We start from the raw sequence: 57,241 nt of genomic DNA, 5'->3' as shown, positions 1-57,241 counted from the left end.
GGGTCACCCGAGTGACGCTACCCACTCCACGACGCCCTCGGTGATGATCTCCAGGGCCCGCTCCTGGGTGATCTCCGCGCGCTTCGGGACCGCGAAGGAGTGATCGCCGTACGGCACCTCGATCAGCTCGTGGTCGCCCTTCGGGAACTCCTCCGGCTTCCCGAAGGGGTCGTTCCCGCCCTGGACGACCAGCGTCGGCACCCCGGCGCCCAGCAGCTCCTCGGCGCGGGACTTCTCCGGCCTGCCCGGCGGGTGCAGCGGGAAGCTCAGCGCGAGCACGGCGGGCGCGCCCAGCTCGGCCGCCGTACGGCAGGCGACCCGGGCCCCGGCGCTGCGGCCGCCGGAGACCACCGGCAGCTCCATCCCGGACAGCGCGGGCCAGATGCCGCGCCAGCCGGTGTCCAGGGTCTTCGGCGCGGGGGCGACCTTCTTCCCGGCGACGCGCCAGGGCTGCTCCACGAGGGCCACGGTCACGCCGTGCCCCGGCAGCACCCGGGCGAGCGCCTGGAGGTCCCGTGCCTCGATGCCACCGCCCGCGCCATGGCTCAGGGCCAGCACCAGCCGGGACTTCTTCGCCTTGTGCCAGGTGATGCGGGCGGTTCCGGCGTCGGTCTCGACAATCTCGATCACGTCAGAAGAGTGTCCCCTCTTCCGGCGCCTCAAGCTCCTTCAGCAGCTCCGGGCCGTTGTTGCGGACGTTGCTGACGGCCGTGGAGACCGGGTAGGCGCGCATCAGGCCGGGCGGGGGCGGGGCCAGCAGCTCGCGCAGGGCGTCGGGGTCGGTGCGGCCCGGGTCGAGCCAGGCGTCCCAGCGGTCCGGGGTGAGCATCAGCGGCATCCGGGGGTGGATGTCGACCAGGGAGCGCGGACCGTCGGCGGGGCTCACGGCCAGCGGGGTCTTCTCGGCCTCCGTGGTGATCACCGAGCAGGTGACCCACCAGGCCTGCGGGTGGTCGTCGGGCAGGGTGCGGTCGCGCCAGAACTCGTACAGCCCGGCCATCGCGAACACCGAGCCGTCGGCCGGCAGCACGAAGTACGGCTGCTTGCGCGGCCGCTTCTTCTTCCCCTCGACCTCCAGCTCGCGCTCCTGCGTGCCGGTGACCCACTCGTAGTAGCCGTCGGCGGGGACGATGCAGCGGCGGGCGGCGAAGGCACGGCGGTAGGCGGGCTTCTCGTGCACCGTCTCGGCGCGCGCGTTGATCATCCGGGCCCCGCCCTCGGGCGTCTTGGCCCAGGACGGCACCAGTCCCCACTTCAGTTTGCGCAGCTGGCGAACCGGACGCGGGGAGTCCGCGTCTTTCAGGGGACGGTCGAGGACGGCGTAGACCTCCTTGGTCGGAGCCACGTTGTAGTCCGGCTCCAGGGTCTCCTCGGGCTCCCACTTCTCGATCTCAAAGATTCCTGCGAGATCCTCGGGCCTACGACTCGATGCATACCGTCCGCACATACGTGCCACACTGCCAGACTCCGCAGGAAGACAGGGAGCCACTCGGACACATGGACAGCCTCGCCGCCCTCGCGCTGCCCGACCTGTGGGACCGGCTCACCGGCACCCAGCCCGACCCCGGCCTGTGGGTGGTTCTCGCCACCTCGGCGGCCGCGCTCGCCGTCGTCGTCCCGCACACCGTGTGGCGGATATCCCGCAACGCGATCACCATCGCCCACGAGGGCGGCCACGGCCTGATCGCGCTGCTCACCGGCCGGCAGCTCACCGGCATCCGGCTGCACTCCGACACCAGCGGCCTCACGGTCAGCCGGGGCAAGCCGTACGGGCTCGGCATGATCCTCACGGCGGCGGCCGGGTACACGGCGCCTTCCCTGCTGGGACTGGGCGGGGCCGCGCTGCTGGCCGCGGGCCGGATCACCCTGCTGCTCTGGGCCGCGACGGCACTGCTGGTGGCGATGCTGGTGATGATCCGCAACGCGTACGGTGTGCTGACCGTGGTGCTGGCCGGTGGCGCCTTCCTGCTGGTGTCCTGGCTGGCCGGGCCCCAGGTGCAGGCCGCGTTCGCGTACGCGGTGGTGTGGTTCCTGCTCTTCGGCGGGGTCCGGCCGCCCTTCGAGCTGCAGCTGAAGCGGTCGCGGGGAGGAGCGGGGGACTCGGACGCGGACCAGCTGTCACGGCTCACCCACGTACCGGCGGGGCTGTGGCTGTTCCTGTTCCACGCGGTGTCGCTGAGCTCGCTGATCGGCGGGGGGCGCTGGCTGCTGGAGGGGTGACCGGGGTTCGGGCGAAGCCGGGAACCCGGGGGCGAGCGGCCCCGCTCGGCCGCGGACGAAGAACGCCCCCTCGGCCCTCCTTATAAAGTGGCCCCATGGCCCCGAACACGACCCACCCCGCCCTCTGGCCCGCCCCGCACGCGAGCGGAGCCGTCGACGCGACGGTCCACGTGCCCGGGTCCAAGTCGGTCACCAACCGCGCGCTGGTGCTGGCCGCCCTCGCCTCCGAACCCGGCTGGCTGCGCCGCCCGCTGCGCTCCCGCGACACCCTGCTGATGGCCGGGGCACTGCGCGCGATGGGCGTGGAGATCGAAGAAGGGGTCGGCCCGGACGGCACCGGCGAGGCCTGGCGGGTGCTCCCGACGGGCCTGCACGGCCCGGCCACGGTCGACGTCGGCAACGCCGGCACGGTGATGCGTTTCCTGCCGCCGGTGGCCGCGCTGGCCGACGGCCCCATCCGGTTCGACGGCGACCCGCGGTCGTACGAGCGCCCCCTGCACGGCGTGATCGACGCGCTGCGGGTGCTCGGCGCCCGGATCGACGACGACGGCCGCGGCGCGCTGCCGCTGACCGTGCACGGCGGCGGGGCCCTGGACGGCGGCCCGGTGTCGATCGACGCCTCCTCGTCCTCCCAGTTCGTGAGCGCCCTGCTGCTCTCGGGCCCGCGCTTCAACCAGGGCGTCGAGGTCCGCCACACCGGCACCACCCTGCCCTCCATGCCGCACATCCGGATGACCGTCGACATGCTGCGCGCGGTCGGCGCCCAGGTGGACACCCCGGAGTCGGGCGGCGAGCCGAACGTGTGGCGGGTGACGCCGGGCGCGCTGCTCGGCCGGGACCTGACGATCGAGCCGGACCTGTCCAACGCCCAGCCGTTCCTGGCGGCGGCCCTGGTCACCGGCGGCAAGGTGCTGATCCCGGACTGGCCGGAGCGCACCACCCAGCCGGGTGACCGGCTGCGGGAGATCTTCACCGAGATGGGCGGCTCCTGCGAACTCACCGAGTTCGGGCTGGTGTTCACCGGTTCCGGCGCCGTCCACGGCATCGACGTGGACCTGGGCGACGTCGGCGAGCTGACCCCGGGGATCGCGGCGGTCGCCGCCCTCGCGGACTCCCCCTCGACCCTGCGGGGCGTGGCCCATCTGCGGCTGCACGAGACGGACCGGCTGGCCGCGCTCACCAAGGAGATCAACGAGCTCGGCGGTGACGTCACCGAGACCGCCGACGGCCTGCACATCCGCCCGCGCCCGCTGCACGGCGGGACCTTCCACACCTACGAGGACCACCGCATGGCGACCGCCGGTGCGATCATCGGCCTCGCCGTCGAAGGCGTGCGGATCGAGAACGTGGCGACCACGGCGAAGACCCTGCCGGACTTCCCCGATCTGTGGACCGGGATGCTCGGGCAGTAGGGGACGTACGCCATGCGCCGCTACGGCAAGCACACCGACGAGGACGACATCCGCACCCGTCCCGGCCGCCGGGGCACCCGGCCGCGCACGAACATCCGGCCCAAGCACGAGGATGCCGCCGAGGGGCTGGTCCTCACGGTCGACCGCGGCCGGCTGACCTGCCTGGTCGAGGACCGGACCGTGCTCGCGATGAAGGCCCGCGAGCTGGGCCGCAAGGCGGCGGTGGTCGGGGACCGGGTGGCCCTGGTCGGCGACCTGTCCGGCAAGAAGGACACGCTGGCCAGGATCGTGCGGATCGAGGAGCGTTCGTCGGTGCTGCGGCGCACGGCCGACGACGACGACCCCTTCGAGCGGGTGGTGGTCGCCAACGCCGACCAGCTGGCGATCGTCACGGCGCTGGCCGACCCGGAACCGCGCCCGCGGCTGATCGACCGCTGCCTGGTCGCGGCCTTCGACGGCGGCCTGGAACCGCTGCTGGTGATGACCAAGTCGGACCTGGCCCCGCCCGGCACGCTGCTGGAGCTGTACGGCGCCCTCGACATCCCGTACGTCGTCACCAGCCGCGAGGAGCTGGAGAGCGGAGGCGCGGCGGACCGGGTGCGGGAGTATCTGGACGGCAGGGTCACCGCGTTCGTGGGCCACTCGGGCGTCGGCAAGACGACGCTGGTGAACGCGCTGGTCCCGCAGGAGCGGCGGCGTACGACGGGCCATGTCAACGCGGTGACCGGCCGCGGCCGCCACACCACGACGTCCGCCCTCGCCCTGCCCCTGTCCGACGCGGACGGCTGGGTCATCGACACCCCTGGGGTCCGCTCCTTCGGCCTGGCGCACATCGACCCGTCCCGGGTGATCCACGCCTTCCCCGACCTCGAACCCGGCACCGAGGGCTGCCCGCGCGCGTGCAGCCACGACGAGCCGGACTGCGCGCTGGACGCGTGGGTGGAGGAGGGGCATGCGGACCCTGCGCGCCTGTACTCGCTGCGCCGGCTGCTGGCCACGCGGGAGCGCAGGGAGGGCGACTGAGCCGGAGGTGGGGCGGCTGAGCCGGCCTGCGTTGTTTGCCGGGGCCCGGGGCCGGTAAGTGCATAATCGCACCGAGCCGGTGATCCGGATCAACGGGAGGACAGCACATGGCGTGGCTGCTGGTCATCGTGGCCGGGATTCTGGAGACCGGTTTCGCCGTGTGCCTGAAGCTCTCGCACGGATTCACCCGCCTCTGGCCGACCATCGCCTTCGCCTCCTTCGCCCTCGGCAGCTTCGGCCTGCTGACCCTGTCCCTGAAGAAGCTCGACGTGGGCCCCGCCTACGCGGTGTGGACCGGCATCGGCGCGGCCGGCACCGCGATCTACGGCATGGTGTTCCTCGGCGACCTGGTCTCCACCCTGAAGATCGTCTCCATCAGCCTGGTCATCATCGGGGTGATCGGGCTGCAGTTGTCGGGGTCGGCGCACTAGGTCCAGGACCTGGGCGGGCACCGCGGCGGGGGTTTCCGGCGATACGGGGACCCGGGACCCGGGAGTCACCCCGTCCGGCCGGGGACGACCGCCCGGATCAGCTCCGCCGTGCCGCCCTCCCCCGGCGGTGCCGCGACACAGGACAGGGCGAGGCGTACGGCCAGTTCGCAGGGGCGAGTCAGCTCGGCGGTGTCGGCGGGGGTGGCGGCGGGGCCCGTCAGCGCGGTGACCGCGCGGTCCCGCACGATCCGTACGAAGTCGCGGGGCGTGGGCAGCGGGCCGTCCGCGCGGCGCTGCGCCGGTACCGCGGAGGAGGACGGTACGGCGGCGAGCGGCGGGGTGGGCAGCCGTTCGCTCCAGCAGCCGGTGAGCAGGGCCCGGACCAGCGTGTTGTCCCGCGCGGCGGAGCTCGTCCACTCGGCGACGGCGGTGAGCCGTTCCCCCGGCTCGCCCGGCCCGGCGAGGGCCCGCTCCACTCCGGCGAGGTATCCGTCGGCCTCCCGCCGCACCAGCGCCCGCGCCAGCCCGTCCTTGCTGCCGAACTCGTTGTACAGGGTCTGCCGGGACACTCCCGCCGCCGCGGCCACGTCGACCATCCGCACCGCGGACCACGGCCGGCGCGCGAGGGCCGTATAGGCGGCGTCGAGTAGGGACTCCCGGGCAGCAGGCATCATCGCCTCCCTGGGCGGAGCGGCTCTGCGCCCAGATTTGACGCGCTTGTATGCACTGTCAAGGGTTCGCGGTGGTTCATGGGTGCGCTGCGCCGGCGCCCCGCGGCCAGCCGCAGTACAGGGCGCCCGGCGCGCCCCGCCCTTGGTGGCCCATACCGGCCCCGGCAGATACCGTGCCCTACATGCCGGACTATCTCCACGACCTGCGTCTCGCCCACGTCCTCGCGGACGCCGCCGACGCCGCCACCATGGAACGCTTCAAGGCCCTCGACCTGAAGGTGGAGACGAAGCCGGACATGACCCCGGTGAGCGAGGCGGACAAAGCGGCGGAAGAACTGATCCGCGGCCAGCTCCAGCGCGCCCGCCCGAGGGACGCCGTCCTCGGTGAGGAGTACGGCGTCGAGGGCTCCGGCCCCCGCCGCTGGGTGATCGACCCCATCGACGGCACCAAGAACTACGTCCGCGGCGTCCCCGTCTGGGCGACCCTCATCGCGCTGATGGAGGCGGGCGAGGGCGGCTACGAGCCCGTCGTCGGCCTCGTCTCCGCCCCCGCCCTCGGCCGCCGCTGGTGGGCCGCGAAGGGCCACGGCGCCTTCACCGGCCGCAGCCTGACCTCCGCGAGCCGCATCCACGTCTCCGGCGTGGGCAGGCTCGCGGACGCGTCCTTCGCGTACTCCTCGCTCTCCGGCTGGGAGGAGCAGGGCCGCCTCGGTGGCTTCCTCGACCTCACCCGCCAGGTGTGGCGCACGCGCGCGTACGGCGACTTCTGGCCGTACATGATGGTCGCCGAGGGATCCGTGGACATCTGCGCGGAGCCGGAGCTGTCGCTCTGGGACATGGCCGCCAACGCGGTCGTCGTCACGGAGGCCGGCGGCACCTTCACCGGCCTCGACGGCCGTCCCGGCCCGCACAGCGGCAACGCGGCGGCGTCCAACGGCCTGCTGCACGACGAGTTGCTGGGGTATCTCAACCCGCGCCACTGAGACACGGGAGTACTTCCGGTACGCCCTCAACTGGCACCACGCGCCCCCTTGTTGACCCGTCCTTTACCTGGCACTCTGGGCCTACCCCCACTTGTGAACTTGTGAATCGATGCACAACGGCAGCGATTCCTAGGAGGTGGCCCCACCCATGCTCGTCCGTGACGCCATGAGCACGGTGATCCTCACCGTCGGTCCCGCCCACACCCTCCGCCAGGCAGCCGCCCTGATGTCGGCCCGCCGCGTCGGTGCCGCCGTCGTCCTCGACCCGGACGCGGGCGGCATCGGCATCCTCACCGAACGCGACATCCTCAACTCCGTCGGCCTCGGCCAGAACCCCGACACGGAACGCACCCACGCCCACACCACCACCGACGTCGTCTTCGCCGCTCCGAGCTGGACTCTGGAGCAGGCCGCACGCGCCATGGCCCACGGCGGCTTCCGGCATCTGGTCGTCCTCGACCGCGGCGAGGTGGCCGGAATCGTCTCGGTCCGCGACATCATCCGCTGCTGGGCCCCGGCCCGCGAGCCCGCACCGGCACTCTGAGCGGTCCCGGGCGGGTGACCGAGCGGAACGGGCCGGACCCCGAGCACCATGGGGTCCGGCCCGCCCAGCGGCGAGCGCCGCCGGTCTGTGGCGTCGGGCTACATTGGATAGATTCTAATTCAAATAGCAGTCCAAACTCACACCCATTCCCGTCCTGGTCCCTCTTGCTGTTAGGCTGGACTCATGAGCGACCTTCTGGAACGGCTGCGTGGACGCGGATGGCGGATGACCGCGCAGCGGCGCGTCGTGGCCGAGGTCCTCGACGGCGAGCACGTCCATCTGACGGCCGACGAGGTCCACGCGCGGGCCGTCGCGAAGCTGCCCGAGATCTCCCGGGCGACCGTCTACAACACGCTGGGTGAGCTGGTCTCCCTCGGCGAGGTGCTGGAAGTCGCGACGGACAGGCGCGCCAAGCGCTACGACCCGAACGCGCACCGGCCGCACCAGCACCTGGTCTGCGCCCGGTGCGGTGCGATCCGTGACGTCCACCCGACGGGCAACCCGCTCGCCGACCTCCCCGACACCGAGCGCTTCGGCTTCACGGTGTCGGACGTCGAGGTGACGTACCGGGGCCTGTGCCCGGACTGCGCGAAGGCGTGACCCACCGCTTCTTCTGAGCCCCGGCGACCGCCGGGGCTTTTTGCGCATCGCGCGAGCACACAAAATTCGCATCGCACGCGCGCACAAACACCGAGGGCCGGAACCCATCTCTGGATTCCGGCCCTCGGCCTTCAGTAGCGGGGACAGGATTTGAACCTGCGACCTCTGGGTTATGAGCCCAGCGAGCTACCGAGCTGCTCCACCCCGCGTCGGTGAACACGACATTACGTGAGGGAGGTCGAGGGAAGCAAATCGGTTACCCGGGACGTGGCGGGGCTCACTTCTTCATGCCGACAGTTCCTCCCGCAGCGCATCCCGCAGCCGCCCCGCTCGCTCCGAGACCTCCGCCGGTCCCAGCTCGACCGCGCGGTCGGCCCACTTCTGCCCCTCCGCCAGCTCGCCCCGACGCGCGTAGACCAGGGCCAGCCGCAGCGCCGCCCGGCCGTGCCCGGCGTCGGCCGCCCGTGTCCACCACACCGCGGCCTCCGGCTCGCTCCCCTCCCGCGCCAGCAGCAGCCCGAGGTTGAAGGCGCCGTTGCGCGACCCGGCCTCCGCCGCCGACCGGTACCAGCGCGCCGCCTCGACCACGTCACCCCGTGCCGCCGCGAGCATGCCGACCCGCACCTGTGCCCGCCGGTGCCCCTGGGTCGCCGCCCGCTCGTACCACTCCTCGCACTCGGTCTTCTCGTGCACGGTTTCGCCGAGCTCGTGCGCCGGCTCCGGCGGCCGCCGCGCGTCGAGCAGCGCCGCCAGCCGGTACGCCGCCTCCGCGCTGCCCCCGCCGGCCGCGCACCGCAGATGCCGCTCGGCCTCCTGCTCCTCGCCGGCGCGCAGCCGGGCGATCCCGACCTGGAGCGCGGCCTCGGTGTGCCCGGCGGCGGCCGCCCGCTCGTACCAGCGCAGCGCCGTGGCCTCCTCGCCGCGCCCGGCGTAGAGGATGCCGAGGTTGAACGCGGCGTCCACGCTGCCGGCCTCCGCCGCCTTGGAGAACCACGGCTCGGCGCCGGTGGTGTCGCTGCCCTGGAGCAGCAGGATGGCGAGCGCGTTGGCGGCCTCCCGGTGTCCGGCGTAGGCGGCCCGCCGGTACCACTGCTCGGCCTGCGCGGTCCGCCCCTGCTCGGCGCAGAGGAGCCCGAGGTTGTAGGCGCCGTTGTCGTCGCCGGCGTCCAGCGCCGCCCGGTACCAGCGCTCGGCGGTCTGGGTCTCACCGCGCTCGGCGTGCAGCGCGCCGAGCGCGTTGGCCGCGTTGCCGTCGCCCTCCTGGGCAGCGCGCAGCCACCACACGGCCGCGCTCTCGGTGTCCCCGGCGTCGCGCAGCAGAAAGCCCAGCGCGCAGGCGGCCCGGGACTCGCCGTCCTTGGCGGAGGTCAGATACCAGCGCCCGGCCTCCTTCAGTTCCCCGCGCTTCTCCAGGATCGCCCCGAGGTGCAGCGCGGCACGCCGGTGACCGCGTGCGGCGGCCTGCCGGTACCACTGCTCGGCCTCCGCGACAGCGTTGTCGGACCCGGTCTCGTCCTCTCGCGCGGCCCGCTGGTCGAGCGCGCGCGCCAGCCGGTAGGCGGCCTCCCGGTGGCCGCGCTCGGCCGCGGCGCGCATCCAGTGCTCGGCGCCGACGTCCCCGCGGTGCTCCAGCAGGTCGGCGAGCGCGTAGGCGCCGAGGACGTGGCCCTGCTCGGCGGACTGGCGCAGCCAGTACTCGGCGGCGGGTTCGTCCCCGCGCTCACGGTGGTAGCGGCCCAGCGCGTGTGCGGCGGCGGCGGAACCGGCGACGGCGGCGATACGCCACCAGCCGGCGGCCTCCTCGGGGTAGCCGCGCTGGTGCAGCAGGACACCCAGGTTGTTGGCGGCGGCCCGGTCGCCGGCCGCGGTGGCGGCCCGCAGATGGGGTTCGGCTCCGTCGAGGTCGCCGCGGCGCAGCAGCATGGCTCCGAGGACGCTCGCCGCCTCGGCGTCGCCGCTCTGTGCGGCCAGCCCGAGGCGCACCTCCTCCGCGGCGTCCCCCATCTCGCTCAGCTCGTCGCGGGTCGGCTCCTCACCGGAAGTCTGCACAAATCGCCCTGACTCGAACAGAGTTGCCTTGTCCCCCATAACGTCCATCGTCGCACCACCTGCAACCTGGGTACACCCGGTATACCGCAGCCCGTGAGGTCACTTCAGCGTTTTGTCGACATGCCCACAGGACGACAAGTCAAACACACCGTCCTCAACACCCCACGGCAGCGCGGCCGTCCCTCCCCTCAGTACATGAGTTCGCACACCACGAAGGCCCGGATCCCTGGGGATCCGGGCCTTCGACTGCAGTAGCGGGGACAGGATTTGAACCTGCGACCTCTGGGTTATGAGCCCAGCGAGCTACCGAGCTGCTCCACCCCGCGCCGTTGCGTGTCAACCGTACCACGACACGGGGTGCGCTTGATCAACTCTTTTTCCCGCTCCCGTTCTTGCCGCCGCCGGACTGGCCGGCCCGGGCCTCCGCCTCCTGCGCCCGCTGCAGCGCGTCCTTCAGGTCCTTCTGGGCCTTGGCGTACGCGGCCCAGTCCGGTCCGTTCGGCCCCTGCAGGGCCTTCTGCCCCGCGTCGTACGCCTTCTGGGCATCGGTCAGGGCCTGTTGGACGGTGGGGTTGGTGGACGACGGCGGGTTGGTGGTGCCGGTGTCCGGTGGCGTGGTGGTCGAACCGTCCACGCCGAACACCTTGTTGAGCGCCTCGTCGAGGGTGTCCTCGAACGCCGTCTTTCCGTTGTAGGTGACCAGCACCTTCCCCAGCAGGGGGTACTTCAGCTTGCCGCCGAGGACGTAGACCGGCTCCGCGTACAGCAGTCCGCCGTCGAGCGGCACGGTCAGCAGATTGCCGTACTCGACCTTGGAATGCCCGCGGGTGAGCAGGCTGATCGTCTCGGCGATGTCCGGCCGGGAGTTGAACTGGCTCTGCACCTGTTTGGGACCGTCGGCCGTCGTGCTGGTCGGCAGTTTCAGGATTCTGATCTTGCCGTAGTCACTGGTGCCCGGGTCGGAGTCGACCGCCATGAACGCGCTGAGGTTGTCCCGCCCGTTCGGCGTGAACGTCGTCGTCAGCGAGAACGTCTGCCTGCTCTGGTCCGGCATCTTCATGCTCAGGTAGTACGGCGGCACCGCGCTGCCCGAGTCGTTGGTCGGGTCGTCGGGCACCTGCCAGACCTCGCTGCCGGTGAGGAACGTCTGCGCGTCCGTCACGTGGTAGCGGGAGAGCAGTTCGCGCTGGACCTTGAACAGGTCCTGCGGATAGCGCAGATGGGCCAGCAGGTCCTTGGAGATGGCCTGCTTCGGCTGCACCGTTCCCGGAAACGCCTTCATCCAGGTCTTCAGCACGGGGTCCTGGGTGTCCCACTGGTACAGCTTGACCTCGCCGGTGTAGGCGTCGACGGTCGCCTTCACCGAGTTGCGGATGTAGTTGACCTGGTTCTGCTGGGCCACCACCGCACGGTTGTTGTTGGTGGCGGTGAGCGAGTCGGCCGTCGTATCGCCCAGGGTCGTACGGGAGGAGTACGGGTAGCCGTTCGACGTCGTGTACGCGTCGACGATCCACTGGATGTGGCCGTCCACGACCGCCGGATAGGCGTCCCCGTCGATGGTCAGCCAGGGGGCGACCGCCTCCACGCGCTCCTTGGGCGTGCGGTTGTACAGGATCCGCGAGCCCTTCCCGATCGCGCCGGAGTAGAGGATCTGCGGCTCGTTGAACGCCACCGCGTACGCGGCCCGGTTGATCGGATTGTCGAGGTTGACGCCGCTCTTGCCGGTGTATCTGGTGGTCTTCTCGGTGCCGTCGTCCCTCGAGTAGTCGACCTCCTGCTGCGGTCCGCCGACGATGGAGTACGTGGTGGTCTTCTCGCCGTAGTAGACGCCCTGCTGGTACACGCCGAGGTCGCCCTGGGACGGCAGGCCGGACTCGGTGAAGACCGGCTGGCCCTGGTCGTCGGCCTCGGTGCCCTTGGCGGCGACCACACCGTAACCGTGCGTGTAGCGGAAGTGGTCGTTGATCCAGTTGTTGCTCGGGACGCCGTCCAGGTTCAGCTCGCGCAGCCCGATGACCGTGTCCTGCGCGGTGGCGTCGGCGCCGTTCTTCGCGGGGTACCGGTCGACGTCCAGGTTGGTCGGGAAGGCGTAGTACTTCTTCATCTGCTGCGCCTGCTGGAACGTCGGCGAGACGATGTTCGGGTCCATGATCCGGATGCTCGCCGCGTCGTCCGCGTCACTGCGCAGCCTGGTCTTGTCCGTGGCCGTGGACTTGCCGGCGTACTCGGTGACCTTGGTGTCGTCGATGCCGTACGCCTCGCGGGTGGCCTCGATGTTCTTCTGGACGTACGGGGCTTCCTTGGCCTGCTCGTTGGGCTGGACCTGGAACTTCTGCACGATCGCCGGGTACAGGCCGCCGATCAGGATGGCCGAGAGGACCATCAGGCCGAAGCCGATGACCGGCAGCTGCCAGGTGCGCCGCCAGAGTGTGGCGAAGAACAGCAGCGCGCAGATGACGGCGATGCAGAACAGGATCGTCTTCGCCGGCAGATAGGCGTTGGCGTCGACGTAGCGCAGGCCGGTCCACTGGCCGGTCGCCTTGAAGTCGCTGGACTTGACGGCCAGGCCGTACCGGTCGAGCCAGTAGGCGACCGCCTTGAGGGCGACGAAGACGCCGAGCAGCACCGACAGGTGCCCGGTCGCGGCGGCGGTGGCCTTCGCGCCGGGGCTGGTGACGCGCAGCCCGCCGTACAGATAGTGCGTGAGCGCGGCGGCGATCAGGCACAGGATGGCCGTGGCGAAGCCGAAGCCGAGCAGGAAGCGGTACCAGGGCAGATCGAAGGCGTAGAAGGAGACGTCGAGGTGGAACTGGGGGTCCTTCTGGTGGAAGGGCACGCCGTTGACCCACATCAGCCAGGTCCGCCACTGGCCGGCCGCGGAGGCGCCGGCGATCAGCCCGACGAGCGCGGTGACGGCGAGCAGCAGCCACTTCTTGTACGGCGCGATGCCCATCCGGTAGCGGTCGAGGCTCTGCTGCTCCATGGACATGGCGCTCAGCGGGGGCCGCAGCCGGTGCGCCAGCCAGATGTTGATCCCCACCGCGACCGCCATCAGCACACCGAAGACGAAGAAGAGGCCGGCCTTGGTCCACAGTGTGGTCGTGAACACCGACGAGTAGTGCACCGACCGGTACCACAGCCAGTCCGTCCAGAAGCCCGCGAACATGGTGAACGCCATGCCGAGGACGGCCAGGACGCCCAGCGTCATCAGCAGGGTCCGGACACCGCGGGACGGTCGTCCCGCTCTGATCCGCGGCCCCGTCGGGCCTCCGCCGCGGTCCGGCATCTGGAAAGCCAAGGTGCGCACCTCGAAGTTCGCTGTCGATCCGTCAGGCCCTCGTGTTCGCGGACCCGCCGTGGCCCCCCGTGATCGCGGACCCACACCTATGCAACTTACTCACGCTTTGCTCGGTTCCCGATTCGGGCGGGGAACGAGGCAGGATTGTGACCATGTCCAACACTCCCATGGCAGCGAGCCCGCTCACCCGGGCCGTACTCGAGATCGACGAGTACGTCTCCGGCCTCGGCTGGGACCAGCCCGCCCGCCTCTTCGCCCTCGTCGACACCGCACGGCTGCGGGCTCAGGAACCCGCGCTCGCGGCCCAGCTGGGCCTTGAGGACGAGTCCGCCTCCACCGGTCTCACCCCGATCGAGCAGGACGAGATCCCGTCCGGCAAGCCGCTGGACGAGTTCCTCGGCACCATCGCCTGGCCCGACGCGGTGGCCGGCTGCGCGCTCTCGGTGGAGCGCCTGATGCTGCCGCCGTCCGCCGAGGCGCAGGTCCCGAAGAACCTGAGCGAGGCCAAGCTGACCAGGTGGGTCGCCGAGCACCCCGAGCGGCAGGAGGTGCGCATGACAGTCGCGGTGCTGCGCGACGGCGGCCGCGAGTCGGCGCTGCGGCTGCGCGAGAAGGACTCCCCGACGGAGGTCCTGACCGGCCCCGACCTGGTGCCCGGCCTGGCCGACGCCCTGGCGGCGACGTTCGAGGACTGACCCCGCCCGGTTCGCCACGCGATCCGCCCGGTACGGCGCTGGGGGCGCCCCTGCTTAGAGGGGCGCCCCCAGCCGTGTGTCACCGTCGGTCACCGTGGCGCGCGCGTGCCGCTCAGCCCTTGGTGGTGCACTTGGGCAGCGCCGCGGTGTTCCCGCTGCGGATGTCCTTCAGGGCGTCGAGCGCGTCGCCGATGTTCCTCACCTTGACCAGGGTGAGCCCGCTCGGGGTGTCCTTGGCGGCGGCCGCGCAGTTGTCGGCGGGTGTCAGGAAGTACTGGGCGCCCTTGTCGCGCGCGCCGACGGTCTTCATCTCGACGCCGCCGATCGGCCCGACCGTGCCGTTGTCGTCGATGGTGCCGGTGCCGGCCACGAACTTGCCGCCGGTCAGGCTGCCCGGGGTCAGCTTGTCGTAGATGCCGAGGGCGAACATGAGACCGGCGCTGGGCCCGCCGACGTCGGCGAGCTTGATGTCGATGCTGAACGGGAAGGTGTGGTCGGTCCCGGCCGAGATCCCGACGATGGCGCGCTGGGGCCCGGTGTCGTCGGAGGCCTTGGTGGTGAGGGTGACGTCCTGCGTCTTCGTCGCCGTCCGGTGCGCCTTCTCGGCGGCGGCCTGGTCCTTGACGGGCACGACGGTGAAGACGACGTTCTGCCCGGGCTTGTGCTTGGTGACGAGCTTGGCGACGTCGGAGGGCTGCTTCACCGCCGTGCCGTCGACGGCCTTGATCACGTCACCGGCGTGCAGCCTGCCCTCGGCGGGTGAGCCCTTGATGACGGTGGAGACGATCACCCAGGACTTCACCGGGATGCCCAGTTCCTTCAGCGCGGCGACCTTGGCGCTCTCCTGGGACTGGCTGAACTCCTCGGCGTTCTGCTGCGAGGACTGCTCCTCGGTCGTCCCGTTCGGGTAGAGCGTGTCGTGCGGGACGACCTTGGTGTCGGGGTCCAGCCAGCCGTAGACGGCCTGTACCAGGTTCATGCGGAAGTCCGCGCTGGTCACCCGGACGGTCGTCATGTTCAGGTGGCCGTCGGTCGGGTACGTCCTGTGCCCGGAGATCTGCAGCACCGGCTCGCCGTCGTGGTCCTCGAGCGTGTTCACGGTCGGGCCGGGAGACATCTCCGAGTACGGCACGGGGATGAGCACTCCGGCGCACAGGAGCGCGATCAGCATGAGGGTGGAGGCGAGCATCGTCGCGGTGCGGCGTGGCATGCCACGACAGTACGGGACGCCTCTGTCAGCGCACCGTCAGGGCACCCCCGTCACGCCCCGCCGGCACCCGTGTGGGATCTCTCCATGGCCTCGCGGAACCGGGCGTAGCCGTCCAGCTCCGGCCCGTCGCCGCGCACCTTACGAGTCCGATTGGCCCAACTGCCCCACAGTCCGCCGCCGATCGCGGCCACAAGCGGAATCAGCAGCCAGACAAGCGCCCCCATGCCGACCTCCCAACGCCATGAGCGTCCGCAACTGACTGATCAGCAGATTAACCATCCGCACTGACAACGCTCACGCGAGGGTGCCGGTTACGCAACATGGAGTGGCCCGTGTGCTCCGAGTGACGTACCTGACGGCCTCGGCGGGCCCGGCCGCCTTCAGCAGGACCCGACCCATTCCTCCGTACCGTCCGAGAACCGTTGGTGCTTCCAGATGGGCACCTCGTGCTTGAGGTCGTCGATCAGCTTGCGGCAGGCGTCGAAGGCCTCGGCCCGGTGCGGACAGGCGACGCCGACGACCACGGCGAGATCCCCGATCCGCAGGTCCCCCACCCGGTGCACGGCGGCCAGCGCCCGCACCGGATACTCGGCCACGACCTTCTCGGCGATCCGCCGCATCTCGGCCTCGGCGCTGGGATGGCAGGAGTACCCGAGCGCGTCCACGTCCGCACCCCCGTCGTGGTTGCGCACGGTTCCCACGAACAGGGCGATGCCCCCGGCCGCGTCGTCACCGACGGCCCGGAACACCTCGTCCACGGAGAGGGCGGTCTCCCGGACACCGATCAGCCTGATGGGATCCTGCGCCGCCTGCTCACCGGGGTGCTCGTTCGCGTGTGCCATACCCCCCATCGTGCCGCACGCCTGTGACACCGGGGAATACGAGATTCACCAGGCACGCGCGCGGGGACGTTTGGAGTGTCCTACGACGTGGCGGGGGCGCAGCGGCACCCCGCGCACCCGGCTCACGCGCGCCGCCGGGCCTTCCGGGCGCGCCGGACGACGGCGGCGGCGCCGAGCAGAGCCACGGTCGCCCCCGCGGCGCCCGCGGCCGTCGCGTCCTTGCGTCCGAGCCGCCGTCCGGCCACCGTGTGCCGCCCGGAAACCTCCTCCAGCAGCTCCGCGAGGACCTCCTCGTTGGTCCACCGCGGCCGCCACCCGGCGTCGTGCAGCCGGCTCCCGCTGACCACCCACGGGTACATCGTGTACGCCAGGTCCCCCGCCGGTGACGGCGTGAGCCCGATCCGGTGCAGCCGGGCCGCCGCGCCCAGCGCCACCGCCGACGGCAGCTCCATCCGACGGATCCCGCTGAGCTCCTCGACCTCCTCCTGCTCCAGCCACCCGTCGCAGCCGACGGCCAGTTCCCCGTCGACCTTCTCCAGGACGGCGTACTCCAGGGCGCTGCACAGGTCCTCGACGTGGCAGAACTGCCACGCGGGCCGCGACCCGGCGACGACCAGCAGCCGCGGCGACTCGAAGTACCGGGTCAGCGCGGTGTCCGTGCCCCCGACCAGCACCGCGGGCCGTACGACGGTGACGTTCAGCCCCGGATGCGCGCGCGGCGCCCGCCGGGCCAGCCGCTCGATCTCCAGCAGGTCGCCGACCCCGGTGGCCTCGGCGGTCGCGCGCAGCTCGGCGTCCTCCGAGAGGGGCAGCTCGTTGTCCGGCAGCGCGCCGTAGACCATCGCCGAGGTGCACAGCACGACCCGGTGCACGCCGGCCGCCGCGGCGGCGGTCAGGACGGTCTGCGTCCCCCGGACGTTGTAAGCGGTGCGAGCGGCCGGATCGGTCTCCAGGTCCAGGTCCAGCGCGAGGTGGACGACCACGTGGGCGCCCCGCAGCTTGTCCGCGATGGCGGGGTCGCGGACGTCGAGGATGTGCCACTGCGCCTCGGCGCACTCGCCGCGCCGCTCGTCGATCGCGATGACCTGCTTGATCTCCTCGGAGGCGGCCAGCCGCTCGGTGAGCAGGGCGCCGACACCGGTGGCGGCGCCGGTGACCGCTACGACGGGTCCGCGCACTGCGGGAGGGATTGACGGGTTTCGCGCTGCGCGAACCTGCGGATCTGGGGAACTCACCGGGCGTCTCCAGCGGTTGTCTTCAGTACGGGCGCGAGTGACGCGCACGTACCAGGTGTATCCATCCTGCCGCAGGGCTTCCGTGGGCGAAGCACCGAGGCCCGATCGGGTCCGGGTGTCTACGCTGGGTGGTGTTGTCGGGCAGCCGCGCCGCCGGAGAGAACCGGCGGCCTTACCAGCCGAGGAATCCCGTGAGTGACACCCCATTCGGTTTCGGTCTTCCGCCGGAGGAGCCGGAGGACGGCGACGAGGGCAAGAAGAAGGACCAGCAGGGCGGTGGTGGGCAGGGACCGGCCAACCCGTTCGGCTTCGGCGGCCTGCCCGGAGCCGGAGGCTTGGGCGGCCCCGGCGCCGACAATCCGCTCGCAGCGATGTTCGGGTCGCTGAACCCCACCGATCTGGGCGCCGCGTTCCAGCAGCTGGGCCAGATGCTCTCCTACGAGGGCGGCCCGGTGAACTGGGACATGGCCAAGCAGATCGCCCGCCAGACGGTCGCCCAGGGCACCCCGGACGGCACGAAGGACGCCAGCGTCGGCCCGGCCGAGCGCAGGGCGGTCGAGGAGGCCGTCCGCCTGGCCGATCTGTGGCTGGACGACGCGACGTCCCTGCCGTCGGGCTCCGCCTCGGCGGTCGCCTGGTCCCGCGCGGAGTGGGTGGAGGCGACCCTGCCCGCCTGGCAGGAGCTGGTCGACCCGGTCGCCGAGCGGGTCGGCGCCGCCATGGGCGACGTCCTGCCGGAGGAGATGCAGGCCATGGCGGGCCCGCTGATCGGCATGCTGCGCTCGATGGGCGGCGCGATGTTCGGCACGCAGATCGGGCAGGCCGTCGGCGTGCTCGCGGGCGAGGTCGTCGGCTCCACCGACATCGGCCTGCCGCTGGGCCCGGCCGGCAAGGCCGCGCTGCTGCCGGCCAACGTGGAGGCCTTCGGCAAGGACCTCGGCGTGCCGCAGGAGGAGGTGCGGCTGTACCTGGCCCTGCGCGAGGCCGCCCACCAGCGACTGTTCGCGCACGTGCCGTGGCTGCGCTCGCACCTGTTCGGCGCGGTCGACGGGTACGCGCGCGGGATCAAGGTCGACACCGCGAAGCTGGAGGACGTGGTCGGCCAGTTCGACCCGCAGAACCCCGAGCAGCTGCAGGACGCGCTCCAGCAGGGCATGTTCCAGCCGGAGGACACCCCGGAGCAGAAGGCCGCCCTGGCCCGCCTGGAGACCGCCCTGGCGCTCGTCGAGGGCTGGGTGGACGCGGTGGTCCACGCGGCCGCGAAGCCCCGTCTGGCGTCCGCCGACGCCCTGCGCGAGACCCTGCGCCGCCGCCGGGGCACCGGAGGCCCCGCCGAGCAGACGTTCGCCACGCTGATCGGACTGGAGCTGCGCCCCCGCCGGCTGCGCGACGCCTCCCGTCTGTGGGCCTCGCTCACGGACGCGCGCGGGGTCGACGGCCGGGACGGCCTGTGGGCGCACCCGGACATGCTGCCGACGGCGACCGACCTGGACGACCCGGACGGCTTCGTGCACCGCGAGCAGCTGGACTTCTCCGAGCTGGACAAGATGCTGGGCGAGGCGGCGGACGGCTCCGCCGAAGAAGGTGACGACAAGGAGTGAGCCTGCACGATGACGCGGTCCTCGTGCTGAAGGGGTACGAGGACCAGGACGAACTGCGCCAGGCCTACCTGGACCATCTGGCGGCCCACCCGGACGGCATGTGGAAGGCCTGCCACGCGGGCCATGTCACGGCGAGCGCCCTGGTGGTCGACCCCGAGCGCGGCCGGGTGCTGCTCACCCTGCACAGGAAGCTGCGGATGTGGCTGCAGATGGGCGGCCACTGCGAGCCGGGCGACGCCTCGCTCGCCGCCGCGGCCCTGCGCGAGGCCACGGAGGAGTCCGGCGTCCCCGGGCTGACCCTGCTGCCGGGCGGCCCGGTGCGCCTGGACCGGCATCCGATCCCGGCGCCGTGCCACTGGCACTACGACGTCCAGTACGCGGCCCTGGCCCCGGCGAACGCCGAGCACACGGTCAGCGACGAGTCCCTCGACGTGCGCTGGTTCGCCTACGACGAGGTGGCGGCGGTGGCCGACGAGTCGGTCGTACGCCTGCTGGAGGCGACACGAGCCAGGCTCTGAACGTGTAAGGGGCGTCCGCCAGGCAGACGCCCCTTACGTTTGCTTCCTGGACGGTCAGCTCCAGACGTTCCCCTGGTTCTGCCCACGCGCCCCGTGCTGCCCCATGCCGAACTGCGCGGCGAGGCCCTGCCCGATCACCGCGTTCTGCGGCGGCAGCAGCTCGCTGGGCTGGACCAGCGCGACCCCGGAACCCATGAAGCTCAGCTCCCAGCCCTCACCGGTGTTGCCGCGCCTGCGCCACACTCCGGAGGAATGGGTCTGGGCCTGCATCTGCACGCGCAGCCCGGTGGACCAGGCGACGATCGCGTCCGCGTCGCAGTTGACGTACTTGTCCGGCGTGACCTGCAGCAGCAGCGGCGCGCCCGAGGTCATCAGGGCGACCTTGCCGCGCCCGGTGATGTTCAGCTGGTACTTGCCGGAGCCGGAGATGCCGTAGAGGCTGTCGACGGCGATGACCTCGTGGTGCAGCGAGGAGTCCATGGCGAGGACGTAGGAGCTGTCGACGGTCAGCCCGTCCTGCTCGACGTCCATGATGTGCACGTGCTGGGCGAGGTTGGCGAGATACACCGTGCCCTGTCCGTGACAGCGCATCAGATCCAGGCCCTCGCCGGTGTACGCACGCGCGCGTGCCTGGTGGTTGCTCTGGTACTCGGCGTCGAACTCCATCAGCCCCTGGTAGGCGACCATGGTGCCCTTGCGGGCGAGGATGTCGTCATGGCCCTCCAGGGTGACACGGAGCAGCTGCGCGTTCTGCAGGCTCCAGCGCTCCTGCGTCTGGAGGTCGTTGTGCGCGAAAAGCGGGCTCTGCATGGCTTACTGACTCCCCCTCAGCCCCGGATCCGGAGGCGGTCGGTGCTGTCCTCGCTGGGCTGGACGACGACGATGCCCTGGCCGGAGAACGCCATCTGGTAGGCCTCACCGCTGCCCCGGCCGATCAGCGACTGCGCCTTGAAGCTGCGCTTGCCCTTCACCTTCAGGTTGGGCGACCAGGCGACGAGCGCGTCCGGGTCGACGTAGGTCTCGTCCTCGCCCCCGCCGCAGTCGACGACGATCGGCTCACCCCGGGAGGTCAGCGCGACCCAGCCCTGCCCGGAGATCCTCGTGTTCCACAGGCCCTGCCCGGCGAACTTCGCAAGCCCCTTGACCCGTTCCACCCCCCAGCTGAGGTGAGCGTCGAAGGCGAGCAGGTTGGTGGCGTTGACGGAGATGCCGTCGCCGCCCAGGTTGATCACCACGACATTGGCGCCGTAGTCGGCGAGGTAGAGCAGGCCGTCGCCGGTGCACTTCATCAGGGGCGCGCCCTCGCCGGTGATCCAGTCGCGGGCGATCTGGCGGACGGCCGGCGGGTTGGGCTCGTACTGGATGAAACCTTCGTAGGCGACCATCGAGCCCACGCGCGCGAGGAGGTCGTTTCCGGTCTGCATGGCGACCTTCAGCATGTGGCTGCCGTGGTTCTCCATGCGGGCGGTGACGGGTGCAGGGGCGTAGCCCGCGAGCGGCTGGTTCATGACGGGCTCCCTCTAGACCTCGTACGGCTGGACGACGATGAAGTTCCCGGGCGCGCCCCGGAACTGGAGGTTGACGCTCTCGCCGGTGTCGCCCGGGTAGGCGTTGCGGCGCATGCGGACCTGGCTGGAGACGATCACCTGGGAGGCGGCCGACCAGGCGACGACCGCATTGCAGTCGGCGAAGGTGGTCGGCGTGACCGGCAGGACCACGGGCGTGCCGTGCGTCTTGACGACGATCGTGCCGGTGCCCTGGAACTGCATGGTGAACAGCGCGCCGCCGGGGATGCCCTGGCCCTCGATGCGACGCACCTCGTGGTGCAGGCTCTCGTCGAAGGCGAGGACGTTCTCGGCGGAGACGCAGATCGCGTCGCCCTGCAGCTCGACGGGGTGCAGATGGGTGGAGTTCTCGGCGAGGAACACCTGGCCGTTGCCGGTGCAGCGCATCAGCTGCATCTCCTGGCCGGTGGCGTGGCCGACGATCCGCCCGGCGAATCCTGCGCCCTTGTAGCCGAAGTCGACCTTGCCCTGGTAGAGCACCATGCTGCCCTGCCTGGCCAGCACGGGCTGCCCGCCGATGCCGAGGTCGACGCGGATGAGCTTCTTGTTCTGCTGCGTCCAGCGCTGCCCGGTCGGCGTCTCCTTGTACATCTGCAGCGCGGCCGCCACACCGGCACCGCCCTGCGGGGCGCCCTGCGGCACGCCGTGGCCGCCGAGTTGCGGGTGCCCGTAGCCCGGGGGCATGGGCGGGGTGGGCCGGCCGCCGTAGGGGGCTGGCTGCTGGCCGTAGCCCGGAGGCATCGGCGCGGTCGCCTGGCCGCCGTAGGACTGCTGCTGGGGCGGCCGGCCGTACGGCTGCTGCGGCGGCTGGCCGTACGGCGCGGGTGCCGGGGCCGGCGGCGGCACCGTGCCACCGACGGGCGGGGTCAGGGGAGCGATGACCGTGGGCGCGGCGTGCACGTTCGGCGCGGGCGCCGGGGCCGGGGGCGGGGGCGGCGTGTGGCTCTGCGGGGTCTGGCCGGGCGGCGGGGTGAAGCCCTGGGCGGCGGGCTGCGGCGCGGGGGCGGCAGGCGCAGGTGCCGGGGCGGGCGGGGCGGCGAACGGGGGCGGGGTCGTTGCCTGGGCGGGCGGGGCGAAGCCGGGGGCGGCACCGGCCTGCGCCTGCTGGGGGGCGGCCGGCGCCTCCTCCTCCAGCACCTCTCCGCCGAAGTTCTTCAGCAGCGCCTCCAGACCGCCGTCGAAGCCCTGCCCGACGGCGGCGAACCGCCACACGTCCTTCAGGTAGATGTCGCCGAGCATCACGGCCCGCTCGGTGGAGAACTCCCCGCCGTTGAACGCGTACCGCGCGACCTCCTCGCCGCCCGCCACGATGCGCAGGTAGCCGGGGGCGATCTGCGACATCTGCCCGGCGCCGTCGACGGTCGCCGTGAAGGCCAGTTTGCGGATGTGCGACGGGATCCGGTCCAGGGTGACCCGGAACGACTCGGTGTCACCCGCCTGGGCGCCCAGCAGCTGGATGGACTCCTCGGGGGACTTGGGCTGGTTGAAGAAGACGAAGTACCGGTCGTCCGAGAGGCACTCGTCGGCGTCCAGACCGAAGCAGCTGATGTCGAAGGTCAGCCCGGGTGCGGAGATCTGCACGCCTACGTACAGATCCGTGCCCGCCGTCAGGTCACTGATCCTGGCCTTGTGGCCGCGTTGGAATTCCCTGGCCATGCGTAACGACCGTCCCCCATCCCGAATGTGAGTGCGTCGCGCCAGGCTAACGGCAAAGTCCGACATCGCACGCAGCCGGTACAGACCCGGTACACAACCGCGCCCGGAGGGGGACGGACCGCCCCCGGCTCACTCCCCACGCACCCCGGCCACATGCGGCAGCCGTTCCGCGGCGACCACCCCTTCGAGGTAGCCACGGGCCCGCTCGGTGCGCGGGTACGCCTCCAGCAGCCGCCAGAAGTCCGCCCCGTGACCGGGGACCAGCAGATGGGCCAGCTCATGGCAGAGGACGTAGTCGACGACGTACTCCGGCATCCCCTGCAGCCGGTGCGAGAGCCGGATGCTGCCCTCGGCCGGGGTGCACGAACCCCAGCGCGTGTTCTGGTTGGTGACCCACCGTACGGAGGCGGGGCGCGCCCGGCCGTCGAAGTACTGGTCCGACAGCCGCTCGGCACGCTCGGCGAGCTCGGCGTCGCCGAGTACCCGCCGGCTCTCCTGGGCGGCGAGTTTGTCGAGCATGACGGTGATCCAGCGCTGTTCCTCCGCCTTCGACATCCGGGCGGGGATCAGTACGACGGTGCGATCGCCCTCGCGGTACGCGGAGACCGTCCGGCGGCGCCGGGAACTCCTGCGGACCTCGATCGCGCTCGCCCCCGAGCCGCCGGGCGGCTGGCTCGTCGTGCTGCGCTGTGGCTTTCCGGCGCGGTGCAGTGGGTCGGCGGGCACGCCCCGACGTTACCCGCTGGGCGTGGCCGAAGTCCCGGCTCCCGAACGGTTCGATGCCGATCCCCCACCATGCGTTTGATTCCTATGATTCCTACGACTGATCTGCACGTCCGGTTTGACCCGCTTCACCCGACCCTCTTATATGACGAACACCCCCAACCTGTGGATAACTCTCGGCGCCGGCCGGCCCGGCGCGGCATGCTGGCAGGCGTCGGCAGAACATGACCGGTTCCACCGACGACGAGACGTACGCAACGCTTTCAAGGGATACGGGGGCCAGTCATGCATCCGGTGATGAAGCCCGCGCTGCGGCGCGGCTGGCGTGATCGCGAAACCGTGCAGTTCGGGATGACCCCGGCGCACGCGCTGACACTGGGACCGATGGATCCGGCGACACGCGGCTTCCTGGATCTGCTCAACGGAACCCGCGCACTGCCACAGCTCCGCGCCGAGGGCCGACGCATGCGGCTCCCGTCCGGCCATGTCGACACCCTCCTGGAACGGCTGACCCGCGCGGGCCTGGTCGACGACACGCGCGGCGGCGGACGGGCCGCCGACGCGCTGCGCGCCAGGACGGACGTCCTGCGGCGGCTCCGCCCCGACCTCGCCGCGCTGTCCCTGACCACCGCCGAGCCCGGCGGCGCGCTCGCCCGGCTCGCCGCCCGCCGCGCACTGCGCGTGCAGGTCAGGGGCGCGGGACGGGTCGGCGCGGTGCTCGCCTCGGCGCTGTCCGGCGCCGGAGTCGGCGAGGTCGACGTGCGCGACGCGGGACACGTGGAGCCGTGGGACGTGGCGCCGGGCGGGCTGCCCCCCGAATCGCTCGGCGAGCGCCGGGAAACGGCGGCGCGAGCCGCCGTGCGCCATGCGGCACCCGACCGCCCACCGCGCCGCGCCCACTCCCCCGGATCCGGCGCCCGGGACCCCGGGCTCTCCCTGGTGGTCCTCACCCCCCGGGACGACGTCGCCGTGCACGCACCGGACCCGGCCGAAGCCGAGCCGCTCATGGCCTCCGGGACGCCCCACCTGTACGCCGGCGTCGTCGAGGGCACCGGGGTCGTCGGACCGCTGGTCCTGCCCGGCGAGTCGGGCTGCGCAGGCTGCCTGCACCTCGACCGCGGGGACCGTGACCCGGCCTGGCCGCGACTGGTCGCCCAGTGGCGGTGCGCCCGGGCCCGCCGGGTCGGGGCCTGCGATCTGACGTTGGCCACGGCGGTCGCCGGTCTGGCCTCGGCGCACGCGCTCGCCTTCCTGGACGGGGGGTCACCGTCCAGCACGGGCAACCGCTGGGAGGTGTCCGCACCCGGCCTGCAATGGCGCGCGCGACCGGTCCGGCCGCATCCGGCATGCGCCTGCGGCGCTGCGGAAAGACCGAAAGAGGAGCACTCCTCAACGGGCGGTGAAACGCGCGAGACAATGGCGGTGCAACGGCCGTCGACGGAGCGGCGACGCACAGCAGGCGCGGCGCGGCCGACTCGGACTTGGAGGGCGCATGTCTGATCTTCCCCGGAAGGCGGTCACCCGTACCGCCAAGCTCGCCGCGCTCCCGCTCGGCATCGCCGGCCGGGCGACCTGGGGGCTGGGCAAGCGGATCGTGGGCGAGTCCGCGGAGATCGTCGGCCGTGAACTGCAACAGCGCACGGCGGAGCAGCTGTTCAAGGTGCTGGGCGAGCTGAAGGGCGGTGCGATGAAGTTCGGGCAGGCCCTGTCCGTCTTCGAGTCAGCGCTGCCCGAGGAGATCGCCGGGCCCTACCGCACCGCCCTGACCAAACTCCAGGAGGCGGCGCCGCCCATGCCGACCCGCACGGTGCACGCGGTGCTCGAGCAGCGGCTCGGTCCGGACTGGCGTGACCTGTTCGAGGAGTTCGAGGACAAGCCGGCCGCCGCGGCCTCGATCGGGCAGGTGCACCGGGCGGTGTGGCACGACGGCCGTGAGGTGGCTGTCAAGGTGCAGTACCCGGGCGCCGGCGAGGCCCTGCTCTCCGACCTGGGCCAACTGAGCCGCTTCGCCCGCCTGTTGGGGCCGCTCATTCCCGGCATGGACATCAAGCCACTCATCGCCGAGCTGAGGGACCGCGTCTCCGAGGAACTGGACTACGAGCTGGAGGCACAGGCCCAGACCGTACACGCGGAGGAGTTCGCGGACGACCCGGACGTGGTGGTCCCGGCGGTGGTGCACCAGTGCGAGCAGATCCTGGTCACCGAGTGGATCGACGGCATCCCGCTGTCGGAGGTGATCTCGGACGGCACCCCGGAGCAGCGCGACCGCGCCGGCCAGCTCATGGCCCGGTTCCTCTTCTCCGGCCCGGCCCGCACCGGACTGCTGCACGCCGACCCGCATCCCGGCAACTTCCGGCTGCTGCCCGGCGGCCCGGCGGGCGAGGACGACTGGCGCCTGGGCGTCCTGGACTTCGGCACGGTCGACCGGCTGTCCGGCGGTCTGCCGACACCGATCGGCATCTCGCTCCGCATGACGCTGGACGGCGAGGCCGAGACGGTCTACGAACTCCTCTGCGAGGAAGGGTTCGTGAAGGAGTCCATAGAGCTGGACCCCGACGCGGTCCTCGACTACCTGCTGCCGATCATCGAACCGGCCCGGGTCGAGGCGTTCACCTTCAACCGCACCTGGATGCGCAACCAGGCCGCCCGCATCGCCGATCCCCGCTCCCCCGCCTACCAGCTGGGCAAGCGGCTCAACCTGCCGCCCGCCTATCTGCTGATCCACCGGGTGACCCTGAGCACCATCGGGGTGCTGTGCCAGCTGGGGGCGACGGTGCGGCTCCGCGAGGAACTGGAGGAGTGGCTGCCGGGATTCGTCTCCGACGCGCCTGGTGACGAACTGGCCGAGGAGGAGTCTGCGGCGGAGGCGTGATCCGGGGTGGCCTGAAATGGGTGTCCCAGGTGCCTGAATAGGGTTCCCGGGTGCCTGGAACGGGTTCCCGGTGCCTGGAAACGGGTGACGTGGGTGCCCGCGGGTGACCTGGGTGCTGCAGTCGGGTGACCTGGGTTCCTTGAAGGTGGGGCGGGGGGGAGGGGGTGGGGGGAGGGGGAGGGGCCCCCGAGCAAGGGGCTCACCACCAGGACGAGTCCAGCCGCCCCTCGATCGCCCTCAGGTTCTCCCTTGAGCAGGTGTCGCAGAAGTACTGGCGGACGCCGTTCTCCACGGAGCAGGTCCAGGTGGCCGGCGGGGGGCCGTCGGCGGGGGTGCCGCAGCGGGCGCACACGAGCGCACGGCGCTCCGGGGTGGAGCCGCCCTGATCACTTCCTCCGGGAAGACTCGTCACCTGGCGACGATAACTCCGCAGGCGGCGGATCGCCGTACAACGCACCGCGGGGGCCGGTCCGTTCGTCGGACCGGCCCCCGCGGGCGAAGGCTTCGCCTCCCGGACCGGGAGGCCACCGCTTCTGACGGTGTGAGTGTTACTGCATGACCGCCATGGCGAGCGCGCGCCGGGCGCGCAGTGAGGCACGCTCGGCCCGGCGCTGCATCCGCTGGGCGACCGCCAGGCGCACGGCCCGGCGTTCCCGCTCGGCGTCACGGAGTCGCTCGTGCATATGCGCACGAGCCAGGGCTTCTTGCATGAGTTGCATCTCTCGGGTCCTGTTCTGGCGCGCTTCGGTCGCGCCGGTGGTGGTGACGTCTTCGGTCGCGGAGCCTGCGGGCTCGCTGGTGGACGGCTTCATCGGGGCCTGCTTCTGGGGGTCGTGCGTGAGGGGGCGGTCGATCGTTCCTGCGGTGTTCATGCCGTGACCGGGTTCTTCCGCGGGCGGCCACGCGGCCGCTTCCGGGCGACGACGACACCCTGGACGAACAGCTCGCCACCCCAGACGCCCCAGGGCTCACGCCGCTCCTTGGCGCCGGCGAGGCAGGCCTCGATCAGCGGGCAGGTGCGGCAGAGGGACTTGGCGTACTCGACGTCCGCCGGCGACTCGGCGAAGAAGACCTCCGGGTCGTAGGAGCGGCAGGGGACGGGTACGCCGAGGTTCTCGATGGCGTCGTCGAGCGCGGTGAGCGCGGTGAGGGGGGTCAAGGTGGAGTCCTCCGTGAGGCCGGGCGGGGGGATCGTTTGCGAAGGCGGTACGGACGGGGCGTGCGCTTCGAGTTGCACGGTTGGTCTTCCTCGTCTGGTCGTTCCGGCCGGTTGACCGGGTGTCGGCTTGGTACCGGGTTCTTTTCTTGTCCCGAGGCCCCTTCGCTCCGTCGTCCCCGTTCGGGGAAAACAGAAGGGCCGCGGATCCCGGATGGGGTTCCGCGGCCCTGAAGGCGCCGGCCTGATCGGATCAGGCTGGATCACTCCAGGGTTCTGGCCCACGGAAGGCCCACATCAGGTGGTGCTGCGTCGTCTGCTTCCGGAATCCGGCACCGGCCGCCGCAAAGGCATAGGCCTGTGCCTGTGCCTCTACCGCTTCCAGTGCCTTGGTCGGTCGCTCATTGCGCTCACGGACGGGAAGGCCCGCGAGAGCGTGGGCGGACGCCGGACGGTCGGCACGAATGCCGGACACACCGGTGCCCTGGTGGGAGGCGCCGAGCATGCACAGGGAGACGGCCGAGCGATCGGTCAGTTTGGCCGTGCTGATGGTGCTGGTGTTGATGCTGATCACTGGACTCGCCTCCTCTCGGCGTCTCAAGGGACTGGGGTGAACCAGTCCATTCGGATATGCAAGTACATCACGGAGGCGGGGCCTTCGAGAAGGCCGCTGCATCCGTGCCTAGAACCTATGGGGATTGCTGGGGCATGCGCAAACTATTTTTTCGACGAGTTCGTATCAGTCGTCCTCGTCGGCTTCTTCGGCGTCGTGGCCTGCGCAGATGGCCAGAACTTCGGTTCCGTAGCTGCGCAGCTTGCGGCTGAGGACGCCTGGGATGCGGGAGAGCTCTGCGGAAGTCTCGGGCCGGGCCTCGGCGATGGCCATCAGCGTGCGGTCGGTGAAGACGCAGAAGTCCGGCTGTCCGATGTGTTCGGCCTGGACGGCCCGCCACTCCCGCAGCCGTTCGTAGAGCCCTTCGTCCATGTCCGAGGGGCAGTCCTCACAGCGCATCAGCTTCATCTCGCCGGCGTCGGTGAGGGTGCGGCCGCAGACCCGGCAGCGGGCGGGGGTGCGCTGGGTACGCCGGGGGGCGGCGATGGTTCCGGTGGTGCTCCCGCGCTCGATGCCTGCCGTGGCGGCGGCGCCGGTGTGGCCGACGGTGGGCGTGGTGCCCGGGCGCAGTCCGTCGAGGAAGCGGCTGGGCCTGCGGTTGGGGCGGGTGCCGGGGGACCGGGACAGCGCCCAGGAGAGGTGGAGCCGTTCCCGCGCCCGGGTGACGCCGACGTAGAGCAGCCGGCGTTCCTCCTCGGTCTGCTCGTCGGTCTTGGCGTAGGTGATGGGCAGCATGCCCTCTGCGATGCCGACCAGGAAGACGACGTCCCACTCCAGGCCCTTGGCGGCGTGCAGGGAGGCGAGGGTGACGCCCTGGACGGTCGGGGCGTGCTGGGCGTTCGCCCGCTCGTCGAGTTCTGCCACGAAGTCGCCGAGGGTGGCGCCGGGTCTGGCGGCGGCGAGGTCGTGGGCGAGGCTCACCAGGGCGGCGAGGGATTCCCAGCGCTCTCTGACGGCGCCGGAGCCGGCCGGTGGTTCGATGGTCCAGCCCTCTCCGGACAGGACGGCACGCACCTGGGAGGGCAGGTCCACGGCGTCGTCCAGCAGGGAGTCGTTGCCGCCGAAGCGGGCCGCGCCGCGCAGGGCGATGCCCGCCTTGCGCACCTCGGGCCGGTCGAAGAAGCGCTCGGCGCCGCGCAGCTGGTAGGGGACGCCGGCGTCGGCGAGGGCCTGCTCGTAGGTTTCGGACTGGGCGTTCGTACGGAACAGGACGGCGATCTCGGCGGCGGGGACGCCCGCGTCGATCAGTTCGCGGATGCGGCGGGCGGCGCCTTCGGCTTCGGCCGGCTCGTCGGTGTACTCGGTGTAGACGGGTTCGGGGCCCGCGGGGCGCTGGGAGACGAGTTCCAGCCGGTGGTCGGCGGCGCGGCCGCGGGCCTGGGCGAGCAGGCCGTTGGCGAGGCGGACCACCTGGGGGGTGGAGCGGTAGTCGCGGACGAGTTTGACGACGGTGGCGCCGGGGTGCCGGGTGCGGAAGTCGAGGAGGTGGTCGGGCGTTGCTCCGGTGAACGAGTAGATGGTCTGGCTGGCGTCGCCGACGACGCACAGGTTGTTGCGGTCGCCGAGCCAGAGGTCCAGCAGCCGCTGCTGCAGGGGGCTGACGTCCTGGTACTCGTCGACGACGAAGTGCTGGTACTGCGCGCGGACCTGTTCGGCGATGTCGTGCCGGTCCTGCAGGATCGCGACGGTCAGCAGCAGGACGTCCTCGAAGTCGATCACGGCGCGGTCGCGCTTGAGGTCTTCGTAGGCCGCGTAGAGGTGGGCGATCTCGGCGGGGTCGCGGGGGGCTTCACGGCCGGCCTTCGCGGCCGCGTACGGGTAGTCGGCGGGGATGGTCTGGGTGACCTTGGACCATTCGATCTCGGCGGTGACGTCCCGCAGCTCACCCCGGTCGAGCCGGGTGCCCAGGCGTGCGGCCGCGTCGGCGACGAGCTGGATCTTGCGGTCGACGAGCCGGGGCATGCCGCCACCGATCACTTTCGGCCAGAAGTACTGGAGCTGGCGCAGGGCGGCGGAGTGGAAGGTGCGGGCCTGGACGCCGTGGGCGCCGAGCTGGCGCAGCCGGCCGCGCATCTCTCCGGCGGCGCGGTTGGTGAAGGTGACGGCGAGCACGCTGGAGGGGTGCAGGATGCCGGCGCGTACTCCGTAGGCGATGCGGTGCGTGATCGCCCGCGTCTTGCCGGTGCCTGCTCCGGCCAGGACGCACACCGGGCCGTGCAGGGCGGTGGCCACCGCGCGCTGCTCGGGGTCGAGCCCTTCGAGCACCGCGTCGGCCGAGTCCGGTGTCTGCGGGAAGAGGGTGGAGTGCGTTGCTGCTGTCACACCGCCATGCTGCCAGGTCGCGCGGGACTGCCGTGCCGGTTGTCCACAGGCGTGCACAGATAGTCGTACTAATGCGGCAGGCGCCACAGGCCGTGGCACAGGCGCCCACCGTCGCCTGTGGATACCCCTGCCGGGAATGGCGGACGGCTCGCGTACGTTCTTCCCCTGGACGATTTCCCGAGCTGCCTGAGGAGCGCGAGAGACATGCAGGGCACTGTGACGATGTACAGCACGACTTGGTGCGGCTACTGCCGGCGGCTGAAGAGCCAGCTGGACCGGGAGGGCATCGCCTACACCGAGATCAACATCGAGCAGGACCCCGAGTCCGCCGCTTTCGTGGAGAAGGCGAATGGCGGAAACCAGACGGTCCCGACCGTGCTCTTCGCTGACGGCAGCACGCTGACGAACCCCTCGCTCGCCCAGGTGAAGCAGAAACTCGCCGCATGACGCTCCGCGGGTTTCCGCGGTGACCGCAGCAGGGCGGCTCTCCGAGAGATCGGGGGCCGCCCTGCCGCGTACCGGAGGAAGCTCTGTGTCTCACATGAAGCTGCGCGTCGGCAGCGGCTTGCCGTACCACATCTCGATCAGGCGGGCCGCGATGGAGATGCCGTAGGGCGGCAGCACCTCGCCGGACTCGAAGGCGTCGTGCAGTTCCTCCCGGGAGAACCAGCGGGCCTCGTGGATCTCGTCGCCGTCGACGTCGATGTCGGTGGAGGTGGCGCGGGCCATGAAGCCGAGCATCAGGCTGGACGGGAAGGGCCAGGGCTGGCTGGCCACGTACTCCACGGTGCCGACGGTGACGCCGACCTCCTCGGACACCTCGCGGCGCACCGCCTGCTCGATCGACTCGCCGGGTTCGACGAATCCGGCGAGCGTGGAGAAGCGGCCCTCGGGCCAGTGGACCTGGCGGCCGAGCAGGATGCGGTCGTCCGCGTCGGTCACGGCCATGATCACGGCCGGGTCGGTGCGCGGGTAGTGCTCGGCGCCGCAGGCCGGGCAGCGGCGGATGTGACCGGCGGCGGCGATGACCGTGCGTTCGCCGCAGCGGGAGCAGAAGCGGTGGGTGCGCTGCCAGTTCTCCAGACCGACCGCGTGCACCATGAGGCCCGCGTCGCGGGGCGACAGGAGCAGGCCGGCCTCGCGCAGGCCCGCCGGGCGCGCCGACTGGTCGATGCGTCCGGGCAGCGCGTCCTTCTGGAGCGCGAAGTAGCTGACGCCCTCCTCGTCGATGCCGAGGAAGTAGCGGTGCGCCTCGGTGAGCGGGGCCTCGAAGGAGGGTGTCATGACGAGCTCGGTCCGGCCGTCCGGGGTCTCGTCGATGAGCACCTGGCCGCCGGAGACCACGAAGCAGCGGGTCGTGGGGTGGCTCCACGCCGCCGCGAGCCAGGCCTCGTCGAGCCGGTGGTGGGCGGCGCGGTCGATGCCGCTCGGGGCGGTCAGCGAGATGGGTCGATCGGCTGTGTCGTCGGTCCAGGTGGTCACGGGTGCTTCCAACTCCCCCAGTGCAGCGGTTCGTTCGGCGGGCGGTTCGGCGGGACGTGGGCGGGAGGGCACCGGGCCGGGCGGGGGTGGGACGGGCGGGGCGGTCCTTCCAGTGTGCCCCGCGCGCGATGCCGTCCCGTACGGCACCGGCCGGTCAGGGCGCGGGACGCCAGTGCTCGGCCAGGTCACCCCACAGGTAGGCGCTGGTCTCGACGCCCTTGAGGAGGAGGTCCAGTTCGACCTTCTCGTTCGGGGCGTGCCAGCCGTCGGAGGGGACGGAGATGCCCAGGAAGAGGACGGGGGCGCCGAGGACCTCCTGGAGGTCGGCGGCGGGGCCGGAGCCGCCCTCGCGGGTGAAGCGGACGGACTTCTCGAAGGCGCGGCCCATGGCGCGGACCACGGACTGCAGGGCGGGGTGGTCGAGCGGGGTCAGGCACGGGCGGGTGGCCGCGCCGAAGTCGATCTCGTACCGGATCCCGGTGGGCACCTGTGTGTCGGCCCAGGCGCGGACGGCTTTCTCGAGGTGGTCGGGGTCCTGGCCGGCGACCATCCGGAAGGACAGCTTCACCATGGCCGAGGAGGGGATGATCGTCTTGCTGCCGGGGCCCTGGTAGCCGCCGCCGATGCCGTTGACCTCGGCGGTCGGGCGGGCCCAGATGCGCTCCAGGGTGCTGTACCCGGCCTCGCCGAGGGTGGCGCGGGACTTGGCAGTGTCCAGCCAGCGCTGCTCGTCGAAGGGCAGCTCGGCGAACAGTTCGCGCTCGCGGTCGGTCAGCTCCACGATGCCGTCGTAGAAGCCGGGGATCGCCACGCGCGCGTGCTCGTCGTGCAGTGCGGCGACCAGGCGGGCGGCGGCGGTGGCCGGGTTGGGCACGGCACCGCCGAAGGAGCCGGAGTGGATGTCCTGGTCGGGGCCGTACAGCCGGATCTCGCACTCGGCGAGGCCGCGCATGCCGGTGCAGACGGTCGGGGTGTCCTCGGACCACATGCCGGTGTCGGAGACGATCACGGCGTCGGCCGCGAGCCGTCCCGCGTGCTCCTCGACGAGGGCCCGGAAGTGCGGGGAGCCGGACTCCTCCTCGCCCTCGATGAGCAGCTTCAGGTTGACCGCGGGGGCGGTGCGGCCGGTGGCGGCGAGGTGGGCGCGGACGCCGAGTGTGTGGAAGAACACCTGTCCCTTGTCGTCGGCCGCCCCGCGCGCGTAGAGCCGGTTTCCGCGGACGACCGGCTCGAAGGGGGCGCTGTCCCAGCCGTCCTCGGGGGCGGCGGGCTGCACGTCGTGGTGGCCGTAGACGAGGACGGTGGGCGCCTCGGGGTCGCCCGAGGGCCACTCGGCGAACACGGCGGGGGCACCGGCGGTCGGCCAGACCTCGGCGGTCGGGAAGCCGGTCTCCTCAAGTTTGGCGGCGAGCCAGTCGGCGCTGCGCCGTACGTCGGGCGCGTGGTCGGGCTGGGCCGACACGGAGGGGATGCGCAGCCATGCGGCGAGGTCGTCGAGGAAGGCGGCGCGGTGCTGCTCGATGTACGTGCGGACGGCGCTGTCCGGGGTCTGGCTCATGTTCACGAGCCTATCGGCCCGCACCGACAACCTTGGCGGGCGGTTCGTCACACTCAGGTCGCCTGCTGTGCCGTTTCGGAGTCTTCCGCCGCGGTGCCGTCGCTGAGGAGCCGTTCCAGGGCGGCCCGGCCCGGCAGGTCCCGCGGCCGTACGACCTCGCCGCTGCGCACGTAGAGGAAGGCGGCCGTGACCGACTCCGGCGGCACGCCCTGCTGCTCGGCCCAGGCCAGCCGGTACACGGCGAGCTGGAGCGGGTCGGCGGTCCGGGTGCGGCCGGTCTTCCAGTCGACGATCTCGTACGTCGCCCCGTCGCCGTCGCCGTGCTTGTAGACCGCGTCGATGCGACCTCGTACGACGCGGCCGGCGAGGGTGAGCTGGAACGGTGCCTCGACCCGGTAGGGGGTGCGCCGGGCGTACTCGGTGCGTTCGAAGGCCTCCTTCAGGGCTTCCAGGTCCTGTTCGTCGGCGATCTCGGCGTCGCTGCCGGGCAGCTCGTCCGGTTCCAGCAGGGGCAGGGTCAGCTCCTCGAAGCGGGCCTCGACCCAGGCGTGGAACCGGGTGCCCCGGCGCGCGGCCGGTTGCGGAGGGCGCGGCATGGGGCGCGCGAGTTCCTGCGCGAGCCCGTCCGGGTCCTCGGCCAGGCGCAGCAGCTGGGAGGCGGTGAGCACGGCGGGCAGCGGGACGTCGGTGACGGTCTGGCGGGCGCGCAGCAGCTCTCCTGTGAGCGCCTCCAGGTCACGGTCCCAGGAGGCGATGGTGCGGGCCTCCTCGGGAGTGAGGTCGGTGGAGTGCCGCGGCCCGGCGGGGAGGGGGCGGTGCGGTGGGGCGGGCGTCTGATGCGGGACCGTGAGCCGGGTGGTGGGGGCTTTCGTGTCGGGGGTGTCCGCGTCGTACGGCGGTTCCGCGTCGCTGAGGGCGGCCGCGGCGCCGAAGGCGTCCTCCTCCTCGTAGGGGAAGTCCATGCCGCCCTCGGCGTACGGCACGCCCTCGTCGTGCTCCTCGCAGACCTCGTACTCCTCGTACGGGACGTCCTCGTCGTACGGGAACTCCCCGCCGTGCTCGTCGTATGGCTCGTCGCCGTAGGGGTCGTCGTCCGGGGGCGGGGGCCAGTCCGGGTCGTGGGCGGCGGGGTCGTGGGCGGCCGGCGGCCGGGCGGGGTTCTGGGCGGCGAGGGCGTCCAGGTGGGCGAGGACGGTTTCGGCGGCCGCGCGGCGGCGGGCCAGGGCGGCGGCGTCCAGCGGGAGCGGCCACACCTGGTCGGCGCGGGCCGCGTGCAGGGCGGGATTCTCCTCGTCCTCGGCGGGCTCCTTCGCCCAGGCCTCGATCTCTCCGTATCCGGCGGCGCAGTGGTCGTGCAGGGCCTGGAGGAAGTCGGAGGGACCACGCGGTTTCTTCTGGCTGGGGCCCCACCAGTGACCGGAGCCGAGCAGGAGGGAGCGGGGGCGGGTGAAGGTGACGTAGCCGAGGCGGAGCTCCTCGGTGTGCTGGTGGTCCTTCATGGCCTCGTGGAAGGCCTTCATGCCGCGCGCGTCCCAGCTGTCGACGTCGGGCAGGGTGTCGCTGTCGCCGCGCAGGGCATGCGGCACCACCTTGGCCTGCGCCGTCCACTTCTCGCGGCCCTGGGCGCTGGGGAAGGTGCCCTTGACCAGTCCGGGGACGGCCACGACGTCCCACTCCAGGCCCTTGGACTTGTGGGCGGTGAGCACCTTGACGGTGTTCTCGCCGCCGGGCAGGGCGTTGTCGAGGCCCTTCTCGTACTGCGCGGCGGTGCGCAGGAAGCCGAGGAACGCGAGCAGGGTGGCTTCCGCGTCGCTCGCCGCGAAGGACGCGGCGACGTCCAGGAAGTTGGACAGGGTCTCGCGGCGGCGGGCGGCCAGGGCGTGCGGGGACGCCGACAGCTCCACTTCCAGGCCGGTGACGGCGAGCACGCGGTGCAGGACGTCCATCAGCGGATCGGACAGGGAGCGGCGCAGGTCGCGCAGCTCGGCGGCCAGGCGCGCGAAGCGCACGCGCGCGTCCGGCGAGAACGGCAGCCCGTCGTCATCGGCCTCGGCGTCCATGGGTGATTCGAGGAACGTGTCGAGGGCGTCCGCGAGCGATATCACCTCGGCCGGGTCGACCCCTTCGACGGCGGCGGCGAGGCGGCGGTCGGGGTCGTCACCGTCGTCCACGCGCGCGTGGGCGACCAGCAGGCGGGCGCGGCGGCCCAGCAGGGCGAGGTCGCGGGGGCCGATGCGCCAGCGCGGTCCGGTCAGCAGGCGCACCAGGGAGGCGTTGGCGCCGGGGTCCTGCAGGACCTCGCAGACGGCGACGAGATCGGCGACCTCGGGCAGGTGCAGCAGCCCGGACAGGCCGACCACCTCGACGGGGACGTCCCGGGCCACCAGGGCGCCCTGGATCTCGGCGAAGTCGGTCGCCGTGCGGCACAGTACGGCGATCTCGCCGGGGGCCGTGCCGGTGTGCACGAGGTGGGCGATCGCGTCGGCGATCCAGTCGATCTCCTCGGCGTGGGTGGGCAGCAGGGCGCAGCGGACCGTGCCGTCGTACTCGGCGCCGGGGGCCGGGCGCAGGGCCTCCACGCCCGCGTGCAGGGCGCGCAGGGGTTCGGCGAGGCCGTTGGCGAGGTCGAGGAGGCGGCCACCGCTGCGGCGGTTCTCGCTGAGGGCCTGGCGGGTGGCGGGGCGGCCGTCGGCGTGCGCGAAGTGCGCGGGGAAGTCGTCCAGGTTGGCGACGGAGGCGCCGCGCCAGCCGTAGATGGCCTGGCAGGGGTCGCCGACCGCGGTCACGGGATGGCCCGTGCCGCCGCCGAACAGGCCTGCCAGCAGGACGCGCTGGGCCACGGAGGTGTCCTGGTACTCGTCCAGGAGCACCACGCGGAACTCCTCGCACAGCAGCCGGCCCACCTCGGGGATGCCGGCGAGGCGGGCGGACAGGGCGATCTGGTCGCCGAAGTCGAGCAGGTCGCGTTCGCGTTTGGCGGTGCGGTAGCGGCGGACGAGGTCGGCCAGTGCGCGGCGGGCGGCGGCCGTCTCGGGGACCTTGCGCAGGTCGGCGTTGGTGAGCTTGGCGCTCTGGAGGGTGCTCAGCAGGTCGGCGTCCCAGGAGCGCAGTTCCTCGGGGTCGACGAGGTGTTCGGCGAGTTCGGAGTCGAGGGCGAGCAGGTCGCTGACGAGGTCGGCGAAGGAGCGGGTCAGCGCGGGGTAGGGGCCGGGAGCCTCGCGCAGCACACGCGCGGCGAGCTGGTAGCGGGTGGCGTCGGCGAGGAGGCGGGAGGTGGGCTCCAGGCCGAGGCGCAGGCCGTGGTCGGTGAGGAGGCGGCCGGCGAAGGCGTGGTACGTGGAGATCACGGGTTCGCCGGGCGGGTTGTCGGGGTCGATGACATCGGGGTCGGTGACGCCGGCCTTGATCAGTGCCTTGCGGACGCGTTCGGCCAGTTCGCCGGCGGCCTTGTTGGTGAAGGTCAGGCCGAGGACCTGTTCGGGGGCGACCTGGCCGGTGCCGACCAGCCAGACCACGCGGGCGGCCATCACGGTGGTCTTGCCGGACCCGGCTCCGGCCACGATCACCTGCGGGGCGGGCGGCGCGGTGATGCAGGCCGTCTGCTCCGGGGTGAACGGGATGCCGAGGAGCTCTTTGAGCTGCTCGGCGTCGGTGATACGGGCGGGCATGTCGGGAAAGGCTAGCGGCGGGGACTGACAGTCGAGGCCGGATCAGCCCGCCGGGACGAAAGAAGCGCAGGTCAGCACGTGTGGTGCCGTACGTCACTCCGGCACCTGACGATGACTCACTCGACCACGTGCCGTCCCTCGGGCCGGGCGCTGCACGAGGCGCGGAACGCGCAGTGCGTGCAGTGCTGGCCGCTGCTGGGCGCGAACCGCTCGTCGAGGACCTTGCCGGCGGCGGTGGCCAGCAGCTCGCCGACCCACTCCCCCGACAGCGGCTCCTGGGTCTGCACCTTGGGCAGGCCGTCGCCTCCGTCGCGCTGGGCGGCGCCCTGCCTGAGGTGGACCAGTTCGGCGCCGCCGGGTTCGGGACGTACGCCGTCGAAGGCCTCGTCGACGGCGCCCTCGCGGACGGCGAGCTGGTAGACGGCGAGCTGGGGGTGGCGAGCCACCTCGGCGGCGCTGGGCGCCTGCTTGCCGGTCTTGAAGTCCACCACGTAGGCGCGGCCCTCGGTGTCCGTCTCCACGCGGTCCATCTGGCCTCGGATGCGGACCTGGTAGTCGCCCGCCTCGAGGGTGACGTCGAAGTCCTGCTCGCTGGCCACCGGGGTGCGCCCGGTGCGGTCCAGCACATGCCAGTTCAGGAAGCGTTCGAGCGCCACGCGCGCGTTGTCCTTCTCCTGCTGGGACTTCCAGGGCGCGTCGAAGGCGAGCGCGTTCCACACCGAGTCCAGGCGTTCCATGAGGACGTCGAGGTCGGCCGGACTGCGGCCGGAGGCGACCTCGTCGGCGAGGACGTGGACGACGTTGCCGAAGCCCTGTGCAGTGGTGGCCGGGGCGTCGGCCTTCACCTCACGGCCCAGGAACCACTGGAGTGCACAGGTGTTGGCGAGCTGGTCGAGGGCGCTGCCGGAGAGCACGACGGGCCGGTCGCGGTGGCGCAGCGGCACCTTGCTCTCGGTCGGGTCGTACATGCCCCACCAGCGGTAGGGGTGCGCGGACGGCACCAGCGGGCGGCCGTCCTCGTCGGCGAGGGCGGCGAGCCGGGCCAGGCGGCGGGCGGCGGCCTCCCGCAGGGCGGCGGAGGCGCGCGGGTCGACGGTGGTGGCGCGCAGCTCGGCGACGAGCGCGGCCACGGCCAGCGGGCGGCGGGGGCGGCCGGTGACGTCCTTCGGCTCGACGCCGAGTTCGGTCAGGAAGCGGGACGGCTGGTCGCCGTCGTCCGCCGGCGCCTTCACCGCGGTGACGACGAGACGTTCGCACGCGCGCGTGGCGGCCACGTAGAACAGCCTGCGCTCCTCGGCGAGCAGTGCGCCGGGGGTGAGCGGTTCGGCGAGCCCGTCGCGGCCGATGCGGTCGGCCTCCAGGAGGGAGCCGCGGCGGCGCAGGTCGGGCCACAGGCCCTCCTGGACCCCGGCGACGACGACCAGCCGCCACTGCAGGCCCTTGGAGCGGTGCGCGGTCATGAGGCGGACGGCGTCGGGACGAACCGCGCGGCGCGCGAGCGTGTCGGCGGCGATGTCCTCGGCCTCGATCTGCTCCAGGAAGTTCAGCGCGCCACGGCCTCCGATGCGCTCCTCCGCGCGCGCGGCGGTGGCGAACAGCGCGCACACGGCGTCCAGGTCCCGGTCGGCGTTGCGGCCGGCCGCGCCGCCGCGCCGGGCGGCCCGCTCCAGGCGCGCGGGCCACGGTGTGCCCTCCCACAGGTCCCACAGCGCCTCCTCGGCCGTACCGCCGCCCGCGAGGCGTTCGCGGGCCGTGCGCAGCAGCGCGCCGAGGCGCTGCGCCCCGCGCGCGTACACCGGATCGTGCACGGCCAGGCGCTCGGGTTCGGCGAGCGCCCGTGCGAGCAGTACGTCGGAGGGTGGCGGCAGCGGGTTGCCGGCCGCTCGCTCCTCCTCGCGCAGGGCACGGCCGAGACGGCGCAGGTCGGCCGGGTCCATGCCGGCGAGGGGGGAGGCGAGCAGGGTGAGGGCGGTCTCGGTGTCGAGCCAGGAGGTGTCCGGGGCCGGCCCTGCGGTGTCTTCAGGGGCAGCGTCCTCGGGAGCGGCGTCTGCGGCGTCAGCCTCTTCGGGGGCGGTTGTCCCGGATTCGCCGGCAGGGGAGAGCGTGCCTGCGCTCTCCTCGTGGCGCCGGGTCTCCGCCGTGGCCACCGCGCGCAGGGCCGCGAGCAGGGGCGCCACCGCCGGCTCGTGGCGCAGGGGCAGGTCGTCGCCGTCGATGTCCAGCGGGACTCCGGCCGCGGTGAGGGCGCGGCGGAGGGTGGGCAGGGTGCGGGATCCGGCCCGGACCAGGACGGCCATGTCGCTCCAGGCGAGGCCGTCCTCCAGGTGCGCGCGGCGCAGGATGTCCGCGATGTTGTCCAGTTCTGTCCCTGCTGTCGGGTATGTGTAGACCTCGACGCGGCCCCCGTCCCGTACGGCGGCCGGCTCGCGGTGCGCGCGAACCTTGTCGGCCGGCAGCCGGGGCAGCGGCATGCGCTGCGTGATCAGCCGGGTGGCGGCCAGCAGGGCGGCGCCGGAGCGGCGGGAGGTGCGCAGCACCTCGACGGGGGCGGGTCTGCCGTCCGCGCGCGGGAAGGCCGCCGGGAAGTCGAGGATGCCGTTCACGTCGGCGCCCCGGAAGGCGTAGATCGACTGGTCGGGGTCACCGAAGGCGACCAGGGTGCGGCCGCCCCCGGCCAGCGCGTGCAGGAGCCGTACCTGTGCGGGGTCGGTGTCCTGGTACTCGTCGACGTACACGGCGTCGTACTGGGCGGCGAGCCGTACGGCGGTCTCGGGGCGGTGGGCGAGCAGGACCGCGCGGTGGACCAGTTCCGCGTAGTCGATCACGCCCTGCATGTCGAGCACGTCCAGGTACTCGGCGAGGAACGCGGCCGCGGCGCGCCAGTCGGGGCGGCCGATGCGGCGGGCGAAGGCGTCCAGTGCGCCGGGACCGAGGCCCAGCTCGCGGCTGCGGGCGAGGACCGCGCGGACCTCGTCGGCGAAGCCACGCGCGGTCAGGCAGGCGCGCAGTTCGTCGGGCCAGCGCACGTGCGCCAGTCCGAGCCGCTGCAGTTCGGGCTGCCCGGCGAGCAGCTCGCGGACGGTGACGTCCTGCTCGGGGCCGGAGAGCAGCCGCAGCGGCTCGGTGAACAGGCCGCTGTCCTGGTGGGCGCGCACCAGTGCGTAGCAGTACGAGTGGAAGGTGGTCGCCCGGGGCGCGCGGGCGGCGCCGATGCGCAGGGCCATGCGGTCGCGCAGGTCGACGGCGGCCTTGCGGCTGAACGTGAGCACCAGGATGCGCTCGGGGTCGGCGCCGCGGGCGATCCGCGCGGCCACGGACTCGACGAGGGTGGTGGTCTTGCCGGTGCCGGGACCGGCGAGGACGAGCAGGGGTCCGCCTCGGTGGTCAACCACGGCGCGCTGTGCCGCGTCCAGACGAGGGGGGTCAGCGGCGGCCGGCGGGGTACGGACCAGTCGGTAAGCGCCACGGCCCCCCTGCCGCACCGGGGGGTGCGGCAGGCGCCTGGTGGAGGAAGAGGAGCTCACGTGATCGGCCGGTCCTGGTGTTCGTGCTGGTGGGCGGGCGGTCACGGGCGCGAGGCGGTGACCGGGGGGTGAGCGGGACGCGTGCAGCCGACGCTACGCCGCCACACCGGGCGGAAGCAGGGCTTCCGATTCTTCCCTCGTGGCGCTCGGGCCGCGTGCGTCCCACATCCCACGAACGTACGTCATGCCACGGATGTCCCCCGCGTCACCCGTACGGGCCACGGGCTCTCCCCGAGGGCATCGGATGGCGGAAGCTGTCAGATGTGACCCACCGCGCCCGCCCCGCCGTCCCACCGGGCCCGCCGCATGTCGATCCGCGGCAGATGCCCCTCGGCGCTCCTGGCCGCCTCCCTCAGCGGCGTGCCCTCCGTGCGGTAGTGGGCGAGCGCGCGCAGTTCGTGGCCGGGCAGCAGCATCCCGTCGGCGCGTACGACACGCCACCACGGGACGGCGCCGCCGTACAAGGACATCACCCGGCCGACCTGGCGCGGTCCCCCCTCCTCGAGCCACTCGGCGACATCGCCGTACGTCATGACCCGCCCCGGCGGGATCCGCTCGGCGACCTCGAGAACCCGCTCGGCGTACTCCGGCAGCGCGTCCGCGTGCTCCTCGCGGGTGTCCTCGGCAGGGCTCTGCTCGCTCATCCGACCATCCTGCCGCACCCCACCGACATCGCGGCGCGGACCGCGGGGAACGGCCCTCTCGCCACCGGACGGCGCTTCCGGCAGACTGTGCGCCCGCGGATCCGCACCCTGATGCCCGCGTGTGTCGGTGGGGCATGCCACCATCGTGCGGGCGGTGACTGGTGATACGAGACCAAGAAGAGACCATGAAGCAGCAGGGCGTGCACCCCGAAGGCGCGGCGGGCACCCCTGACGCCGCCGCGCGCCCCGACACCGCCGACGGCGCTGCCCAGGGCGGCGGCGACGCCCAGCAGGAGGACACCGGTCCGCGCCGGCACGAAGGCACGGAAGACGGCACCACGCGCGCGCGTGAGGACAACGGAAACGACGGCACGCGCGCGGGTGAGGGCCGAAACGACGACACCGAGGGAGCGCACGTCCCGGAGAACACGCCCCCCGACCACGGCCCGGGCGCGGACGACGATCCGCACGCCGAGGCCGTGGAAGGCGACGAACCGCTGCTCCCCGCGCGCGTGCACCGCCCCTCCGACCTCATGCGGCTCCTGGTCGGCGTGCTCGCCATCGTGGTGCTGCTCGCGATCGCCGCGTTCGCGCACGGCACCACCTCCGGCTTCGAGCAGGACATCAACAAGGGCACCGGTCAGGCCCCCGACCTGCTCATCAGGATCGCGGGGCTGGCGTCCAGCATCGCGATCCTGCTGGTGCCGGTCGCCTTCGCGATCGAACGGCTGATCAAACGCGACGGGCTGCGCATCGCCGACGGCGTCCTCGCGGCGGTCCTGGCCCACGGAGTGACCCTCGCCACCGACCTGTGGGTGGCGAGGGCCGCGCCGGGCTCGATCCAGGAGGCGCTCACCCAGCCCTCTCCGGGCGACATCCACGCCCTGACCGACCCCGTGCACGGCTATCTGGCCCCCGTCATCGCCTACATGACGGCCGTCGGCATGTCCCGCAGACCCAGATGGCGCGCGGTGCTGTGGATCGTGCTGCTGCTCGACGCGTTCTCGATGCTGGTCACCGGCTACACGACCCCGTTCTCGATCATCCTGACGGTGCTGATCGGCTGGACCGTCGCCTACGGCACGCTGTACGCCGTCGGCTCCCCCAACGTCCGCCCCACCGGGCAGACCCTGATGGCGGGCCTCAGGCACGTCGGCTTCCACCCCGTCACCGCGGCCCGCGAGGAGGCCGGGGAGACGGAGAACGGCGACCGCGGCCGGCGCTACTTCGTCACGCTGGAGGACGGCCCGCCGCTGGACGTCACGGTCGTGGACCGGGAACAGCAGGCCCAGGGCTTCTTCTACCGCGCGTGGCGCAATCTCACCCTGCGCGGCTTCGCCACCCGCTCCAGCCTCCAGTCGCTGCGCCAGGCGCTGGAGCAGGAGGCCCTGCTGGCGTACGCGGCGATCGCGGCCGGCGCCAACGCGCCCAAGCTGATCGCCACCTCCGAGCTCGGCCCCGACGCCGTCATGCTCGTCTACGAGCACACCGGCGGGCGCACGCTGGACTCGCTCGCCGACGAGGACATCACCGACGAGTTGCTGCGCAACACCTGGCGCCAGGTGCAGGCGCTGCAGTCCCGGCGCATCGCGCACCGCAGGCTCGCGGGTGACGCGATTCTGGTGGATCGTTCCGGCAGGGTGATCCTCACCGAACTGCGCGGCGGTGAGATCGCGGCCGGCGAGCTGCTGCTGCGCATGGACGTGGCCCAGCTGGTCACGACGCTGGGGCTGCGGGTGGGCGCCGAGCGCGCGGTGGCCTCGGCGGTGCAGGTCCTCGGTCCCGACGCGGTCGCCGACTGTCTTCCCCTGCTCCAGCCGATCGCGCTGACGCGCTCCACGCGCGCGACGCTGCGCAGACTCGCCCGGGAACAGGCCCAGCGCGAGCGCGAGGCGGTGCTGGAGGCGTCCCGGCAGACCCGACAGGCCCGTCCGGAGGAAGCCGGGGAGGAGGGCGCCGTCGCCCTCTCGAAGGCCGACAAGAAGGCCGTACGCGCCCAGGCGCGGGCCGAGAAGCGGGCCATCGACGAGGCCCTGGAGGACGCGCGCGAGGAGGATCTGCTCACCCAGATCCGCCACGAGGTGCTGCGGATCAGGCCGCAGGCACCGGTGGAGCCGGCCCGGCTGGAGCGGGTGCGGCCGCGCACGCTGATCAGTGTCATCGCCGGTGCGATCGGCGCGTACTTCCTGCTGACGCAGCTCACGCACATCCAGTTCGGTCCGCTGATCGCCCACGCCCAGTGGGGCTGGGTCGTGGCCGCCGTGCTGTTCTCGGCGCTCAGCTATGTCGCGGCGGCGATGCAGCTCCTGGGGTTCGTACCGGAGCGGGTGCCGTTCCTGCGGGCCGTCGGAGCCCAGGTGGCCGGCTCGTTCGTGAAGATCGTGGCACCGGCGGCGGTCGGCGGTGTGGCCCTGAACACGCGGTACCTGCAGCGCGCCGGGGTCCGGCCGGGGCTCGCGGTGGCGAGCGTGGGCGCCTCGCAGCTGGCCGGGCTCGGCTTCCACATCCTGATGCTGCTGTCCTTCGGCTATCTCACCGGTACCGAGAAGACGCCCTCGCTGTCGCCGTCCCGGACGGTCATCGCAGGTCTGCTGACGGTCGCAGTGCTGGTGCTCGTGGTGACGTCGGTGCCGTTCCTGCGGAAATTCGTCGTCACGCGCGTGCGGTCGCTCTTCGCGGGTGTCGTGCCCCGCATGCTCGATGTGCTGCAGCGGCCGCAGAAGCTGGTCACCGGCATCGGCGGCATCCTGCTGCTGACGTTCTGCTTCGTGATGTGCCTGGACGCCTCCATCCGGGCGTTCGGCGGCAGCTCGGCATCGCTCAGCATCGCCAGCGTCGCCGTGGTCTTCCTCGCCGGCAACGCGCTCGGGTCCGCGGCGCCCACCCCGGGCGGCGTCGGCGCCGTGGAGGCGACCCTGACGGTCGGCCTGATCGCCGTCGGCCTGCCCAAGGAGGTCGCCGCCCCGGCCGTCCTGCTGTACCGCCTGCTCACGCTGTGGCTGCCGGTGCTGCCGGGCTGGCTCGCCTTCAACCAGCTCACCCGCAAGGGAGCCCTCTGAGGAGCCTCTGGGATGCGCCCTGTGCGGCGCGCAGTGCACGCCCTGCAGAGGGCCCCGTGCGGGTGCCGGGTGCCCGTACCTCGTACGGCCCGCGCCCCGCGCGCCCCGGCGTGCGCGCCTCCAGGATGGGAACATGGCGAACCCCTCCCGGCTGCGCGCCGCCGCCCTGACGACCGCTGCCCTGGTGCTCTCGGCCCTGCTGGCCGGGTGCGGCCACGGCAGTGAGCACGGCGACCTCTCGGCGCAGAAGCTGGACTGGAAGGACTGCCCGGCTCCGTCCGAGGCCGAGGGCGGCGGCAGTGCCCCGTCCCCGCTGCCGAACGGCGGCACATGGCAGTGCGCCACCATGAAGGCGCCCCTGGACTGGAGCAAACCGAAGGGTGACACCATCGGCATCGCCCTGATCCGCGCCAGGGCCAGCGGCCCCGCGAGCGAGCGGATCGGCTCGCTGGTGTTCAACTTCGGCGGGCCGGGCGGCAGCGGCGTCAGCTCGCTGCCCGCGTTCGCCTCGGACTACGCCGCCCTGCGCACCCGCTACGACCTGGTCAGCTTCGACCCGCGCGGGGTCGGCCGCAGCGCGCCGGTGAAGTGCGAGAGCGACTCCCAGCTGGACACGTACTTCCAGCAGGACGCGACCCCCGACGACAGCGCCGAACGCACCCAACTCCTGGACCGCACCAAGCAGTTCAACGCCGCCTGCGAGAAGAACTCCAAGAAGATCCTGCCGCACGTGGCGACCACCGACGCGGCCCGCGACATGGATCTGATGCGCCAGGTCCTCGGCGACGACAAGCTGCACTACTTCGGCATCTCCTACGGCACCGAACTCGGTGGTGTGTACGCCCACCTGTTCCCCAGGAACGTCGGCCGGGCCGTGCTCGACGCCGTCGTCGACCCCACGCAGAACCCCGAACAGAGCGCGCTCGGACAGGCCCAGGGCTTCCAGCTGGCGCTGAACAACTTCGCCGAGGACTGCGCCTCGAAGACCACGGGTTGTCCCATCGGCAACAGTGCGCAGGACGTGAAGAACCGCATCGCGAAGCTGCTGGACGACCTGGAGAAGAAGCCGATCCCCGGCATCGCGCCGCGCGTGCTCACCCAGACCGCCGCGACGAACGGCATCGCGCAGTCCCTGTACTCCAAGGACTTCTGGGAGTACCTCACCGAGGGCCTCGAGCAGGCGTACGCGGGTGACGGGAGGGTCCTCATGCTGCTGTCCGACTCGATGAACGGCCGCAGCGAGGACGGCCAGTACAGCAACATCACCGCGGCGAACGTCGCCATCAGCTGTGCCGACGAGAAGCCGCGGTACACCGCCGACTACGTCCAGCAGAAGCTGCCCGAGTTCCGCGCCGCCTCCCCGCTGTTCGGGGACTACCTGGCCTGGGGCATGCTCAGCTGCACCGACTGGCCCGTGGCGGGTGCCGCCGACCATCCCGACGTCAGCGCGCCCGGCTCGGCACCCATCCTCGTCGTCGGCAACACCGGCGACCCGGCCACCCCGTACGAGGGCGCGAGGAAGATGGCGGACGCGCTCGGCAAGGGCGTCGCCGTCGAGCTGACGTACAAGGGGCAGGGGCACGGTGCGTACGACAGCAAGAACAGGTGCGTGCAGAGCGCGGTGAACGGCTATCTGCTGGACGGGCGGGAGCCGAAGGCCGGCACGGTCTGCTCCTGAGCCGCCCCGCCGTCCGAAACACCCCACACCCCCGAAGAAAGCGCTGGTCAGAGCGTTATCCACAGGCCGCAGCGGGAACAGACCTTCACGTGCTCGGATGTCAGAGAGTCGCCTTTCTTTCAATCCGTGAGCGCTTGGGGGGCGCTGCGGAAAAGATATTCTCTCCTGTCTTTAGTGCAGGGATAACAGGGGCCTGCAGATTCACCCTCCTCTATGACCAAGCAGCAGTGCACGGCGCTCGTAGCGCCCCACCCTCCACGGCTGGACCGACATCACCGACTCGTGGCGGATGGGATCGCCGGCTACCCGAACAGCAGACGCAGTCGCTTGGATGCCCCAGTCCCCAAGTCGAGTTGACCGCCAGCCCAAGGACGGTCAGCCGCTGGCCCGGTTGAGTGTCTAACTGCGTGACAACGCCGACGGACAACGGCAGACAGCACGGACGCCAGGGGACCATCAACGCAGGTGAGAGATGACCTAGCCCAAGGCCCAGGCCTCATCCGAGTTACTTCGGGACGAAGAGGTCAGTGCCGCCCACTGTGCGGACCGTTGGATCGAGCGGCGGTGTTGCAACAGGTAGGTTGGCCGTGGCCGAGCAGAACACAGTGGCTGGCTTGGGGGACTCCGTGGACGAGGACGAAATCAGGCATGCGGTTGCGCGAGGGATGCAGGACTACGAGAAGTCCCGCCCGAAGCCCAAGGGGATCGTCGCGGAGGCGGAGAGCGCCATAGGCGGTTGCGTAGCGATGTTCTTCGTGGCCTTGGTGATTCTGGGCATCGTCGCTGCCTGCAGCAGGTGACGCACCTTCCGGCACGCACCACCGGCGCGATTTCTGGGCCGTCCCTGGGCCGTGCGAGGCCGACCAACGCCAACCAACAACGACAGAAGCCCACGGCATCTGAGCAGTTCAGAGCCGTGGGCTGCGTCAGTCTCGCTGGTCGACGAGGCCGATGATCAGTAGACCGGCTTGTGCGGTTCGATCTGGTTGACCCAGCCGATGACGCCGCCGCCGACGTGGACGGCGTCGGCGAAGCCCGCGGACTTCAGGACGGCCAGGACTTCCGCACTGCGGACACCCGTCTTGCAGTGCAGGACGATCTTCTTGTCCTGCGGGAGACCCTCCAGGGCGGTTCCCATGAGGAACTCGTTCTTCGGGATCAGCCTGGCGCCCGGGATGGAGACGATCTCGTACTCGTTCGGCTCGCGGACGTCGATGATCTCGATGTTCTCGCCGTCGTCGATCCACTCCTTGAGCTGCTTGGGAGTGATCGTGGAGTCGGCGGCCGCCGCCTGGGCCTCCTCGGACACGACGCCGCAGAAGGCCTCGTAGTCGATGAGCTCGGTGACGGTCGGGTTCTCGCCGCAGACCGCGCAGTTCGGGTCCTTGCGGACCTTGACCTGGCGGTACGTCATCTCCAGGGCGTCGTAGATCATCAGGCGGCCGACGAGCGGCTCGCCGATGCCCGCGAGGAGCTTGATGGCCTCGTTGACCTGGATGGAGCCGATGGACGCGCAGAGCACGCCCAGGACGCCGCCCTCGGCGCAGGAGGGGACCATGCCGGGGGGCGGGGGCTCCGGGTACAGGCAGCGGTAGCAGGGGCCGTGCTCGGACCAGAAGACGGAGGCCTGGCCGTCGAAGCGGTAGATCGAACCCCACACGTACGGCTTGTTCAGCAGCACGCAGGCGTCGTTGACCAGGTAGCGCGTCGCGAAGTTGTCCGTGCCGTCGACGATCAGGTCGTACTGGCTGAAGATGTCCATCACGTTGTCGGCCTCGAGCCGCTCCTCGTGAAGGATCACGTTCACGTACGGGTTGATGCCCTTGACGGTGTCGCGGGCGGACTCGGCCTTGGAGCGGCCGATGTCGGACTGGCTGTGGATGATCTGGCGCTGCAGGTTCGACTCGTCGACCTCGTCGAACTCCACGATGCCGAGGGTGCCCACGCCCGCGGCGGCCAGGTACATCAGCGCCGGCGAGCCCAGGCCGCCGGCGCCCACACAGAGCACCTTGGCGTTCTTCAGCCGCTTCTGCCCGTCCATGCCCACGTCGGGGATGATCAGGTGGCGGGAGTACCTGCGGACCTCGTCTACGGTGAGCTCAGAGGCTGGCTCAACCAGGGGTGGCAGCGACACGGGGACTCCGTTGGTCGGTCAATCACTACGGTTGTTCTCCTCGTAACACTGCCACGGCCTTCTTCATTCCGAGACACCTGTTCCGATACGCGAGACGATTTCGTCCCAGTAGCCGGGCATGGTCTCCCAGGGGTCGGCGCGGCCTCCGCGGTCCGTGCGGTCGGTGAAGTAGATCGTGGCCGCTCCCTGCCAGCGGGCGATGCGCAGCGCTTCCTCCAGATGGCCGCGGGGCACGCCGTGCACGAAGTGGCAGAAGCGGTCCGGCGGGTAGTCGGCGGTCCACTCGGCCACCTGCGACCAGCGGTAGTCGGACCAGGGCCCGGAGAAGGTCACCAGTTGATCGGCGTTCTCCGCGTACCCCGGGTGCGGATGGGTGCCGTGGCCGAGGACGATGTGGGCGGTGTCACTGATCGTCCGGAGCGTGGTGACCGCGCGGCGGACCTCGGGCAGCGCGGTGCGGTCGGTGGGGCAGCGGTCCAGCAGGAAGCCGTCGACCCGGTACCAGTCGAGGTAGCGGTGGGCGTCGGAGAGCAGGTCGGCGAAGGCGCGATCGCCATGGGTGAGGTCCAGGTGGCCGAGGACCCGGACGCCGGCGCCCCGCAACCGGCCCGCGGTCTCCAGGCAGTGCGGGTCGGGGCGGGTGCCGGGGCCGCCCGCCACGTTGAGGACCACCCAGTCCAGCGGGGTGCCGGGGCGGGCGAGCTCGGCCCACTGGGCGGGGGCGACGAGCGGGTGGGCGTAGCCGGGGACGCCGATGGCGGTGCGCAGGCCGGTGCTCGTGGCGCCTGCTGTGGTGCTGGTCAGATGCGGCATGCCGCCTCCATCCAGATGTCGGCCAGGGATTCTTCGAGGTTGATGCGGGGCCGCCAGCCGAGCCGGTCGCGCGCGGTGCGCACGTCGGCCTGCTGCCAGCTGCCGCAGCCGTCCGGGTACGGGTATGCCACCGGGGCCGCGTGGTCGGAGTCGGCGCGGGGGTGGCCGATGGCGCTGCGCAACGGGCCGGGCGGGGCGTCGAGTTCGTGCAGGGCGCCGCCGTATCCGGCGACCCGGGCGAGGACGGCCGCGGCGTCGCGGAGGCGGACGGCGCGGCCGGAGCCGATGTTGATGACGCCCTGTGCGGCGGAGAGCGAGGCGGCGTGCACGGCGCGGGCGACGTCGCGTACGTCGACGAAGTCGCGTTGTACGCCGAGGCCGCCGAGCTTGAGCTCGCCGTCGCCGGACTGCATCGCGCGCCGCATCGCCTCGGCGAGCCGGCCCAGCGGGGAGCCGGCCGGGGTGCCGGGGCCGGCCGGGGAGAAGACCCGCAGCACGACGGCGTCCAGTCCGGAGCCGAGGACCAGCTCGGTCGCGGCGAGCTTGCTGACGCCGTACGGGCCGCCGGGGCGCGGTACGGCGTCCTCGGCGGTGGAGGAGCCGGGCTGGCTAGGCCCGTACTCGGCGCTGCACCCGATCTGCACCAGACGGGCGCCGCAGCCGCTGCGGCGCAGGGCCTCGCAGACGGTGGCGACGGCCACGGTGTTGTGCCGGGTCAGTTCGCGCGCGCCGCCGCGGATGGCGCCGGCGCAGTTGACGACGACCCCCGGGTGCACCGCGTCCAGGAAGCGGGTGAGTGCGCCGGGGCTGCCCGCGGCGAGGTCGAAGCGGACGTCGGCGTCGTCGCCGCGGCCGAGCGCGGTGAGCTGGACGGCCGGATCGGCCAGCAGGCGGTCGGCGACGAAGCGGCCGATGTATCCGTTGGCTCCGATCAGCAGGACCCTCATCGGGCGGCTCCCCGGGTGTGGGCGTCGGCGTGACCAGCGGGGCCGGCATGACGGGCGGCACGGATATGACCGGTGGTGCCCATGCGACCGGCCCGGCCGACGGGTGCCGTGGGCCGGAAGGGTGCGGTGGGAGCGCCCGGGCTCGCGGTGCCGGCGCATCCGGTGGTTCCCCGGACTCCGGCGCCGGCGGTTCCGGCGGCTTGTGCGCCCGCGGCTGCGGCTCCTGCGGGCGCGCCGGCGGCTCCGGGAGCCCCGGGCGCTCCGGGTCGGGAGGTGGTCATCTGGCGTTCTCCTTCAAAAGGGGCGGTGCGGTCGCCTCCGGCTGCGGTTCGGGCCGGCGGCGGACGATTCAGTCGGGGGCTCCCGTGGGCGCGTGTGCCGAGGCCCGGGTGAGCGTGCGGCCGGCGTGGAACAGCAGGGCCAGCGCGGCCGTTCCGCAGGCGAGGGCCGGGACGGCGGCCTCGCCCCAGGCGTCCAGGAGGGTCCGTACAGGTGTCGCCAGGGCGCCACAGGCCGGCAGCCTCCCGGCCGGCGGCAGGGCGAGGGCCACCGCCTCCAGGGCCGCCGCGGCGCCGAGCGCCATGGCGGGGGCGTGCCGGTGGCCGTGCACGGTGAGCAGGCGGGCGAGCAGCAGCAGGGCGCCCAGGGCGAGGGTCTGCGGGTAGGCCACCGGTTCGTGCAGGACGGTGCCGCACACCAGGAGCAGAGCGGTGAGCGCGCCCAGGAAGAGGGCGAACGTGCCGAACAGCAACGGCTCGGCGGCCGCCTTGAAGTCCTCCAGACCGCGGCTTCCGGCGAGCCTGCGGCGGGCGCCCGCGCGGAGCAGGTGGGCGCACCAGGCCGCCGGGGCACAGGTCAGGGTGAGGGCCAGGACGGGGGCGACGGCCGTGGGCCAGGGGCCGTCCGGGGCGCCGGTCGGCAGGGCGTCGGGGCCACCGGTCACGAGGGCGTGGAGGAGACCGTCGCCGAGGAGGGCGTAGCCGAGCAGCCACAGCGTCGACGCGCGCGTGCCGATCGCCGTGCGCCACGCGTGCGTGCCGGGCGGGCCGGCGAGGGGGCCGCGACGCAGTGCGGCTCGCGTGGCGAGGGCTACGGCGAGCAGGCCGACGGCGGCGGCCAGTGGGCGGGGGTGTCCGTGGGCCAGGCGCAGTCCGGCCACGGTGGCCGCGCCGAGGGCGCCGGGCAGGAGGGTGAGCAGGATCCAGTCCGCGCGCAGACGGTGTACGGGCAGGGGCTCGGAGCCGGGGCCCTGTTCGCCGGTGCGCGGCACGCGCGCGTACAGCTCCTCGGCGAGCGAGAAGACGTCGCGGTGGCGGAAGCGGGCGGCGGTCCGGTCGGTGACGCCGTGCGCCTCCAGCCCGGCGGCGATCTCCAAGGGGTCCACGGCGCGCTCGCACAGCTCACGGTGCCGGTGCAGCAGGGCCTTCACGGGGTCGGCGGCGCCACGCCGGGGCCCGGCGGCACGCCGCACGCCCGAATCCCTGGTGCCGGACCTTGAGTTGTCCGCCGGCGGGTCGTCCGATTCCGCCTCGGTGACGACGCCCGCGGCGAGCGCGCCGGGACGCCCCGGTCTCCCACCCGGCTCCGGGCCACCGGCGGGCCCACGCGCACCGGAGACGGATGCGGACGACGCCGACGGGGTCCCGCCGTACAGGGCGTCCGCGCCGCCCCGCACCGGCTCGAACCACTCCTGCGGCCGCGAGCCCCAGGGCTCGGCCGCACTGGGCATCCCGGGCCGGTCCGGCCCACCCGGCACACTCGCCACCCGACCGCCGTCATCGAAGGCCCCCGGCACAACAGCCGTCCCGGAGTCCGCCACCCCGTCGGACGCACCGTTGCCCGGCGCACCCGGCGCCCCGATGGCCGGGGCCGCCTGACCCAGCCCGTCCGGTGCCCCGGAGCCCAGCGGGCCGAGGTCTCCCCGTGCGCCCGGTTCGCCCAGCTCGTCCACCGCCCCGGTGCGGTCCTCGGCCGTGCGGTCGTCCCGTGTGTCCATCACGCCCCCTCCGCGGCGGCCAGTCGTGTCGCGCGTACCGGTGGGGCCGTGGCCCAGCCGGGGACGGTCCGGGGCAGGACGCGGGCCGTGGGGCGGGTCCAGCGGCCGGGGACGTGGGACTCGGCGGGGGTGGCGAACGGCAGGGGCTCGCCGGACTCGTCGAGGACGACCCGGCGGACCGGGCAGTGCGAGACGATCTGCAGGTAAATGCCGTGAAACGCCGCGATGTTCTGCTCGACGGTGAACAGTTCGAGCGCGCGGGCGCGCGCGGCGGCGCCGAGGCGCTCACGGCGCTCGGGGTCGCGCAGCAGCGCCACGCACGCCTCGGCGAGCGCCCGCGGATTGCGCGGGGGCACGACGAGTCCCGTGCCCCCGATGACCTCCACCACCGCGCCGACGTCGGTGGACACCGTGGCCCGGCCACAGAACATGGCCTCGATCAGACCGACCGGGAAGCCCTCGATCACGCTGGACAGCACGACGACCGCACCGGCGGCGTACACCTCGGGCAGCGTGGGGGCCTCCGGGTCTCCGATCTCCTCGAAGGAGACGGGGTTGTCGCCGACGGCGTGCACACCCTCCGCCTCGTCCGGGAAGAGCTGCGCGGCGAGCGCCCGGCAGTGGCCGAGGTAGGCCGCGCCCTCGGGTCCGGCGGGCGCGCCGACGATCCTGAGGCGTGCGGTGGGCTCCTCCCTGCGGACCTCGGCGAAGGCGTGCAGCAGCGAGATCAGGTCCTTGGCGGGTTCGACGCGCCCGACCCAGACCAGCGTGCCGGGGTCGGCGCGGTCCGGGGCCTCGCCGACCTCCGCGAAGCGGGTGGCGTCCATGCCCGGGTAGACCGTGCGGATCCGGGCCCGGTCGGCACCGCACCGTTCCTGCCAGCGGCGGGCGTGGGCGTTGCCGGGGGTGAGGACCTCGGCGCGCCGGTAGACCTCGGCGGCGAACCGGCCGTGGAAGGCGGCGAGCAGGGCGCGTACGGCGGGGGCCGCGGTGTCGGGACCGAGGGCCAGGTAGTGCGAACGCAGTTGCACGCCGTACTCGGTGACGAGCAGCGGCACGTCGGAGAAGTGCCGGGCGAGCAGCCCGGGGAGGGCGGCGGGGCCTCCGGCGGCGGCGTGGCAGAGGTCGGCCGCGCCGAGGCCGTCGTCGCCGTACCAGTCGAGGGAGAGGGGGCGCAGGGCGCGTTCGAGGTGTGCGGTGACGGTGAGCAGATCGGGTACGCGCGCCTCGCGCGCCGCACGTAGTGCGCCGGGGGCGCGGCAGGCGCGTTCGAGGGTGCGCACGGCGGCGTCCGAGCGCAGGGCGCCGACCAGTCCGCCCTCCTCGCGGGCGAGCTCGGCGAGTCCGTAGAGCGCATTGCCGAAACGGTCCGCCAGTGAGTCCGGCCCGCCCTCGGTCCCGGCGGCGTCGGCTCCGGCGCACATCGCCGCGACCAGTTCGCCGTAGCACTCGGTGAAGCGCCGGCGCGCGCGCCGTCCGTAGGCGACCCCGTCGTCCTCGGCCGTCCACAGCGGCGCGGTACGCACCCGGCCGACCTGGGGCGGGAGTGCGACCCAGCCGTCGTCCTCCTGGCGGCGGCTGCGGCTGAGCGCGTAGACGTCGAACTCGTGCTGGTCGAGCCCGCGCACGAGCCGGTCGCACCAGAGTCCGGCGTCACCGCTCACATACGGGTAGCCACCTTCCGTAAGCAGTCCGATGCGCACGTGTGCACCCCCGATCTCCTGTCCGGTGAGCCGCCGTTCCCCCGGCGGCGCGCAGCGGGACGAACGTAAGCGGACAAGGCGGTGGCGCGACGGACGGTTGTCCATCGCGCCACCAAAAGGGGTGAACGGTCGTAACTTTCGCGTGCGGGCCGCGTTCGGCCGCGCTAAGGCTTCACACGGCGATCGGCCAAGCGCGAAACGTTACGCCGCGGCCGGTTCGCGCCGCGCCAGGCGCCGCCGGGCCGCCAGCTCCGGGTCGAGCGCCGGTACGGCGGCCAGGAGTTGCCGGGTGTACGGCTCGCGAGGGCTGTCGTACACCTCGTCGGCGGGCCCGTACTCGACCACCCGGCCCCGGCGCATCACCGCGACCCGGTCGCTGACCTGCCGTACGACGGCGAGGTCGTGGGCGATGAAGACCAGCGCGAGGCCGAGTTCCCGCTGCAGTTCCCCGAGCAGCTCGACCACCTGGGCCTGGGTGGTGACGTCGAGCGCGGAGACCGGCTCGTCGCACACGATGACGCGCGGGTCGGCGGCGAGCGCCCGGGCGATGCCGATGCGCTGGCGCTGGCCGCCGCTGAACTCGTGCGGGTAGCGGTCGTAGTGCGCCCTTTCGAGCCCCACGCGCTCCAGCAGTTCCGTCACGCGCCCCTGGATGCGCTCCTCGTCCCGTTCCCCACGCGCGCGGAGCGGATCGGCGATGGACTCGCCCACGCTGCGGCGAGGGTTGAGGGAGGAGACGGGGTCCTGGAAGACCATCTGGACGGCCGGGTTCACCCCGGTGTGCGGGCGGCCCGCGTAGCGGATCGCTCCGGCGGTCGGCTCCAGCAGCCCGACGAGCATGCGGCCGAGGGTCGTCTTGCCGCTGCCGCTCTCGCCGACCACGCCGAGCGTCTCGCCGCGGCGGACGGTGAGCGAGACGTCGTCCACGGCCGCGAACGTCCGCTTGCCGCGCCCGAACTCGCGCCGCACGCCGACGGCCTCCAGCACGACCTCGTGGGAGGCCCGGGAGGCGGTGCGGCGGGTGTCCACGCGCGGGACGGCGTCGAGGAGTTCCCGGGTGTACGGCTCGGCGGGCGCCGCGAGGACCGTGGCGACCGGGCCGTGCTCGACGGCCCTGCCGTGCCGCATGACGAGGATGTCGTCCACGCTCTCGGCGGCGACGCCCACGTCGTGGGTGACGAGCAGCAGCCCCATGCCGGTCTCCTCGCGCAGCGTGTGCAGCAGGTCGAGGATCTGGGCCTGGACGGTGACATCGAGAGCGGTGGTCGGCTCGTCGGCGATCAGCAGGTCCGGCTCGCAGGCGAGGGCCATGGCGATGAGGGCACGCTGGCGCATGCCGCCGCTGAACTCGTGCGGACGGGACCGGGACCGCCGTGCCGCGTCCGCGATTCCCACCCGCTCCAGCACCTGCACGGCACGCGCGCGTGCGCTGCGGCGCGACACGCGCGCGTGCACGCGATGGACCTCGGCGATCTGGTCGCCGATCGCGTAGTACGGGTCCAGCGAGGACAGCGGGTCCTGGAAGACCATGGCGGCCTTCGCCCCGCGCAGCCGCCGCAACTCCTCGTCCGCGGCGGCCTGTACGTCCGTACCGGCCACCCGCACCGAGCCGGTGACCCGGGCCCCCGTGCCCCGGTGCAGGCCCAGCAGGGCGCCCGCGACCGTCGACTTGCCGGAGCCGGACTCGCCGACCAGGGCCAGCGCGGCGCCCTCGGCCAGGCTGAAGGAGAGGCCGTCCACGGCCCGCAGCGGGCCGAACTCGACGGTCAGGTCCGTGACTTCCACCAGGCTCATGCGAGCACCACCCGTCGGTCGGCCACCGCGTACAGGACGTCCGCGACGGCGTTGGCGAGGACCACGAAGAAGCCGATGACCAGCACCATGCCGACGACCACGGGCAGGTCGACGACATTGACCGCGTGCACCAGCTCCTGGCCGATGCCGGGCAGTCCGAAGAGGGTCTCGGTGAGGACGGCACCGCCGACGGCGGAGCCGACGTTGTTGGCGTTCAGCGCGATCACGGGCGCGAGGGCGCCGCGCAGGGCGTGCCGGCCGACGATGGAACGCTCCGCGACGCCGTACGCCCGGAAGGTGCGGATGTGGTCCTCGGCGAGGGTCTCCAGCATGGCCGCGCGGGTGAGGCGGGCGAAGGCCGCGGCCTCGATCAGGGCGAGCGAGAGCCAGGGCAGCAGCAGGTTCCAGGCCCATTGCTCGGGGTCGTCCGAGAAGTTCACGTACTGCGGGAAGGGCAGCAGCCGCAGTTCGCCGCAGACGACGATCATCAGGACCAGGCCGATGACGAAGACGGGCGTGGCCGTGCCCGCGAGGGTGATCGCGGTCAGCACGCGCTCGGAGATCCGGCCGCGTCGCCACGCGGACAGCACACCGGTGCCGACGCCGAGGACGAGCCACACCACCATGGCGCCGAGGACCAGCGACAGGCTGACGGGCAGCTTGGTCAGGATGATGTCCAGGACCGGCTGGTCGGTCTGGTACGACTGCCCCAGGCAGGGCGCGGCGCAGTGCTCGACGGCGGTGCCCGTGGAGAAGTCCTGGCCGACGAACAGGCCCTGCAGGAAGTGCCAGTAGCGCAGGTAGAGGGGGTCGCCCAGCTTCAGCTGCTCGGCGACCTGGTGCACCTGTACCGGTGAGCAGCGCGGGCCGCAGGTGATCTGGGCGACGTTGCCGGGGGTGACGTAGAAGACGACGTAGACGATCACCGAGATGGCGAGCAGGGTGACCGCCACGCCCACGGCGCGGCGCAGCAGGAAGCCGCCGAAGCCGTTCATGGGGTTGCCTCCTTGTCGGTCTTGGCGCCCTTGGCGTCCGTGGCGCTCTGGGCGGCCGCGGCGCCCTTCGAGTCCTTGCGGCCGGTGCCGACGCGCAGGCGGGAGGCGGCGCGCGGGTCGAGGGCGGTGCGTACGCCGTCGCCGAGGACGGTGAGGGCGAGGACGGTGACGAACAGGGCGCCGGCCGGCAGCAGCAGGTACTGGGGCGCGGCCTGGTACCAGACGTCCGCTGCGGTCAGCATCTGTCCCCAGGACGGGGTGGGCGGCTTCACGCCGACGCCGAGGAAGGACAGCGCCGCCTCGACGGAGATGTTCGTGGGCACCAGCAGGGCGGCGTAGGTGATGACGGGCGCGGCGAGGCCGGGCAGCAGTTCGCGGCGGGCGACGCGCCAGGCGCCCCAGCCGCTCAGCCGGGCGGCGGAGACGTAGTCGAGCCCCTTCAGGGAGAGCGTCTGGGCGCGCACGATCTTCGCGAGGGTGCCCCAGGCGATCAGGCCGATGACCAGGGTGACCAGGACCGGCCGCGGGAAACTGGAGGGCACGACGGCCAGCAGCGCCAACGACATGATCATGAGCGGCATCGCCACGATGATGTCCGTGGCCCGGCTCAACAGTTGATCAACCCATCGGTTGCCGAGCGCGGCGCCGACACCGACCGCGACCCCGATGACGACCTGCACCACCGTGGCCGCGAGCGCGACACCCAGCGACACGCGCGCCCCGTACACCAGGCGGGCGAACAGGTCGCGGCCGGTCTGCGGTTCGACGCCCAGCCAGTGGTCGGCGCTGATGCCGCCGAGGGAGCCGATGGGCACGCCCCCGCGCGCGGAGTCGATCAGCGACGGGTGGTACGTGGTGGGGTCCTGGCCCTCCAGGGCGGTGAGCAGCGGGGCGCCGAGCGCGACCAGGACGAGCAGCGCGACGACGGCCGCGGCGACCAGGGCGGCGCGCTGCGCGCGCAGCCGCCGCCAGAACTGACGGGCCCCCGAGGCCCCCCGGGCGGGAGC

Annotated in this window: 47 protein-coding genes and 2 tRNA genes; 16 read left to right on the top strand and 33 right to left on the bottom strand. The window is 72.4% G+C overall.

Annotated features, from left to right (window positions below; all coding sequences use genetic code 11):
* Window positions 1-3: 3 nt before the first annotated feature.
* Window positions 4-630: an alpha/beta hydrolase family protein gene (locus ACWC2T_RS10945; RefSeq protein WP_450670060.1), complete on the bottom strand. Its 627-nt coding sequence runs from the start codon at window positions 628-630 to the stop codon at window positions 4-6.
* Window position 631: 1 nt separating this feature from the next.
* The gene (locus ACWC2T_RS10940; RefSeq protein ID WP_450670059.1) at window positions 632-1,447 is read right to left on the bottom strand and encodes an SOS response-associated peptidase; all 816 of its coding nucleotides are present in this window, start codon (window positions 1,445-1,447) and stop codon (window positions 632-634) included.
* Between the two features lie 50 nt (window positions 1,448-1,497).
* On the opposite strand from ACWC2T_RS10940, the gene ACWC2T_RS10935 reads away from it, so the two are divergent.
* The 4 genes from ACWC2T_RS10935 (at window position 1,498) to ACWC2T_RS10920 (ending at window position 5,086) form a co-directional block, all read left to right on the top strand.
* Complete coding sequence (locus tag ACWC2T_RS10935; protein ID WP_450670058.1) at window positions 1,498-2,220, top strand: M50 family metallopeptidase; 723 nt, start codon at window positions 1,498-1,500, stop codon at window positions 2,218-2,220.
* A gap of 95 nt (window positions 2,221-2,315) precedes the next feature.
* Window positions 2,316-3,632 carry a 3-phosphoshikimate 1-carboxyvinyltransferase gene (gene aroA, locus ACWC2T_RS10930; protein ID WP_450670057.1) on the top strand — a complete coding sequence of 439 codons (1,317 nt, stop codon included), beginning with the start codon at window positions 2,316-2,318 and terminating at the stop codon, window positions 3,630-3,632.
* A 12-nt stretch (window positions 3,633-3,644) separates the two neighbouring features.
* The gene (gene rsgA, locus ACWC2T_RS10925; protein ID WP_450670056.1) at window positions 3,645-4,655 is read left to right on the top strand and encodes a ribosome small subunit-dependent GTPase A; all 1,011 of its coding nucleotides are present in this window, start codon (window positions 3,645-3,647) and stop codon (window positions 4,653-4,655) included.
* A gap of 107 nt (window positions 4,656-4,762) precedes the next feature.
* Window positions 4,763-5,086 (top strand): DMT family transporter, encoded by a 324-nt coding sequence (locus tag ACWC2T_RS10920; RefSeq protein WP_030657145.1) that lies wholly within the window; start codon window positions 4,763-4,765, stop codon window positions 5,084-5,086.
* A gap of 65 nt (window positions 5,087-5,151) precedes the next feature.
* Here ACWC2T_RS10920 and ACWC2T_RS10915 read toward each other — a convergent pair whose 3' ends face one another.
* Window positions 5,152-5,760: a TetR/AcrR family transcriptional regulator gene (locus ACWC2T_RS10915; RefSeq protein ID WP_450670055.1), complete on the bottom strand. Its 609-nt coding sequence runs from the start codon at window positions 5,758-5,760 to the stop codon at window positions 5,152-5,154.
* A gap of 179 nt (window positions 5,761-5,939) precedes the next feature.
* On the opposite strand from ACWC2T_RS10915, the gene hisN reads away from it, so the two are divergent.
* From hisN to ACWC2T_RS10900, 3 genes are all read left to right on the top strand, one after another.
* The gene (gene hisN, locus ACWC2T_RS10910; RefSeq protein ID WP_450670054.1) at window positions 5,940-6,740 is read left to right on the top strand and encodes a histidinol-phosphatase; all 801 of its coding nucleotides are present in this window, start codon (window positions 5,940-5,942) and stop codon (window positions 6,738-6,740) included.
* Window positions 6,741-6,888: 148 nt separating this feature from the next.
* A complete protein-coding gene (locus ACWC2T_RS10905) occupies window positions 6,889-7,284 on the top strand; it encodes a CBS domain-containing protein (protein WP_450670053.1) in 396 nt (131 codons plus the stop codon).
* 183 nt (window positions 7,285-7,467) lie between these two features.
* Window positions 7,468-7,884, top strand: a complete 417-nt coding sequence (locus ACWC2T_RS10900) for a Fur family transcriptional regulator (RefSeq protein ID WP_450670052.1) — start codon at window positions 7,468-7,470, stop codon at window positions 7,882-7,884.
* A gap of 135 nt (window positions 7,885-8,019) precedes the next feature.
* Here ACWC2T_RS10900 and ACWC2T_RS10895 read toward each other — a convergent pair.
* The 4 genes from ACWC2T_RS10895 to ACWC2T_RS10880 all read right to left on the bottom strand — a co-directional run bounded on the left by ACWC2T_RS10895 (window position 8,020) and on the right by ACWC2T_RS10880 (window position 13,219).
* Window positions 8,020-8,093 (bottom strand) — tRNA-Met (locus ACWC2T_RS10895).
* A gap of 76 nt (window positions 8,094-8,169) precedes the next feature.
* Window positions 8,170-9,981, bottom strand: a complete 1,812-nt coding sequence (locus ACWC2T_RS10890; RefSeq protein WP_450670051.1) for a sel1 repeat family protein — start codon at window positions 9,979-9,981, stop codon at window positions 8,170-8,172.
* Between the two features lie 204 nt (window positions 9,982-10,185).
* Window positions 10,186-10,259 (bottom strand) — tRNA-Met (locus ACWC2T_RS10885).
* Window positions 10,260-10,300: 41 nt separating this feature from the next.
* On the bottom strand, window positions 10,301-13,219 hold the full coding sequence (locus ACWC2T_RS10880; protein ID WP_450670207.1) for a UPF0182 family membrane protein: 2,919 nt from the start codon (window positions 13,217-13,219) through the stop codon (window positions 10,301-10,303).
* Window positions 13,220-13,383: 164 nt separating this feature from the next.
* On the opposite strand from ACWC2T_RS10880, the gene ACWC2T_RS10875 reads away from it, so the two are divergent.
* Entirely contained in the window at window positions 13,384-13,926 is a 543-nt protein-coding gene (locus ACWC2T_RS10875) for a PPA1309 family protein (protein WP_450670050.1), read from the top strand.
* A 112-nt stretch (window positions 13,927-14,038) separates the two neighbouring features.
* Here ACWC2T_RS10875 and ACWC2T_RS10870 read toward each other — a convergent pair whose 3' ends face one another.
* The 4 genes from ACWC2T_RS10870 to ACWC2T_RS10855 all read right to left on the bottom strand — a co-directional run bounded on the left by ACWC2T_RS10870 (window position 14,039) and on the right by ACWC2T_RS10855 (window position 17,213).
* Window positions 14,039-15,136: a YlbL family protein gene (locus ACWC2T_RS10870; protein WP_450670049.1), complete on the bottom strand. Its 1,098-nt coding sequence runs from the start codon at window positions 15,134-15,136 to the stop codon at window positions 14,039-14,041.
* 50 nt (window positions 15,137-15,186) lie between these two features.
* Entirely contained in the window at window positions 15,187-15,360 is a 174-nt protein-coding gene (locus ACWC2T_RS10865; RefSeq protein ID WP_351208030.1) for a hypothetical protein, read from the bottom strand.
* A 156-nt stretch (window positions 15,361-15,516) separates the two neighbouring features.
* On the bottom strand, window positions 15,517-15,978 hold the full coding sequence (locus ACWC2T_RS10860) for a molybdenum cofactor biosynthesis protein MoaE (RefSeq protein ID WP_450670048.1): 462 nt from the start codon (window positions 15,976-15,978) through the stop codon (window positions 15,517-15,519).
* Window positions 15,979-16,100: 122 nt separating this feature from the next.
* A complete protein-coding gene (locus ACWC2T_RS10855) occupies window positions 16,101-17,213 on the bottom strand; it encodes an SDR family oxidoreductase (protein WP_450670047.1) in 1,113 nt (370 codons plus the stop codon).
* Between the two features lie 191 nt (window positions 17,214-17,404).
* On the opposite strand from ACWC2T_RS10855, the gene ACWC2T_RS10850 reads away from it, so the two are divergent.
* On the top strand, window positions 17,405-18,814 hold the full coding sequence (locus tag ACWC2T_RS10850; RefSeq protein WP_450670046.1) for a zinc-dependent metalloprotease: 1,410 nt from the start codon (window positions 17,405-17,407) through the stop codon (window positions 18,812-18,814).
* Window positions 18,811-19,332: an NUDIX hydrolase gene (locus ACWC2T_RS10845; protein WP_450670045.1), complete on the top strand. Its 522-nt coding sequence runs from the start codon at window positions 18,811-18,813 to the stop codon at window positions 19,330-19,332. The genes ACWC2T_RS10850 and ACWC2T_RS10845 overlap by 4 nt, the downstream gene beginning before the upstream one ends.
* A 54-nt stretch (window positions 19,333-19,386) precedes the next feature.
* On the opposite strand, the gene ACWC2T_RS10840 is transcribed toward ACWC2T_RS10845, so the two are convergent.
* The 4 genes from ACWC2T_RS10840 to ACWC2T_RS10825 form a co-directional block, all read right to left on the bottom strand.
* Window positions 19,387-20,142 (bottom strand): AIM24 family protein, encoded by a 756-nt coding sequence (locus ACWC2T_RS10840; protein WP_450670044.1) that lies wholly within the window; start codon window positions 20,140-20,142, stop codon window positions 19,387-19,389.
* A 17-nt stretch (window positions 20,143-20,159) separates the two neighbouring features.
* Entirely contained in the window at window positions 20,160-20,840 is a 681-nt protein-coding gene (locus ACWC2T_RS10835; protein ID WP_450670043.1) for an AIM24 family protein, read from the bottom strand.
* 12 nt (window positions 20,841-20,852) lie between these two features.
* Complete coding sequence (locus ACWC2T_RS10830; protein ID WP_450670042.1) at window positions 20,853-22,553, bottom strand: TerD family protein; 1,701 nt, start codon at window positions 22,551-22,553, stop codon at window positions 20,853-20,855.
* 129 nt (window positions 22,554-22,682) lie between these two features.
* The gene (locus ACWC2T_RS10825; protein WP_450670041.1) at window positions 22,683-23,279 is read right to left on the bottom strand and encodes a M48 metallopeptidase family protein; all 597 of its coding nucleotides are present in this window, start codon (window positions 23,277-23,279) and stop codon (window positions 22,683-22,685) included.
* A 282-nt stretch (window positions 23,280-23,561) separates the two neighbouring features.
* Between ACWC2T_RS10825 and ACWC2T_RS10820 the strand changes: the two genes are divergently transcribed.
* Window positions 23,562-24,776 (top strand): TOMM precursor leader peptide-binding protein, encoded by a 1,215-nt coding sequence (locus tag ACWC2T_RS10820; RefSeq protein ID WP_450670040.1) that lies wholly within the window; start codon window positions 23,562-23,564, stop codon window positions 24,774-24,776.
* Window positions 24,769-26,148 (top strand): ABC1 kinase family protein, encoded by a 1,380-nt coding sequence (locus ACWC2T_RS10815; protein ID WP_450670039.1) that lies wholly within the window; start codon window positions 24,769-24,771, stop codon window positions 26,146-26,148. Before ACWC2T_RS10820 ends, ACWC2T_RS10815 begins: the two co-directional genes overlap by 8 nt.
* 199 nt (window positions 26,149-26,347) lie before the next feature.
* Here the strand turns inward: ACWC2T_RS10815 and ACWC2T_RS10810 are convergent, their stop codons facing one another.
* The 5 genes from ACWC2T_RS10810 to ACWC2T_RS10790 form a co-directional block, all read right to left on the bottom strand.
* Window positions 26,348-26,560: a hypothetical protein gene (locus ACWC2T_RS10810; protein WP_450670038.1), complete on the bottom strand. Its 213-nt coding sequence runs from the start codon at window positions 26,558-26,560 to the stop codon at window positions 26,348-26,350.
* A gap of 136 nt (window positions 26,561-26,696) precedes the next feature.
* The gene (locus ACWC2T_RS10805; RefSeq protein ID WP_450670037.1) at window positions 26,697-27,020 is read right to left on the bottom strand and encodes a hypothetical protein; all 324 of its coding nucleotides are present in this window, start codon (window positions 27,018-27,020) and stop codon (window positions 26,697-26,699) included.
* Window positions 27,017-27,385, bottom strand: coding sequence for a WhiB family transcriptional regulator (locus ACWC2T_RS10800; protein ID WP_023546912.1), 369 nt, complete (start codon window positions 27,383-27,385; stop codon window positions 27,017-27,019). The genes ACWC2T_RS10805 and ACWC2T_RS10800 overlap by 4 nt, the downstream gene beginning before the upstream one ends.
* 172 nt (window positions 27,386-27,557) lie before the next feature.
* On the bottom strand, window positions 27,558-27,878 hold the full coding sequence (locus tag ACWC2T_RS10795) for a hypothetical protein (protein ID WP_450670036.1): 321 nt from the start codon (window positions 27,876-27,878) through the stop codon (window positions 27,558-27,560).
* Between the two features lie 165 nt (window positions 27,879-28,043).
* Complete coding sequence (locus ACWC2T_RS10790; RefSeq protein ID WP_450670035.1) at window positions 28,044-30,239, bottom strand: ATP-dependent DNA helicase UvrD2; 2,196 nt, start codon at window positions 30,237-30,239, stop codon at window positions 28,044-28,046.
* Between the two features lie 204 nt (window positions 30,240-30,443).
* On the opposite strand from ACWC2T_RS10790, the gene ACWC2T_RS10785 reads away from it, so the two are divergent.
* Window positions 30,444-30,686 carry a mycoredoxin gene (locus ACWC2T_RS10785; protein ID WP_030649619.1) on the top strand — a complete coding sequence of 81 codons (243 nt, stop codon included), beginning with the start codon at window positions 30,444-30,446 and terminating at the stop codon, window positions 30,684-30,686.
* Between the two features lie 90 nt (window positions 30,687-30,776).
* On the opposite strand, the gene nudC is transcribed toward ACWC2T_RS10785, so the two are convergent.
* The 5 genes from nudC to ACWC2T_RS10760 all read right to left on the bottom strand — a co-directional run bounded on the left by nudC (window position 30,777) and on the right by ACWC2T_RS10760 (window position 41,115).
* On the bottom strand, window positions 30,777-31,721 hold the full coding sequence (gene nudC, locus ACWC2T_RS10780) for an NAD(+) diphosphatase (RefSeq protein WP_450670034.1): 945 nt from the start codon (window positions 31,719-31,721) through the stop codon (window positions 30,777-30,779).
* Between the two features lie 154 nt (window positions 31,722-31,875).
* Window positions 31,876-33,279, bottom strand: a complete 1,404-nt coding sequence (locus tag ACWC2T_RS10775; protein WP_450670033.1) for a dipeptidase — start codon at window positions 33,277-33,279, stop codon at window positions 31,876-31,878.
* Window positions 33,280-33,332: 53 nt separating this feature from the next.
* The gene (locus tag ACWC2T_RS10770) at window positions 33,333-36,947 is read right to left on the bottom strand and encodes an ATP-dependent helicase (protein ID WP_450670032.1); all 3,615 of its coding nucleotides are present in this window, start codon (window positions 36,945-36,947) and stop codon (window positions 33,333-33,335) included.
* Between the two features lie 116 nt (window positions 36,948-37,063).
* On the bottom strand, window positions 37,064-40,471 hold the full coding sequence (locus ACWC2T_RS10765; RefSeq protein ID WP_450670031.1) for an ATP-dependent helicase: 3,408 nt from the start codon (window positions 40,469-40,471) through the stop codon (window positions 37,064-37,066).
* A 257-nt stretch (window positions 40,472-40,728) separates the two neighbouring features.
* Window positions 40,729-41,115 (bottom strand): MGMT family protein, encoded by a 387-nt coding sequence (locus ACWC2T_RS10760; protein ID WP_450670030.1) that lies wholly within the window; start codon window positions 41,113-41,115, stop codon window positions 40,729-40,731.
* A 185-nt stretch (window positions 41,116-41,300) separates the two neighbouring features.
* Between ACWC2T_RS10760 and ACWC2T_RS10755 the strand changes: the two genes are divergently transcribed.
* The 3 genes from ACWC2T_RS10755 (at window position 41,301) to ACWC2T_RS10745 (ending at window position 46,652) form a co-directional block, all read left to right on the top strand.
* Complete coding sequence (locus ACWC2T_RS10755; RefSeq protein ID WP_450670029.1) at window positions 41,301-44,174, top strand: lysylphosphatidylglycerol synthase domain-containing protein; 2,874 nt, start codon at window positions 41,301-41,303, stop codon at window positions 44,172-44,174.
* Window positions 44,175-44,307: 133 nt separating this feature from the next.
* On the top strand, window positions 44,308-45,852 hold the full coding sequence (locus ACWC2T_RS10750) for an alpha/beta hydrolase (protein WP_450670028.1): 1,545 nt from the start codon (window positions 44,308-44,310) through the stop codon (window positions 45,850-45,852).
* 587 nt (window positions 45,853-46,439) lie between these two features.
* On the top strand, window positions 46,440-46,652 hold the full coding sequence (locus ACWC2T_RS10745) for a hypothetical protein (RefSeq protein WP_450670027.1): 213 nt from the start codon (window positions 46,440-46,442) through the stop codon (window positions 46,650-46,652).
* Between the two features lie 155 nt (window positions 46,653-46,807).
* Here the strand turns inward: ACWC2T_RS10745 and moeZ are convergent, their stop codons facing one another.
* The 8 genes from moeZ to ACWC2T_RS10705 form a co-directional block, all read right to left on the bottom strand.
* On the bottom strand, window positions 46,808-47,986 hold the full coding sequence (moeZ, locus tag ACWC2T_RS10740; protein ID WP_365591107.1) for an adenylyltransferase/sulfurtransferase MoeZ: 1,179 nt from the start codon (window positions 47,984-47,986) through the stop codon (window positions 46,808-46,810).
* Between the two features lie 63 nt (window positions 47,987-48,049).
* The gene (locus tag ACWC2T_RS10735) at window positions 48,050-48,799 is read right to left on the bottom strand and encodes a spherulation-specific family 4 protein (protein ID WP_450670026.1); all 750 of its coding nucleotides are present in this window, start codon (window positions 48,797-48,799) and stop codon (window positions 48,050-48,052) included.
* Entirely contained in the window at window positions 48,787-49,746 is a 960-nt protein-coding gene (locus ACWC2T_RS10730) for an NAD-dependent epimerase/dehydratase family protein (protein WP_450670025.1), read from the bottom strand. Before ACWC2T_RS10730 ends, ACWC2T_RS10735 begins: the two co-directional genes overlap by 13 nt.
* Before the next feature lie 349 nt (window positions 49,747-50,095).
* Window positions 50,096-51,475, bottom strand: a complete 1,380-nt coding sequence (locus tag ACWC2T_RS10725; RefSeq protein ID WP_450670206.1) for a hypothetical protein — start codon at window positions 51,473-51,475, stop codon at window positions 50,096-50,098.
* A 266-nt stretch (window positions 51,476-51,741) separates the two neighbouring features.
* Window positions 51,742-53,445, bottom strand: a complete 1,704-nt coding sequence (locus ACWC2T_RS10720; RefSeq protein WP_450670024.1) for a DUF3492 domain-containing protein — start codon at window positions 53,443-53,445, stop codon at window positions 51,742-51,744.
* 201 nt (window positions 53,446-53,646) lie between these two features.
* A complete protein-coding gene (locus ACWC2T_RS10715; RefSeq protein WP_450670023.1) occupies window positions 53,647-55,239 on the bottom strand; it encodes a dipeptide ABC transporter ATP-binding protein in 1,593 nt (530 codons plus the stop codon).
* The gene (locus ACWC2T_RS10710) at window positions 55,236-56,234 is read right to left on the bottom strand and encodes an ABC transporter permease (RefSeq protein ID WP_450670022.1); all 999 of its coding nucleotides are present in this window, start codon (window positions 56,232-56,234) and stop codon (window positions 55,236-55,238) included. Before ACWC2T_RS10710 ends, ACWC2T_RS10715 begins: the two co-directional genes overlap by 4 nt.
* The coding region (locus tag ACWC2T_RS10705) for an ABC transporter permease (protein WP_450670021.1) at window positions 56,231-57,241 on the bottom strand (1,011 nt) is incomplete at its 5' end. The genes ACWC2T_RS10705 and ACWC2T_RS10710, both read right to left, overlap by 4 nt.

The organism is Streptomyces sp. NPDC001393 (assembly GCF_053597455.1).
This window is presented reverse-complemented; position numbering and strand designations above follow the sequence as displayed.

Coding starts and splice junctions, on each gene's coding strand:
- ACWC2T_RS10935 (WP_450670058.1), top strand. CDS start 1,498: ATGGACAGCCTCGCCGCCCTCGCGCTGCCCGACCTGTGGGACCGGCTC.
- ACWC2T_RS10905 (WP_450670053.1), top strand. CDS start 6,889: ATGCTCGTCCGTGACGCCATGAGCACGGTGATCCTCACCGTCGGTCCC.
- ACWC2T_RS10725 (WP_450670206.1), bottom strand. CDS start 51,475: ATGCCCAGTGCGGCCGAGCCCTGGGGCTCGCGGCCGCAGGAGTGGTTC.
- ACWC2T_RS10860 (WP_450670048.1), bottom strand. CDS start 15,978: ATGGCACACGCGAACGAGCACCCCGGTGAGCAGGCGGCGCAGGATCCC.
- ACWC2T_RS10875 (WP_450670050.1), top strand. CDS start 13,384: ATGTCCAACACTCCCATGGCAGCGAGCCCGCTCACCCGGGCCGTACTC.
- ACWC2T_RS10805 (WP_450670037.1), bottom strand. CDS start 27,020: ATGAACACCGCAGGAACGATCGACCGCCCCCTCACGCACGACCCCCAG.
- ACWC2T_RS10830 (WP_450670042.1), bottom strand. CDS start 22,553: ATGGCCAGGGAATTCCAACGCGGCCACAAGGCCAGGATCAGTGACCTG.
- ACWC2T_RS10730 (WP_450670025.1), bottom strand. CDS start 49,746: ATGAGGGTCCTGCTGATCGGAGCCAACGGATACATCGGCCGCTTCGTC.
- ACWC2T_RS10920 (WP_030657145.1), top strand. CDS start 4,763: ATGGCGTGGCTGCTGGTCATCGTGGCCGGGATTCTGGAGACCGGTTTC.
- ACWC2T_RS10865 (WP_351208030.1), bottom strand. CDS start 15,360: ATGGGGGCGCTTGTCTGGCTGCTGATTCCGCTTGTGGCCGCGATCGGC.
- ACWC2T_RS10940 (WP_450670059.1), bottom strand. CDS start 1,447: ATGTGCGGACGGTATGCATCGAGTCGTAGGCCCGAGGATCTCGCAGGA.
- ACWC2T_RS10785 (WP_030649619.1), top strand. CDS start 30,444: ATGCAGGGCACTGTGACGATGTACAGCACGACTTGGTGCGGCTACTGC.
- ACWC2T_RS10815 (WP_450670039.1), top strand. CDS start 24,769: ATGTCTGATCTTCCCCGGAAGGCGGTCACCCGTACCGCCAAGCTCGCC.
- ACWC2T_RS10760 (WP_450670030.1), bottom strand. CDS start 41,115: ATGAGCGAGCAGAGCCCTGCCGAGGACACCCGCGAGGAGCACGCGGAC.
- ACWC2T_RS10820 (WP_450670040.1), top strand. CDS start 23,562: ATGCATCCGGTGATGAAGCCCGCGCTGCGGCGCGGCTGGCGTGATCGC.
- ACWC2T_RS10915 (WP_450670055.1), bottom strand. CDS start 5,760: ATGATGCCTGCTGCCCGGGAGTCCCTACTCGACGCCGCCTATACGGCC.
- ACWC2T_RS10715 (WP_450670023.1), bottom strand. CDS start 55,239: ATGAGCCTGGTGGAAGTCACGGACCTGACCGTCGAGTTCGGCCCGCTG.
- ACWC2T_RS10710 (WP_450670022.1), bottom strand. CDS start 56,234: ATGAACGGCTTCGGCGGCTTCCTGCTGCGCCGCGCCGTGGGCGTGGCG.
- ACWC2T_RS10755 (WP_450670029.1), top strand. CDS start 41,301: ATGAAGCAGCAGGGCGTGCACCCCGAAGGCGCGGCGGGCACCCCTGAC.
- ACWC2T_RS10770 (WP_450670032.1), bottom strand. CDS start 36,947: ATGCCCGCCCGTATCACCGACGCCGAGCAGCTCAAAGAGCTCCTCGGC.
- ACWC2T_RS10890 (WP_450670051.1), bottom strand. CDS start 9,981: ATGGACGTTATGGGGGACAAGGCAACTCTGTTCGAGTCAGGGCGATTT.
- rsgA (WP_450670056.1), top strand. CDS start 3,645: ATGCGCCGCTACGGCAAGCACACCGACGAGGACGACATCCGCACCCGT.
- ACWC2T_RS10870 (WP_450670049.1), bottom strand. CDS start 15,136: ATGCCACGCCGCACCGCGACGATGCTCGCCTCCACCCTCATGCTGATC.
- ACWC2T_RS10750 (WP_450670028.1), top strand. CDS start 44,308: ATGGCGAACCCCTCCCGGCTGCGCGCCGCCGCCCTGACGACCGCTGCC.
- hisN (WP_450670054.1), top strand. CDS start 5,940: ATGCCGGACTATCTCCACGACCTGCGTCTCGCCCACGTCCTCGCGGAC.
- ACWC2T_RS10775 (WP_450670033.1), bottom strand. CDS start 33,279: ATGAGCCAGACCCCGGACAGCGCCGTCCGCACGTACATCGAGCAGCAC.
- ACWC2T_RS10880 (WP_450670207.1), bottom strand. CDS start 13,219: ATGCCGGACCGCGGCGGAGGCCCGACGGGGCCGCGGATCAGAGCGGGA.
- aroA (WP_450670057.1), top strand. CDS start 2,316: ATGGCCCCGAACACGACCCACCCCGCCCTCTGGCCCGCCCCGCACGCG.
- ACWC2T_RS10735 (WP_450670026.1), bottom strand. CDS start 48,799: ATGCCGCATCTGACCAGCACCACAGCAGGCGCCACGAGCACCGGCCTG.
- ACWC2T_RS10900 (WP_450670052.1), top strand. CDS start 7,468: ATGAGCGACCTTCTGGAACGGCTGCGTGGACGCGGATGGCGGATGACC.
- ACWC2T_RS10835 (WP_450670043.1), bottom strand. CDS start 20,840: ATGAACCAGCCGCTCGCGGGCTACGCCCCTGCACCCGTCACCGCCCGC.
- ACWC2T_RS10840 (WP_450670044.1), bottom strand. CDS start 20,142: ATGCAGAGCCCGCTTTTCGCGCACAACGACCTCCAGACGCAGGAGCGC.